The organism is Cellulomonas hominis, from assembly GCF_901521055.1.
In the GTDB taxonomy this organism is placed as follows: Bacteria; Actinomycetota; Actinomycetes; order Actinomycetales; family Cellulomonadaceae; genus Cellulomonas; species Cellulomonas endometrii.
In genome coordinates this window covers 1-56,484 of sequence record NZ_CABEGA010000014.1, presented here as the reverse complement: position 1 = coordinate 56,484, position 56,484 = coordinate 1, and the positions used below count along the sequence as shown (strand labels likewise).

The following is a 56,484-nucleotide window of genomic DNA, read 5'->3' as shown; positions in this document are numbered from 1 at the left end:
CAGGCGGTCGCGATGAAGGTCGTCGACGGCTCCCCGCGGGCGACGACCGTCGTGGCGCTGCGCGTGCTCGGCGCGCTGGGCGTCGACGTGTCGGGTGCCGCGGCGTTCGCGTCGGTGCCCGTGCTGGGCGGCGGGCTCCCGGTCGGCGAGATCGCCCCCGGCGCGGCCGTCGAGGGCTGGGTCGCGGCCCGGGGCGGGTCAGCGGCGTGAGGGTCGAGGACCGCCTGCGCCGCTCGGCCGACCGCGACGACCTGCCAGACCCCCGGTCCGTGGTCGCGGTCGACGTCGGCGGCACCACCACGAAGGCCGCGCTGGTCGGCGCCGACGGGCGCGCGGTGCTCACCTCGACGACCGTCACCGGCTCGGGCGACGCCGCCGTGACGGCCGTGGCCGACGCCGTGCGGGGACTCACCGAGGCGGCGGACGACCTCGGCCGGCGGGTGGTGGCCGCGGGCGTGGTGACGCCGGGGCTGCTCGATGAGCGCACCGGCGTGGTCGCCTACGCCTCCAACCTCGGCTGGCGGGACGTGCCGCTGCGTGACCGCCTGACCGACGCCCTCGGCATCCCCGTCGCGACCGGCCACGACGTGCGGGCCGCGGGGCTCGCCGAGCAGCTGTTCGGCGCCGCCCGCGGGTACGCCGACGTGGTGCTGGTCCCGATCGGCACCGGCATCGCCGCGTCGCTGACCTCCGCCGGTGCCGCCGTGGCCGGCGCGACCGGCGGCTCCGGCGAGCTCGGGCACATCCCCGTGGTCGCCGACGGCGAGCCGTGCACGTGCGGGCAGCGCGGCTGCCTCGAGGTGTACGTCTCGGGCGCCGGGCTCGCGCGCCGGTACGCGGCCCGCACCGGGCGGGCGCTGCGCGCGGAGCAGGTCGTCGACCTCGTGGGCGCGGACCCCGACGCGGACGCCGTCTGGGCGGACGCCGTGCGCGCCCTCGCGCAGGGGCTGGTCACCGTCACGCTGCTGCTCGACCCGGCGGTCGTCGTGCTCGGCGGTGGGTTCCTCGCCTCCGGGGACCGCCTGCTCACCCCGGTGCGGGCGGCGCTCGACGCCGGGCTCGCGTGGCGGGCGGCGCCCCCGGTGCGGGTCGCGGAGCTCGGGGCGCACGGCGGCCGGATCGGCGCGTCGGTGCTGGCGTTCCGGCACGCCGGCCACGGGGACGTCCCGGCGGCGTGGGACGCGGCGGCGCTGGTCGGCCGCGGTGCCGCGGCGGTGGCGGGGGCCTGATCGGTCACGGGCCCGAGGGTGCGGGGCCCGGCGTCACGGGGCCCGGGGCGCGTCCTGCACCAGGGTCAGGTAGTGCTTGCGCACGGTCCCGGACGGGCGCCGGCCGATGAGGTCGCGGACCGCGGCGAACAGGGTCTCGCGCTGCTCGGGCGTCGCGGCGATGTGGTTCGAGTACGTCGACAGCAGCGCCACGTACGCGTCCGCCGTGTAGTCCAGGGCCCAGAGGTACCGGCGCACCGCGGGCTCCCCGAAGTACCCGCTGGCGCGCAGGGCGGCGACGTCCGGCGGCTCGATCGTGTCGGGGTGCGCCGGCCCGCCCTGTCCGTCGCCCAGGCCGACCTCGTCGTACGCGGCCTCGACCTGGCGGAAGAAGTCGTCGCCGTCCGGCGGGAGCACGTGCTCGGTGGTGACGACCGCGAGGTGGCCGCCCGGGCGCAGCAGCTCGGCGGCCCGGCGGTACCCGACCTGCGGGTCGACCCAGTGCCACGAGGTCGCCGCCAGCACCAGGTCGAACGGCCGGGCGTCGTGCGGCTCCCAGCGCTCGAACGGCTGCTCGACCACCTCGACGTCGCCCCGCCCGGCCAGGACGCGGCGCGCTACCGCGGCGAGCCGGGCGCCCGGCTCGAGCGCCACGACGTGCCAGCCCCGGTCGAGCAGCCCGCGCGTGGCCTGGCCGGTGCCGGCGCCGATCTCCAGCACGCGGGCGGGTTCCGTGCCCCGCCCCAGCGCGGCGGCCAGGTCCGCGAACATCGCCGGCGGGTAGCCCGGCCGTGCCCGCTCGTACAGCTCGGCGGCCGTGTCGAACGTCGTCGCCCGGCCGGTGTAGGGCTCCTGCGTCATGGCGGCACCTCCGTCCCCAGTCTCCGCCCGCACGGTCCCCCGTCCGAGTGAAATGTCCGTTTCGTCCGGCCGGGTGACGTCTGACCAGGCAGAGTGCGGGCACGGGTCGGAGACGAAGGGCGGACGGCGTGCGCGGGGCTGAGGGCGGGAGCGTCCCGATCGGCGTGCTCCTGGCCGGCGTGGTGGTCGTGCTGCTGGTCGCGCTGGTGCTGCACCGGCGGCGGCGATGACGGACACCAGCGAGGTCCTGCGCTTCCTGGGCTTCACCAAGCCGCGGGGGCCGCTGCCGCACTGGGGGCTGTACGCCACCATCGCGGTCTGCGAGGTGGTCGTCATCGCGTCCGGCGCCTTCGTCGGGGCCCCGGTGTGGGTGCTCGTGCTGCTCGGCGTCCTGACCGTGCTCCTGGTGGTGATCGGGATCGCGTCGTACCGGCAGCGACGCCGAGCGAGGCCGGCCGGCCCCCGCGGCCACGGACCAGAGGAGGCGGCGTGACCGGCACCGGCGGCGGCAGCATCTCGACGGCCGAGGCGGCGGTGGCGGCCGCGCTCGTCCTGCTGACGGCGTGGTTGCTGTTCCGGTTCCGCGACGACCCCCGCAGGCGCCGGCGGGTCCAGGCCACTGCGGCTGTCGTGGGCATCGCCGCGGTGGCCTACGTCGCCGTCCGGTCGCTGACGTCATGAGGGTGCTGCAGAGGAGGGGTGTCGCGTGACGGTGTTCTGGCCGGCTCTCCTCACCGGGGTGGTCGTGGTGCTCGCGGGCGCTGCGCTCGTCCGGCACCGCGAACGGGTCGCCCGCACGACGTCGGCGATGCAGCAGCAGACGTTCGGCGACGGTGCGATGGTCCGGCAGGTCCGCGCGAAGAACACCGGGCGGACCACCGGTCGCGTCGGAGTGGGGTGGATGGTGATCGGTGCGGTGATGATCGTGCTGTCGTTGCTCGGGCTGGACTGGTGACGGCGTGAGGCGCGACCTGCCGTTCTGGCTGATCGTCGTGGCGAGCGCCTTCGGCGTGGTCGCGGTGGTGATCGGCGTCGTGGCGGGCGGCGGGTTCTCCTGGCCGTCGGCCGCGGGTGCTGCCGTGGTGCTCGTCGTCGGCTGGACCGCCGTCATCGGGCGGAGCCATGGTGCGCGGGACGCCGACCGCGCGCACGACCGGGACATGCCGTCACCGGTCGAGCGCCCCGGACCGCCCGCACGGCTGCTGCTGTCCCGCGGGGACGACTCCGCCGGGATGCTGCGCCACATCCGCGTGACGGTCGACGGGGCCGAGGTCGCCCGGCTCAAGCCGCTCACGGCCCTGGAGGTCGAGGTGCCGCCGGGCAGGCACCGGGTGCGGGCGTCGATGGACTGGACGACCTCGCCGGCGCTGGAGCTCGACCTCGCCCCGGGTGAGCGGGTCGAGGTCCGGACCGGGCTGCCGTTCTCGATGATCTGGCGGATGGTCACCGCGCCGCGGGCGACGCTCACGATCGAGCGGGTGGAGGCCCGCGCGTGACGACGCCCGCCCGCCGGAGCCGGCCCCCCTCGCGGTCTACGTCCTGGGCGTGATCGCGCTCGGCGTGACCGGGCTGGTCCTGTCCGCGGTCACGGGCGAGCCGGGCTGGGCCCTCGTGTGCGCCACCGCGAGCGGCGTGGCGCTCGCGAGCCTCGGCATGGACCGGCTGACCGAGCGCGGGCGCCGGGTGCTGGACGTGGTCGCGGTGTCGCTCGCTGCCGTGCTGCTGGTCGGTGTCGTCGTCCTGCTGGCCGTCACCGACGGGTTCGCGGACTCCTGGTACCTGGTCGTCCTGGCGGCGGTGCTGCTCGCCGGGTTCCTGGTCGGCGTGCGGGTGCGCCGGCGACGCGAGGCGGACGCACCGCCTCGCGCCGAGGTGGCTCGCCGCGCCCGGGCGGGACAGGATGGCCCGCATGACTGAGACCGTCGCCGTGACCGGCGCGCTGGGCAAGGTGGGCCGCGCGGTGGTGCAGGACCTGCTGGACCACGGGTACGCCGTGCACGCCACCGACGTGCAGGGCCCCTTCGGGGAGCGCGCCGGGCTGGGCGTGGACGTGATGCGCGCCGAGCTCGCGGACTACGGGCAGGCGGTGGAGGCGCTCGCGGGCTGCTCCGCGGTCGTGCACCTCGCGAACATCCCGCAGCCCGGCATGGAGAGCCCGCCCGACACCCTGAACCGGAACCTCGCCGCGAACAACAACGTGTTCCTCGCCGCGCAGCGCCTGGGCCTGCGCAAGGTGGTGTGGGCGTCCAGCGAGACGACGCTCGGCCTGCCGTTCGACGTCCCGCCGCTGTACGCGCCGGTCGACGAGGCGCACTTCCCGTACCCCACCAGCACCTACGCGCTGTCCAAGGTGCTGAGCGAGGACGTCGCCGCGCAGGTGTCGCAGTGGTCCGGCATCCCGTTCGTCGGGCTGCGGCTGTCCAACGTGTTCCCGCGGGAGGCGTACGCGCAGGTGCCGTCGTACTGGGCGGACCCGGCGCTGCGGCGGTGGAACCTGTGGGGCTACATCGACGTGCGCGACGCGGCGACGGCGTTCCGGCTGGCGCTGGAGGTCGAGACGACGGGCTCGCAGAACGTCATCATCGCGGCCGCCGACACGATCATGGACACCCCGTCGGCCGAGCTCCTGGCGGCCGAGTTCCCGGGTGTCGAGGTGCGCAAGGAGCTCGGCACCTACGAGACGCTGCTGGCGATCGACGCGGCGCGGGAGCTGCTGGGGTTCGCGCCGCAGCACTCGTGGCGCGACGAGGTCGCGCGGGGCTGAGCGCCTAGCATCGTCGCGTGCCCACCCCTGACTTCGTCCTGGACCTGCGCGAGAAGATCGGCCACGACCTGCTGTGGCTCTCCGGCGTCAGCGCGGTGGTGCTGCGGCCCGCCGCGGGCGGCGGCGAGGAGGTGCTGCTGGTCCGGCGCGCCGACAACGGGGCGTGGACGCCGGTGACCGGGATCATCGACCCGGGGGAGGAGCCCGCGATCGCCGGCGCCCGCGAGGTGCTGGAGGAGACCGAGGTGGTCGCCGTCGCCGAGCGCCTGGCGTGGGTGCACGCGCTGCCGCCGATGACCTACGCCAACGGCGACCAGTCGCAGTACCTGGACCTGACGTTCCGCTTCCGGTGGGTGTCGGGCGAGCCCGGGCCGGGCGACGGCGAGAACTCCGAGGCGCGCTGGTTCCGCCTGGACGCGCTGCCGGAGATGTCGGCGGAGATGCACGCCCGGGTCGCGCACGCGCTGCAGCCCGCGGGGGACGCACGGTTCGCGGTCTGACCCGTCCCGCGCCGGACCGGGTCGTCAGGACGTGCGCCGCGGGACCCCGTGCCGCCGGCCCTCCCGCCGGAGCGTCAGGAGCTCCCGGTGGAACGCCACCCGGCGCCGCAGCCGCAGCGCCTCCTCGTCCACGCCGCCCCGCGCGGTGACGACGCGGGTCCCGAGCAGCACGCGGAGGGCCACGAGCTTGGCGAGGGACGTCGCCACGGGCGGGTTCCGGCCGTGCAGGTGGTGCGCCAGGTAGGCCTCGCCGCGCCCGCGACCCGTCGCCTGCCGCGCGAGCCGGCGGGCGTCCAGGCGGTCGGCGTCGGGGTGGTGCTCGACGGTCGCTCCGCCGACGCCGGCCTGCCGGAACCCGGCCTGCAGCGCGTCCAGCCGGAACACCGTGTCCTCGGCGCCGGGGTAGCGGGCGGTGCCGAGCGACTCGTCGAACGGCACCGTGTCCAGCACCTCCCGCGTCGTGCCGAGGCTCGCGGCGGCGAACTCGCGGCCCACCACGGGCGGGTCCGGCACGACCGCGAAGTACGCGGACGCGAGCGCCGGGCTGAGCCAGGGCCGGTGCAGGTGCGGGGCGAGCGCGACGGACCCGTTGACCACGTCCGCGTCGCCGCGCCGCAGCGGGGTGGCCATCCGCTCGACCCAGTCCGGCGGGACGCGCACGTCGTCGTCGGTGAAGAGCAGCACCGGAGCCGCGGCGGCCGCCACGCCGCGGTTCCGGGCCCGCGCGATCCCCGGGCGGCGCTCCTCGACCACGCGCACCCGCGGGTCCCGCCGGGCCACGGCGGCGAGCACGACGGGCGTCCGGTCGGTCGAGGCGTTGTCGACGACGACGACCTCCGCGGGCAGGTCGGCGCGCTCCGCGTGGTCGAGGGCGACCCGCAGGTGCTCGAGCGTGGGCCCGAGCCGCTCGGCGCCGTCCCGCGTGCACAGCACGACCGAGACCTCCGGCGTGGTGCGTCCTGCCATCTCTCGGGCTCCGTCCGCCTCGATGTCCGTGGGCGGGGGCCGCGCTGCCTCCGCAGCCGAGTATGCGGCGCGTGCCGGGTCACGGAAACCCGTGGACGCACCAGAGGCCGCGTGGGCCGCGTAGCCTCCTGCGGGTGCCCCTGCCGCCCCGCACCGGACCGATCGCCGCGCTCGTCGGGGCGACCCTGTTCTGGGCGGGCAACTACGTGCTGGGTGCGGTCGCCGTCCGCGAGATGAGCCCGGTCGCCCTCACCGCGCTGCGGTGGTCGCTCGCCGTCGTCCCGCTGGCCGTCATCGCGCAGGTGGTGGAGCGGCCGGACTGGCGGGCGGTGCTGCGGACGTGGCGGCGGCAGGCCGTGCTCGCCCTGCTCGGGATGGTCGGGTACGCGCTGTTCGTGTACACCGCCCTGCAGCACACGTCCTCGGTGAACGCCTCCCTGGTGAACGCGCTGAACCCGGCGCTGATCGCCCTGCTCGGGGCGGCCGTCGCGCGCCGCGGGCTGTCCGGCCGGGCGGTGGCGGGCATGTCCGTCGGCCTCCTGGGCGTGCTCGTCGTGATCACCGGCGGCCGCGTCGGCGACCTGGCGTCGCTGGAGCTCAACGTCGGGGACCTGCTCATGGTCGGGGCGATCGTCGTGTGGAGCCTGTACACGCTGGGCGGGCGCGGGCTCGCGGGGGTCCCGCCGATCGCGTCGACGGCGTTCCAGGCGGGCATCGCGGCGCTGCTGATGGCACCGTTCGCCGCCGCGGGGCAGGTGCACTGGCCGCGCAGCCGGGACGCCGTCGTCGCGCTGGTGGTCATCGCGCTGCTGCCGTCGGTCGGGTCGTACCTGCTGTGGAACCTCGCCGTGCGCCGGGTCCCGCCGGCGGAGGCGGGCTCCTACCTCAACCTCATCACCGTGTTCACCGTGCTGATCAGCGCCGTCACCGGGTACGCCCTCGGGGCGGCGCAGCTGGTCGGCGGCGTGCTGGTGCTGGGCGGCGTGCTGCTCGTGCGGGACCGGAGCGCCGCCGCCCCGGGCGCGGCCGGGCCCGGTAGGGTCCGGGAGCATGCAGGTGAGACCCTTCGCGATGTGCGACCTGCCGGGGATGTACCGCGTGTGCCTGCTGACGGGCGACGCGGGGACTGACGCCACGCCCGTGTACCGGGACCCGGACCTGCTCGGCCACGTCTACGCCGCGCCGTACCCCGTCGCCGACCGGTCGCTGACGTGGGTGGTCACGGACGACGAGGGCCTGTGCGGCTACGTGGTCGGCACGGCCGACTCGCAGGCGTTCGCCCGCTGGCAGGAGGAGTCGTGGTGGCCGGCGCTGCGCGAGCGGCTGCCGCTGCCCGCCGCCGCGGACGACGGGACCAAGGACCACGAGCTGCTGCACACCGTGCACCACGGCGCCCGGTACGACCGCGACGTCACGGACCCGTACCCCGCGCACCTGCACATCGACCTGCTGCCGCGCGCCCAGGGCCGGGGGCTCGGCCGCACCCTCATCACGACCCTGGTGGACGCGCTCCGGGAGCGGGGCGTCCCGGGGCTGCACCTGGGGGTCTCGGAGCAGAACGCCGGGGCGATCGCGTTCTACGACCGGGTGGGGTTCCGCACGGTGGCGGCGCACACCTGGGGACGCACGCTCGGCATGGACCTGGAGGTGGCGGCGTGAGCGACACCGGCTACGGCGACTTCGAGTTCGAGCGCCGGTTCTTCGTGGAGCAGCCGCCCGCCGAGCTGCTCGACGAGCCCGACCCCGTGCTCATCGTGCAGTCGTACTACCTGGCGCAGGACGGCTACGCGCTGCGGCTGCGGGTGCAGGCCTCCGGGCTCCGGGTGCGGCTCGGGCCCGACGCCGACCCGCTCGCGGTGCTGGACGAGGTGGGGGACCGGTTCGAGTTCTGCGCCGTGACCCTCAAGGGCCCGATGAACGTCGGCACCCGCTACGAGGCCGAGCGCGAGATCGACGTGACCGTCGGCATGGAGATGATCCGCCGCGGCGGCCACCGCATCGTGAAGAACCGGTACTCGGTGTGGCTCGGCGCCGACGGGTGGGTGATCGACGTGTTCGGCGGGGCGAACAGCCCGCTGGTCATCGCGGAGTGCGAGCGCTCCGGCCCGGTCACCGACCTCCAGATCCCCGCGTTCTGCGTCACCGAGGTGACCGACGACGCCCGGTTCTCGAACGACGGGCTGGCCCGAGCGCCGTACCGCGGGTGGGCGGCGCAGTACGGGCGCGAGCTCGCGGAGTCCGGGCCGCGGTTCCTCACCGACTTCGGCCGGAACGACGTGCAGCGGCGCGGCTGACCTGCCTGCTCGGCCCGCTGCGCGACCCGCTGCCCGACCCGCTGCCCGACCTTCGCGTGACCCACGGCATCCCCGCACGTCTGGCCAAAGGTTGAAGGCTCAACTATTGTAGCGACATGACCACCGACGCCAGCCCTCTCGGCCCCCTCGACCGCCTCGCCGCCGACACCGCGATGGGCCCCGTCACGCTGCTCGTCGGCGACCTGGACCTGCAGCTGCGGTACTACCGCGACGTCCTGGGCCTCGACGTCGTCGACCGGCCGGACGAGCGCATCGAGGGCGTCGGGCGCCCGGACGTCGTCGTGCTCGGCCGCGGCAGCACCGGGCTGCTGGTCCTGCGCCACACCCCGGACCTGCCGCCGACCAGCCGCGGGCAGGCGGGTCTGTTCCACACCGCGATCCTGTTCGACACCCGCGAGGCGCTGGCCGCGACGCTGGCGTCCGTCGCCGCGCGCGCCCCGCACACCTACGTCGGCAGCGCCGACCACCTGGTGTCCGAGGCGTTCTACCTGACCGACCCCGAGGGCAACGGCGTCGAGCTCTACTGGGACCGCGCGCGCGACCTGTGGCAGTACGACGCGCAGGGGCGGGTGGTGATGGACTCGCTGCGGCTGGACCCGAACGACTTCCTGCGCGCGCACGTCACCGACGCGGCGCTCGCGGCCCCCGCCGGACGGCCCGTCGTCGGGCACGTGCACCTGCAGGTCGGCGACGTCGCCGGGGCGCGGGCGTTCTACGTCGACGCGCTGGGTTTCGACGTCATGGCCGACTGGCACGGCGCGCTGTTCGTGTCGGCCGGCGGCTACCACCACCACATGGCGATGAACACGTGGAACTCCGCCGGCGCCGGACCCCGGGCGAGCTCCCTCGGTCTGGGCGAGGTCACGCTCGTGGTGCCGGGCACGGACGACGTGGGGGCGCTGCGCGAGCGTCTGACCCACCACGGAGTCCCCGTGCGGGACGACGGCGCCACGGTGACGTTCGACGACCCGTGGCGCAACGTGGTCCGCGTCCGCCCGGCGGCCTGACGGCGCCGCTGCGGCCGGGGTCGGGCCGGCGAGGTCGTCACAACCGAGCGAGGTCGTCAGTCCTGCGGGACGACCTCGTGTCGGACTGACGACCTCGAGCGCGGTCGCGCGGGCTCGTCAGCCCGCCATCGCCTCCGCCGTGTGCGCGGGGTCGACGCGCTCCTCGGGCGCCACCGGGGGCGGCGGGGTGCCGTCGCCGAACGGGCGGCCGCCGAGCGCCTCGCGGCCGTGCTCGGTCAGCCAGCCGCGCAGGTCCGGGCCGCCGGGGACGATCTGCGTCGGGTTGATGTCCTGCTGCACCACGTAGTAGTGCCGCTTGATGTGGTCGAAGTCGACGGTGTCCCCGAAGCCCGGCGTCTGGAACAGGTCCCGCGCGTACGCCCACAGCACCGGCATCTCGGTCAGCTTCGACCGGTTGCACTTGAAGTGCCCGTGGTAGACCGCGTCGAACCGGACCAGCGTGGTGAACAGCCGGACGTCCGCCTCGGTGATCGTGTCCCCGACCAGGTACCGCTGCCCGGCCAGCCGCTCGCTCAGCTGGTCGAGGCGGGAGAACAGCCGCCGGTACGCCCGGTCGTAGGACTCCTGCGAGCCCGCGAACCCGCACCGGTAGACGCCGTTGTTGACGTCGGTGAACACGGCGCGCGCGACCTGGTCGATCTCGTCGCGCAGGTGCTCCGGGTACAGGTCAGGAGCGCCGTCGCGGTGGTGCGCGGTCCACTCGGTCTCGAGGTCGAGCGTCATCTGCGCGTAGTCGTTCGTCACCACCTGGCCGGTCGGCACGTCGACGATCGCCGGGACCGTGATGCCGCGCTCGTAGCCCGGGAACCGCGCGAAGTAGGCGTCCTGGATCCGGGGGATGCCCAGCACGGGGTCGACGCCGCCCGGGTCTAGGTCGAACGTCCACGACCGCTTGTCGTGCGTCGGTCCGCACACGCCCATGCTGAGCGCGTCCTCCAGCCCGAGCAGCCGCCGGACGATGACGACCCGGCTCGCCCAGGGGCACGCGCGCGAGACCACGAGCCGGTACCGGCCGGGCTCGACGGGGTAGCCGTCCCGGCCGTCCGCGGTGATCCGGGTGGTGATGTAGTTCTGGTCCCGGACGAACTCGGTGCCGGCCGTCACGTACGCGCCGGCGGTGCTGAGGTCCTGGTCGGTGGGGCCCGGTGTCATGCCCCGATCATCCCGCGTGCGGCGCCCGTGCGCCTCGCGGCGTGTCCCCGCCCCTGCCTAGAGTGGCCGGGACCCCGACCTCGACCCCGGAGACCCGTGCCTGCCGTGCCCGCTGCCTCGTCCCGCCCCTCGCGCCCGTCCGTGCGGCACGGGCGTCCGAGGCTCCGCCGCACCGCTGCCCTGGCCGCCGCGGTGGCGCTCGGCCTGCTCGCGGCCTGCACCGGCGGGAGCACCGAGACGCCCAGCCCGGACCCGACGCCCACGCCGGTGGTCGTGCGTCCCGCGGTCGCCCTGCCGGACGCGCCCGTCACGGTGGTGCCGGGCGCGCCCGCGGCGGACACGGCGCTCGCGGTCAGCGGGGCGCTGTTCGACGAGGCGCCGGTCGCGGTGCTCGTCGAGGACGCCGACCCGGCGCTCGTGGCGCCGGCCGCCTCCGCCGCCGTGGCCCTCGGGTCGCCGCTGCTGCTCGCGGGCGCGCAGGGGCTCGACGACGAGCTGGAGCGGCTCGGCACGGAGCACGTGGTGGTGCTCGGCGGGCCCGGTGCGGACCTGCCGGACGGCGTGCGGGCCTACCCCGTCGACGGCGACGACCCGGGGGCGGGGCTCGCGGACCTCGGCGTGGAGCTCGGCCCGGCGCAGGACGTGGCGGGGGACGGACTGGTCGCCGCGGTCGTCGCGCTCGCGCGCCCGGAGCCCGCGCTGCTGTCCGTCGCCCCGGAGGCCGCCGCCACGCCCGCGCCGAGCGCGACCCCGGGGGACCGGTCGACCGGGCGCGCGACCGGCGACCCCTCCGCCGCCCCCGGCGACGGCGACGGTGAGCCCGGGCTCGGCGACGGCGTGGGCGTCGAGCCCGCGGACGCCCCGGACGGCGCCGCGCTGCTCCTCGACGTCGCCGCCACCGACCCGGCCGCCGCCGCGGTCGCCGCCGCCACCGCCCGGGCGGCGGGGCTGCCGCTCGTCGACGTGCCCACCGGCGACCCGCGCGCCACGGCGGCTTCCGTGCAGGCCCTCACCGGCGTGCGGAGCGTCGTCGCGGTGGGCGCGTCGTTCGGCGCGGCCGAGGTGCTGGCGCCCCGGCTGGCGTCGGCGGTCACCGGCACGCAGCTGCCGGGCGGCGGGCAGCTCGTGTTCCCGGACACGTCCACCGGCCTGACGGGCAAGCGGTACGTCGCGCTGTACGGGACGCCGGGCACCCCGGCGCTCGGCGTGCTGGGGGAGCAGGACGTGCCGTCGACCATCGCCCGGGCGCAGCAGACCGCGGCCCCGTACGTCCCGCTCACCACGGACACCGTCGTGCCGACGCTGGAGATCATCGCGACAGTGGCGTCGGCCGGCCCGGAGCCGGACGGCTCCTACTCGCGCGGGCGCTCCGTCGAGGAGCTCCGCCCGCTCGTCGAGGCCGCGGGCGCCGCCGGCATGGCGGTCGTCATCGACCTGCAGCCCGGCCGCACGGACTTCGTCACGCAGGCGCAGCGGTACGCCGACCTGCTCGCGTACCCGCACGTCGGCCTCGCGCTCGACCCGGAGTGGCGGCTGCAGCCCGACCAGGTGCACCTGCGGCAGATCGGCTCGGTCGGCGTCGACGAGGTCAACGCCACCGCCGCGTGGCTCGCGCAGTTCACGCGGGAGCGGCAGCTGCCGCAGAAGATGTTCCTGCTGCACCAGTTCTCGCTGCGGATGATCACCGAGCGCGAGCGCCTCGACACGAGCCACGACGAGCTCGCGACGATCATCCACGCCGACGGGCAGGGCTCGCAGCCCGCGAAGGCCGGGACCTGGGCGACGCTGCGCCAGGGCGCGCCCGACGTGCACTGGGGCTGGAAGAACTTCTACGACGAGGACCTGCCGATGCTGGACCCCGTGCAGACGTACTCCGTGCAGCCGGTCCCGGACCTGGTGACGTACCAGTAGGTCCGGTTCGCCGCCCGGCGTCAGGCGACGGCGGCGTCCGCGGCGGCCGTGCGCTCGTACACCCGCTGGTGCCCGGTGATCGCGCTCATCCGGAACGGGTTCCGGGTCACGGGCGCGATCGTGTGGTCCCCGCCGTCGACCGGGTTCACCGGCGCGACGATCTCCAGGTACTCCGGGTGCGTCACCTCGACCCGCTCGTCGATCAGGCGGCGGTGGGCGGCGGCGCGCAGGTGCGTGCGGTAGCCGGGCTGCACGACGCCGGTGAACATCTCGCCGACGGCGCCGGAGCCGTAGCTGAAGAACCCGATGCGCGAGCCCGCCAGGTCCTCGGTCGCGTGGTCGAGCAGCGACGCGAGCCCGATGTACATCGACGCGGTGTAGGAGTTCCCGATCTCGCGGTTGTACCGCAGGGTGTCGGCGATCTGCGCCTCCATCACCGCGGCGTCCCGCGGCGCCCCCGCGATCCGGGTGAGGTGCGCGTGGGCCTTCGTCGCCATCTTGGTGAACGGCTGGTGGTAGACGAACGCGTCGATGTCGCCGAACGCGGGGCCGCCCTGCGCCTGCAGGTCCTGCCAGGCGCCGGTGAGGGAGTCGGTGTACGCGCGGATCGACAGCCGGCCGTCGACCACGGCGGTGGTCCGGTAGTTCGGCCGCCAGAAGTCCATGACGTCGGAGGTGTGCAGCCCGGAGAGCGGCTCGATCGCGACGAGGCGGGGGTCCGCGGTGACGAGCATCGCGACGGCGCCGCAGCCCTGGGTCGGCTCGCCCGAGGACCCGACGTCGTACCGGGCGACGTCGGAGCAGATCACGAGCACCTTCTGCTCGGGGTTCCGCGCGACGAGCGCCAGTGCCATCTGCAGCGCGGACGTGCCGGCGTAGCAGGCCTGCTTCAGCTCGACGACGCGCGCGGCGGGGGACAGGCCGAGCAGCCGGTGCACGTACACGCCGGCCGACTTCGACTGGTCGATGCCGGACTCGGTGGCCAGCAGCACGGTCCGGATGGACGCGATCCCGTCCTCGTCCAGGTCCTCCACGAGGGGCAGCGCGGCGGCGGCGGCGAGGGTCACGACGTCCTCGTCGGGCGCGCACACGCTCATCCGGTCCTGGCCGAGGCCGACCGTGTACTTGGCGACCTCGACGCCGTGCACCGGGGCGAGGTTCGCCAGGTCGAGGTACCGGTCCGCGGTCGCGAAGGCCAGGTCGTCGATGCCGAGCTGCATGTCGGGGTGGGATCCTCTCCGGCTGGGCGTCGTCCGCAGGCGGTGACCCGGGCCGACGGGCCCCGGGAGGCGGCCGCCGACGTCGGCGGCCACGCGAGGCCCGGACGACTGTAGCCCCGCGCGTGATCGCCGACCAACGGCGGTCGACGACTCTTCACGCGCCTCTCACGGAACGCCTCCGGTGCCCGGATTCTTCCCGTTCGTGAAAGCGGTCACGTGCGCCGGGGCGCGCGGTCAGCCCTGCGTCGTGCTCCCGCGCTCCAGCTTCAGGTGCGCCGCCATGAGCTCGCCGGGGTTGGTCTGCGCCGCCATCAGCGACAGCTCCCCGCACAGGACCGTCGCCGCGCACAGCACCGCGAGCCGCCGCGCGTTCGCCCCGGGCTCCCGGTCCTCGCGGCAGCCGAGCCGCGTGAGGTTCTCCTCGACGAAGTCCAGGCCCTTGCCGTTGCCGACCGTGCCGACCACGAGGTTCGGCAGGGTGCACGAGAAGTACAGGTCGCCGTCGCGGACCTCGGCGTGGGTGAGCCCCTGGGAGCCCTCGACGATGTTCGCCGCGTCCTGGCCGGTCGCCAGGTAGAACGCCAGCAGCATGTTCGCGTAGTGCGCGTTCGCCGAACGCAGCCCGCCCGCGAGCATCGTGCCGATGAGGTTCTTGCGGATGTTCAGCTGCACGACCGCCTCGGGCGTCGTGTGCAGGAACCGCTCGACCAGCCGGCGGGGGATGACGATCTCGGTGACGACGTTCTTGCCGCGGCCGAGGATGCCGTTCACGGCCGTGGCCTTCTTGTCCGAGCAGTAGTTCCCGGAGATCGACCCGTACCGCAACCCGGGGACGGTCGCCAGGACGTGGTCCATCAGCTTCTCGGCGGCGTTCGTCACCATGTTGTGGCCGGACGCGTCGCCGGTGCTCAGCTCGAACCGCACGAACAGCAGGTTCCCGGCGATCTGGAAGTGCAGGTCGATCAGCCGCGCGAACCGGCTGGTGGTCGACACGACCGCCTCGAGGTCGGCCCGGTGCGCGGTCAGGTACTGCACCGCCGCCAGCGCGACACCGGCGTCGTCGGCCTCCAGCAGAACCGACCGAGACATCCGCTCGTCCACCAGCGTCGCCCGGATGCCGCCCTCGACCATCGTCGACAGCCGCGCGCCCCGCCGGACCGACGGCCACAGCGGCGACTCGTACGTGGCGAGCGGCACCTCCGTCTCGCCCGTCATCACGTTGCCGCTCAGCCGCACGGGGCCGACCCAGCGCAGGGGGACGGGCGCGGACGCGTCGGCGGCGGCGGACATGGGGACCTCCGGGGGTCGGCAGGCGTGGGAGCGCCGGGTCGGCGCAGCCGTCAGCGTAGACGCCGCCGCCCGGGACCGTCCGACCGGCGGACGTCGTGCCTGCGCACGGCCACGGCCGGACGTACCGTGTGCCGCATGACGCGCCCCCTCCGCATCGGAGTCCAGATCCAGCCGCAGCACGCCGACTACCCGCAGATCCGCGACGCCGTCCGGCGCGCGGAGGACCTGGGCGTCGACGTCATCTTCAACTGGGACCACTTCTTCCCGCTGAGCGGCGACCCCGACGGCAAGCACTTCGAGTGCTGGACCATGCTGGGCGCCTGGGCGGAGCAGACCAGCCGCGTCGAGATCGGCGCGCTGGTGACGTGCAACTCCTACCGGAACCCCGAGCTGCTGGCGGACATGGCCCGCACCGTCGACCACATCAGCGGGGGACGGCTGATCCTCGGCATCGGGGCGGGCTGGTTCGAGAAGGACTACGACCGGTTCGGCTACGAGTTCGGCACCGCGGGGTCCCGCATCGCCGAGCTGGCCGAGGCGCTCCCGCGGATCAAGGCGCGGCTGGCGGCGGGCAACCCCGCGCCCACGCGGGACATCCCGGTGCTGATCGGCGGCGGCGGGGAGAAGAAGACGCTGCGGGTCGTGGCGGAGCACGCCGACGCCTGGCACTCGTTCGGCGACCTGGACACCCTCACGCGCAAGAGCGCGATCCTCGACGAGCACGGTGCCGCGGTCGGCCGTGACACCGCGACCCTGGTCGAGCGCAGCGTGGGCGTCTCGGCGTCCCCGGACGAGGTGGCCGCCCCGCTGGTGGCCGCGGGCGTCACGCTGTTCACGGTCGGCGTCAGCGGCCCGGACTACGACCTCTCGCTGGTCGAGCAGTGGGTCCGCTGGCGCGACGCTGAGGGCTGACCCGCCCGCCGAGGTCGGCACTCCGCGGCCCGGGTCGGCACCCCGAGGTGCCGAGCCCGACCCGCGACTGCCGACCTCGGCGCGACGACGCGGTCAGCCGACCGTCGAGCCGGGGAGCGTGGGGAGCGTCAGGGACTCGTCGATCAGGGCCCGGAGGGCGGCGAGCTCCTGCGCGGTCCAGCCGGGCGGCTCCGTGACGTCCGCCCAGGCACCGACCACCTGGCTGGCGTAGTTGTGGCCGTGGCCGTCGGGCACGCTCACGCCGAAGAACTGGTCGACCGTCACCTGCACCCACGTGATGACGGGGAACCACCGCACGCGGCCGGAGACGTCCGGGCCGCGCGGCTCCGCGAGCCAGTCGGGCTGCCGCGTGATCAGGTCCCACGACCACCAGACGACGGGGTCGCTGGCGTGCTGCAGGTACGCGACCCGCGGCGCGTCCCAGTCGGTGCCCGGGGCCGCGAGGTCGGCGGCGTCCGCGCCGAACCGGACCGTCTCGCCGTCGTCGACGACGGGCTGCCACTCCGGGCTCCCGGTGTCGCGGCCGTCGGTGATCGTCCGCCACAGCGGCGTGAAGCTCGGGGTGCCGACGTAGAGCGCACCGTCGACCCGGCTCGTGAGGTCGCCGACCGAGCCGAAGGCGGCCTGCGCCGCGAACGACCCGAGGCTGAGCCCGTACGACACCAGCCGCGGGCGGTCGTCCTCGGGCAGCTCCGACCACCGGGCGTGCACCGCGTCGAACAGCTCGCGCCCCGCCTCGGACGCCCGGTCGGCGTCGACCAGGAACGAGATCCAGCTCGGCAGGTAGGAGTACTGCATGGTCGCGATCGCGGTGTCCCCGGCCCACAGGTACTCCAGCGCGGCCATCTGCTGCGGCTCCGTCCACCCGGTGCCGGTGGCGCCCGCGACCACGAGCACCGACCGGTCGAACGCCCCGGTGCGCTCCAGCTCCTCGACCACCAGCGCCGCCCGCTCGCTCGCGTCGTCCGCCGAGTCCAGGCCGACGTAGACGCGGACGGGCTCGACCGCGGGATCGCCGGTGGCCTCGGTGATCTCGTCCGGCGTCGGTCCGCCGGCCACGAAGGAGCGGCCGTGCAGGCCGAGGGAGTCCCACGGCACCGCCGAGTCCGGCGACCCGGAGCGCAGCGGTGACGTGACGGGCTCGACGCCCGCGGCGGTCTCGGAGTTCGTCCCCGCGTACACCGAGTCGGCGACGTCCACCACGACCCGGAACAGCACCCCCGCCGCGAGCCAGTACACGAGCAGGGCGGTGACGACCACGCCCGCGAGCGACGCCACCGGCGCGGGCACCCAGCGACCCAGCAGGCGCGCCACCCGCTGCGACACCCGGCGCAGGGCGCGGGCCAGGGCCAGCAGCGCCAGCCCCACGACCAGGGCGATGAGCCCGACCAGCACCGCCGCCGACGTCCGCCGCGGCTCACCGACCAGCGCCCGCACGTCGTCCTGCCACTGCGCCCCGACCGCCACGACCACGACCGCGAGCACCGGCCCCGCCCAGGCGAGCACCCGCCAGGCGACGCGTCGGGCCCGCGGCGGCGGCAGGGGCAGCCCCGTGCGGCGGACCACCCACGCGACGAGCACCCCGACCCCGTACCCGACGACCGCCCCCACGCCGGCGATCAGCCCGAGGTACAGCGTCGGCCGGGGGAGGAGCGAGGGCGTCATCGCCGCCGCGAGCCCGACGAGCGCGCCGAGCATGCCGGACCAGGACAGCTCCCGGCGGGCGAACCAGTGCCCGACCGGGGCGCCGGCGCGGCGGGCGAGGGCGACGACGCGGCCCGCGGGGCTCGGCGAGGTCGCGGGGCTCGGCGCGGGCGCGGGCCTCGGCGCGGACGTCCGGGCCGGCGCGGGGCTCGGCGAGGGCGCGGGTCGGTCGGCGTCCACGGGCGTCCTCCGTCGGCTGTCGGGCCGTCCGCGCGACGGCCGCCAGCGATTCGTACCACAGCCCCGGCCTCCGCCCGCCGAGGTCGTCACCTGCGCACGAGGTCGTCAGTCCCGGGGACGACCTCGTGCGGGAGTGACGACCTCGGGCCGCCCCGACCCGCCGCGCGCCTACCCTGGGGGCGTGAGCGAGACCAGTGACCTGACGGCCGTCGCCCAGGACTACCTCAAGGTGATCTGGACGGCCCGCGAGTGGTCGACCGCCCCGGTGACCACCAAGATGCTGGCCGAGCGGCTCGGCGTCGGTGCCTCCACCGTGTCCGAGACGGTCCGCCGGCTGGCCGACCAGGGGCTCGTCGAGCACGCGCCCTACGCGGCGATCACGCTCACCGACGAGGGGGTCCGGCACGCCGTGCAGGTCGTGCGCCGGCACCGGCTGATCGAGACGTTCCTGGTCAGCGAGCTCGGCTACGCGTGGGACGAGGTGCACGACGAGGCCGAGGTCCTGGAGCACGCGGTCTCGGACCTCATGGTCGAGCGCATCGACGCCCGCCTGGGCCACCCGACCCGCGACCCGCACGGCGACCCCATCCCCGCCCCGGACGGCACGGTCCCCGCGCCGGCGGCGGACATGCTGTGGGAGCTGGCGGAGGGCGCGGGCCGGGTCGCCCGCATCTCCGACGCCGACCCGGGGCTGCTGCGGTACCTCGCGTCCGTGGGGGTGGTCCTGGACGCCCGCGTGGAGGTCGTGGAGCGCCGCGACTTCGCCGGGATGACGGCGGTGCGCGTGCTGCCGCCCGACGGCACCGCCGAGCCCCGGCCCGTCGAGCTCGGCGAGCTCGCCGCGCGCGCCATCTGGGTGCTGCTCGACGCCCGCTGACCGCCCGGTAGGCTGACCGCTCCGGAGTTGCGCCGTCGCTGCGACCGGGACGGGCTGCCGCACCCGTCGGGCCGCGCCCCCGCGCACCCGCGTGCGCGCCGCCGCAGGACGACGACGCGGGAGCACATCGTGGGGATCAGCACGCAGGACGGCACGCCCGAGGCCGCCACGGACGTCGTGCTCGACCCCCACCTGGTCCGCCGTCGCGCGCGGCTGCCGCTGCTCGCGCTGGCGCTCGGCGGGTTCAGCATCGGCACCACCGAGTTCGCGACGATGGGCCTGCTGCCGCTGATCGCGGACGACCTGCGCGCGACCATCCCCGAGACGGGCCACGCGATCACGGCCTACGCGCTCGGCGTGGTCGTCGGCGCCCCGCTGCTCACGACCCTCGCCGCCCGGATGGACCGCCGCCGGCTCCTGCTCCTGCTGATGGCGGCGTTCACCGTCGGCAACGTGCTGTCGGCCCTCGCGCCGTCGCTCGGGTGGCTCGTCCTCGCGCGGTTCGTGGCGGGCCTCCCGCACGGCGCGTTCTTCGGCGTCGGCGCGGTGATGGGCGCGCACGTCGCCGGTCCGGGCCGGCGCGGCCAGGCGGTCGCCACGATGATGGCCGGCCTGACCATCGCCAACGTCGTCGGGGTGCCGCTGTCGACCGTGCTGGGCCAGGTCTTCGGGTGGCGGGTCGCGTTCGTCGCCGTCGGCGTGCTGGGCCTCGTCACGCTGGGGGCGCTGCTGCGCTGGATCCCCGGGCTGGCGGTCCGGGACGGCGCGAGCGTGCGCGGCGAGCTCGGAGCCTTGCGCAACGGCCGGCTCTGGGTGGCGTGCGCCGCGGGGTCGATCGGGTTCGGCGGCATGTTCGCGGTCTACTCGTACGTGTCGCCGCTGCTCACCGAGGTCACGGGCATCGCCGAGGCGACCGTGCCCGTCGTGCTGGCCCTGTTCGGCGTCGGCATGACGATCGGCACGCTGCTCGGCGGCCGGCTCGCGGACCGGTCGGTGGCCCGCACGGTGCTGGTGGGCTTCGCGTCGACGATCGTCGCGCTGGTGCTGATCGCCGTGCTCGCGCAGTGGGTGGTGGCCGGGGTGCTGGCGATCATGCTGCTCGGGGTGACGTCGCAGGTGCTCGGGCTCGCGCTGCAGTCCTGGCTGATGGACCTGTCGCCGTCCGCGCCCTCGCTCGGCGCCGCCCTGTGCCACTCGGCGCTCAACGCCGGCAACGCGGCGGGGGCGTGGGCCGGCGGGCTCGTCATCGCCGGCGGACTCGGCTACCTCGCGCCCGCGTGGGTCGGGGCGGGGCTCACCGCCGTCGGCCTGGTCATCGCCGCGGTGACGCTGCTGGGCGCGCGGGGCCGGGCACCGGTGCCCACGACCGCAGGCTGACGCGCCGGCGCCGGTCCCCAGGCGGTGCGGAGCGGTCCCCAGGGCGTCCTGGAGCAGGTGCGGGCGTCGATAGACTTCCCCGGTGACGTCGCCCGCCTCCACCCAGCCCGATCCCGCCGCCGCGCCCTCTGCGCCCGCCGCACCCGCTGCGGCTCCCGCGCAGGACGTGCCGTTCCGGTACACCGCCGCGCTCGCGCGCGACATCGAGCTCAAGTGGCAGGACGAGTGGGTCGACCGCGGGACGTTCTTCGCCGCGAACCCCGCCGGCGCGCTGACCGACGGCGACGGTGCCCCCGCCCGCGAGGGCGCGCGGCCGTTCTTCGTCATGGACATGTTCCCGTACCCCTCGGGTGCCGGCCTGCACGTCGGCCACCCGCTCGGGTACATCGCGACCGACGTCGTCGCGCGGTTCCGCCGCATGCAGGGCGACAACGTGCTGCACGCCCTGGGCTACGACGCGTTCGGCCTGCCGGCCGAGCAGTACGCCGTGCAGACGGGTCAGCACCCGCGCACGACCACCGAGGCCAACATCGAGATCATGGCGCGCCAGCTGCGCCGCCTGGGCGTCGCGCACGACCCGCGGCGCACGTTCGCCACCATCGACCCGGACTACGTGCGCTGGACGCAGTGGATCTTCCTGCAGATCTTCGAGTCCTGGTACGACGAGGACGCGGTGCGACCCGACGGCGGTCGCGGTGCGGCCCGCCCGGTGTCGACCCTGGTGGAGGCCTACGAGTCCGGCACCCGTGCCGTCCCCGACGGGATCGACGGCGTGCCCGACGGGGCGGACTGGGCGGACCTGGACGCGGTTCAGCGCCGGCGCGTCGTCGACGCCCAGCGCCTGGCCTACGTCTCCGAGACCCCCGTGAACTGGTGCCCCGGCCTGGGCACCGTGCTGGCCAACGAGGAGGTCACCTCCGACGGCCGCTCCGAGCGCGGCAACTTCCCGGTGTTCCAGCGGACGCTGCGGCAGTGGAACATGCGGATCACCGCGTACGCCGACCGGCTGGCCGACGACCTCGCGCTCATCGACTGGCCCGAGAAGGTCACCGCCATGCAGCGGAACTGGATCGGCCGGTCCGAGGGCGCGCACGTGCACTTCGAGGTCACCGACGCGGACGAGCCGCTGACGGTCTTCACCACCCGCCCGGACACCCTGTTCGGCGCGACCTACGTGGTGCTGGCTCCCGAGCACCCGCTGGTCGACCAGATCCTCGCGAACGGCGAGCCCGCCTGGGCCGACGACGTGCCGCAGGACTGGCGCGGCGGCGCGGCCACCCCCGCCGAGGCCGTCGCGGCGTACCGGCGGGAGGCCGCGGCCAAGACCGCCGTCGAGCGGCAGGCCGACGCCGGGCGCAAGACCGGCGTGTTCACCGGCGGGTACGCGCTCAACCCCGTGAACGGCGCCTCGCTGCCCGTGTTCGTCGCCGACTACGTGCTGATGGGCTACGGCACCGGCGCGATCATGGCCGTGCCCGGCGGTGACAGCCGCGACTTCGCGTTCGCCGAGGCGTTCGGGCTCCCGGTCGTGCACACCGTCCAGCCGCCGGAGGGCTTCGAGGGCGGCGCGTGGACCGGCGACGGCGCGATCATCAGCTCCGCGAACGACGAGGTCACGCTCGACGGCCTGTCGGTCGCCGAGGCGAAGGCCCGCATCCTCGACTGGCTGGAGGAGCGCGGCGCCGGCGCGCGCACCGTCACCTACCGCCTGCGCGACTGGCTGTTCAGCCGTCAGCGGTACTGGGGCGAGCCGTTCCCGGTCGTCTACGACGAGGACGACCTGCCGATCGCGATCCCCGAGCAGCTGCTGCCGGTCGACCTGCCGGACGTCCCGGACTACGCGCCGCGCACCTTCGACCCCGAGGACGCCGACTCCTCGCCCGAGGCGCCGCTGAGCCGCAACGACGACTGGGTCAACGTGACCCTGGATCTCGGCGACGGCCCGAAGACCTACCGCCGCGACACGAACACCATGCCGAACTGGGCCGGGTCGTGCTGGTACTACCTGCACTACCTGGACCCGTCGCACGCCACGGGGCAGGTAGTCGACCCCGCGCTCGAGCAGTACTGGATGGGCCCCGGCCACAACCCGACGGACACGCACGGCGCCGGCGGCGTCGACCTGTACGTCGGCGGCGTCGAGCACGCCGTGCTGCACCTGCTGTACGCCCGGTTCTGGCACAAGGTGCTGTACGACCTGGGTCACGTCAGCAGCCGCGAGCCGTTCTACAAGCTGTTCAACCAGGGCTACATCCAGGCGTACGCCTACACGGACGTCCGCGGGGTCTACGTGCCCGCCGCCGAGGTCGTCGAGGACGACTCCGTCGAGTCCGGGTTCACCTGGAACGGCGAGGAGGTGTTCCGCGAGTACGGCAAGATCGGCAAGTCGCTCAAGAACGCCGTCTCGCCGGACGAGATGTACGCCGAGTACGGCGCGGACACCCTGCGCGTCTACGAGATGTCGATGGGCCCGCTGGACCTGTCGCGCCCCTGGGAGACCCGCGCTGTGGTCGGCGCCCAGCGGTTCCTGCAGCGCATCTGGCGCAACGTCGTGTCGGAGGAGACCGGCGAGGTCACCGTCGCCGACGTCGAGCCCACCGTCGACACGCTCCGCGTCCTGCACCGGACCATCGCCGAGGTCGGCGAGGACATGGCGGGCATGCGGATCAACACCGCGATCGCCAAGCTCATCGTCCTGAACAACCACCTGACCTCGCTGCCCGCCGTGCCCCGGACCGTCGTCGAGCAGCTCGTGCTCATGACCGCCCCGGTGGCCCCGCACCTCGCCGAGGAGCTCTGGTCCCGCCTGGGCCACGAGCGGTCGCTGGCGCACGAGCCGTTCCCGGTCGTGGACCCGCAGTACCTCGTCGAGGACACGGTGACCTGCGTGTTCCAGGTGCAGGGCAAGGTCCGCGGGCGCGCCGAGGTCAGCCCCGACGCCGACGACGACACCCTGCGGGAGCTCGCCCTGGCCGACGCCGGCGTGCAGCGGGCGCTGGCGGGTCGCGACGTGCGCACCGTCATCGTGCGCGCGCCGAAGCTGGTCAACGTCGTGCCGGCCTGACGGTGCCGGACGGGCCTGGGGTGGCGCCCGCGACGGTGTCCCGCTGGCGCGCCGCCCTCGTCGGCTGGGGCGGCCGCCTCGTCCACCGAGGACGGTCCGGAGCGGCGGCCGACCCCACGCCGCTCCCGCCGCCGGCACCGCGCGTCGTGGTCGTGACGGACTCGACGTCGTGCCTGACGCCCGAGGACGCCGCCGCGTGGGGCATCGACGTCGTGCCGCTCGACGTGGCCGCCGACGGCACCCGGTACCGGGACGGCGTCGACCTCACGCCCACGGGGCTGGCCGCGCTGCTCGAGCAGGGCCGCCGCGTCACGACGTCGCAGCCCCCGCCCGCCGCGTTCGCCGCCGCCTACGAGGCCGCAGCGGCGCGTGGCGCGGGCGAGGTCGTGTCGGTCCACCTGTCCGGCGAGCTCTCGGGCACCGTGCGCGCCGCCGGGATGGCGGCGCAGCTCGCACCGCTGCCGGTGCACGTCGTCGACTCCCGCAGCGCCGGCATGGGGCTGGGATCCGCTGCGCTCGCCGCCGCCGAGGCCGCGCGCGGCACCGTCTGGGGCGACGTCCCGGACGGTGCCGAGGTCGCCGGTGTGGCGGAGCAGGTCGGCCGGTCGACCGCCGCCTGGTTCGTCGTGGACTCCCTCGACCACCTGCGCCGCGGCGGGCGGCTGTCCGGCGCGGCCGCCGCGTTCGGGACGGTGCTCGGGCTGCGGCCGGTGCTGACGCTGCGGGACGGCCGGATCGAGGTCGCGGAGCGCGTCCGCACCCGCCGGGCCGCCCGCGACCGGCTGCACCAGCTCGCCGTCCAGGAGGCGCAGGGACGCGGGACGGCCGTCCGCGTCGCGGTCCAGCACCTCGGGCGCCCCGAGGTCGCGGCCGAGCTCGCGGAGCGCATCCGGTCGACGCTGACGATCGACGACGTGCTCGTGCGGGAGGTCGGCGCGGTGCTCGGCGGTCACCTGGGCGTGGGCGTGCTGGCGGTGACGGTCACCGACCGCTGAGGGGCGTCGCGCGACGGGATCCCGCGGCGCCGAACCGTCCCCAGGCTCGCGGCGGGTGCGTCGTCCCCAACGGAGCCGCCGGTGCCGCCGGGGTGGCCCGCGGCGTCCCTACGGTCGGACGCATGACCTGGTACGACGGCGGTGACGCGCCGGACCCGACGCCCCGGGCCTCGCACGCCGTGGACGGAGTGCTGGGTGAGCCGTCCGGGCGTGCGCGACTGCGCGCGGCGGCGGAGCCGACGCCCCTGGAGGCGGGACCGCTGCCGCGCCCGGCGGGTCGGGCGCGCCGGGCGGCGGCCACCCGTCAGCCCCACCCGCACGGGGTCCGGTGGCGGGTGAGCCCACGGGCGGCCGCCGTCGCGGTGCTGGCTCTCGCGCTCGCCGGCGGTGCGGTCGCGCTGCGCGCCGCGAGCGGCTCGGCCGCATCCGGGGCCCCCGCGGTCACCGTCGAGGAGCCCGCCGTCTCCGAGTCCCCCACGAGCGCGGACCCGGCCCCGCCGACGGCGACTCCGGGGACGGTCTGGGTGCACGTCGTCGGGCAGGTCGCCGCTCCGGGGCTCGTGAGCCTCCCGGAGGGCGCGCGGGTCGCGGAGGCGGTCGCCGCCGCGGGTGGCGCGCTCCCGGACGCGGACCTCGGCGGTCTCAACCTCGCGGCCGTCGTGCAGGACGGCGCCCAGGTCCGCGTGCCCGCCCCGGGGGAGGCGCTCGCCCCCGCCGCGGGCACCGGCCCTGCCACGGGCACCGGCCCTGCCGCGGCGGCCCCGGGCGGTGGCGAGGGCGGTGGCGTGGACGGCGCCGTCGACGTCAACCAGGCCGACGCCACGCAGCTCCAGGCCCTGCCAGGGATCGGCCCGGTGCTCGCCGAGCGGATCGTCGCCTGGCGGACCGAGCACGGTGCCTTCGCCGCGGTGGAGGATCTGCAGGACGTGCCGGGGATCGGCCCGGCGGTGCTGAGCCGGATCCGCGACCGGGCCCGGGTCTGACCGTGGCCGACGGCGAACCGGTCGACCTCCGCCTGGTGCCCGCGGCGCTGGCGGTGTGGGCGGTGGCGGCGGGTGGCGTGCTGCTCCCCGAGGCCGCGGCGTGGGCAGGCGGGGTCGCTGCCGGGCTCGCGGCCGCCGTCGCTGCGGCGGTCGCGGCACGGGGACGCCGGCCCGTGCCGGTGGCCGCACGCGCGCAGGCAGCGCCGGTGGCCGCACGCGCGCAGGCAGCGCCGGTGCCAGCGGCCGGGCAGGTGCTGCTCGTCCTCGGGGCGGTGTCCGTCCTGCTGCTCGCGCTCGCCGTCCAGGTGGGCGCGCGGGAGTCCGGGGCGGTGCGGGACCTGGCAGAGGACGGCGCACGCGTGCGGGTCGTCGGCGTCGTCCGGTCGACGCCCGAGCCGTGGGGCAGGGCGGCGTCCTCCGACCCCGACGACGGACGGAGCGCGGCACCCGTGCGGTTCCTGCTCGCCGCGTCGTCGGTCGACTCCGCCGGGGGAGGCGGACCCGCGGCCACCGGCGCGGCGGTCGAGGTGGTCGCGCCCGCGTCCGCCGGTGCGCTGGCCTACGGGACGCAGGTGGAGGTCCTGGCCCGGCTGTCACCGGCCCCGGACCGCGCCCGGAGGCCGGTCGTCCGCGCCCGCACCACCACCGACCCGACGGTCCGGGCGCCGCCGTCTGCGCTGCTCCGCGCGGCGGAGCGGCTCCGAGCGGGACTGGTGGGGTCGGCGTCGGCGGTCCCCGGGGACGCCGGGCGGCTCCTGCCCGCGATGGCGGTCGGGGACACGCGGGCGGTGGGCGACCTGGAGCAGGCCATGCGCGACTCGGGGCTGGCGCACCTCACCGCGGTGTCGGGCGCGCACTTCTCGCTCCTCGGCGCGGTGGTGCACGTGCTCGCCGCGTGGGCGCGGGTGCCGCGCCGGTGGCGGGTGCTGCCCGTGGCGACCGTGATGGTGGGGTTCGTCGTCCTGGTCCAGCCGGGCGCCAGCGTCGTGCGCGCGGCCGTCATGGGTGCGGTCGGGCTGCTGGGGCTGCTCGCGGGGCGGCCGGCGCGGTCCGTCCCGGCACTGGCGGGTGCGGTGGTCGTGCTGCTCGTGGTCGACCCGTGGCTGGCCCGCGACCTCGGCTTCGTGCTGTCGGTGGTGGCCACCGCGGGGATCGCGCTGCTCGCCGCACCGCTCGCCGTACGGCTCGCCGCACCGCTCGCCCGACCGAGGTCCGCCGGGCGTCGGCCGGGGCCCTCGACGGCGAGAGCGGGCCGTCCGGGGCCCGTCGCGACCGCGCTGGCGGTACCGGTCGCCGCCCAGGCGGTCTGCGCCCCGGTGGTCCTGCTCCTGTCCCCGACGGTGCCGGTGTACGCGGTGCTGGCCAACGTCGCCGCCGCACCGGCGGTCCCGGTGGCGACCGTCGGCGGGCTGGTGGCCGCGCTGCTCTCCCCGTGGTGGCCGGCGGGTGCCGCGGCGTGCGCCCAGCTGGCCGGGGCTGCCTGCTGGTGGATCGCCCGGGTCGCCTGCACGGCCACCGGGCTGCCGGGCGCGCAGCTCGCCTGGGTGGGCGGAGCGGCCGGGCCGGTCCTGCTCGCGTGCGCCTGCGGTGCCGCGCTCGTCCTGGTCCTGGCGTGTCGGCGCCGCATGGCACCCTAGGGACGTGCCGCCGTCCCCCTCCTCCGCCTCGCGCCGACCCGCACGGAGCGGCGCCCGCGCGTCCGCCGCACCCGCCGGGCTCGCCTGGGACGAGGTGGGGATCGCCCCCGTCGTGCTCGTCACCGGCCCGGAGGAGCTGCTCGCGGAACGCGCCGTCGAGCGGGTGATCGGCCTCGCCCGGGAGCGGGACCCCCAGGTCGAGGTCACCCGGCTCGACGCCGCCGCGTACGGCTCCGGTCAGCTCGCCCTGGCGACCAGCCCGTCGCTGTTCGCCGAGGACCGGGTGGTCGTGGTGGAGGGCGTCGAGAAGGCGACGGACGACCTGGTCCTCGAGGCCACCGCGTACGTCGCGCACCCGGAGGCGGACGTCGTGCTCGTGCTGCGGCACGGAGGCGGTCAGCGCGGCAAGCGGCTGCTCGACGCGGTCCGGGCGGCCGGCCACCCCGTCGCCAGCTGCGAGACCATCAAGCGCGACGCGGACAAGGTGGCGTTCGTGACCCAGGAGCTCCGCCGCGCGGGGCGCCGCATGGAGCCGCGCGCCGTCCGGGCGCTGGTCGACGCGGTCGGCAGCGACCTGCGGGAGCTCGCCGCGGCGTGCAGCCAGCTGGTCGCGGACACCACCGGGGTCATCGGGGTCGAGGTCGTCGAGCGGTACTACGCCGGTCGCATCGAGGCCACCGGGTTCCGCGTCGCCGACGCCGCGGTCGAGGGCTCCGCCGGGGAGGCCGTCGCCCTGCTGCGGCACGCGTTCGCCACCGGGGTCGACCCGGTGCCCCTCGTCGCGGCGCTGGCCGCGCGCCTGCGCATCCTCGCCAAGGTCTCGGCCGTCCGCGGCCGGGGTGCGGGCGCGGAGCGGGAGCTCGGCCTGGCGCCGTGGCAGCTGGACCGGTCCCGCAAGGAGCTCGCGCGGTGGACGCCCGAGGGGCTCGCGCACGCGATCACCGCCGTCGCGCAGGCCGACGCGGAGGTCAAGGGCGCGAGCCGGGACCCGAAGTTCGCCGTCGAGCGGGCCGTGCTCCGCATCGCGGGGGCCGTGCGCCGCTGACGCGTCCCCGCCGCGACGTCAGAGGTAGCGGCCGATCGAGTCGTGGTCGGGTCCGATCAGCGGGGCCGACGACCGGTCGAGCAGCAGGCTGCGCTCCAGCAGGTTGCCCTGGTAGAGGTCGAACCCCAGCCGGCGCCCGGCCTTCAGCTCGGTGCTGGACTCGACGAACTCCGCGACCAGCAGCGCGCCGTGCGACCGCGCCAGGTCGACCACCGGCTCGCCCTCGACGTCGAGGTCCCGCGCGTCGATCTTCACGAAGTCGGCCTGGGGGAGCAGCGACCGCTGGTCCGGCCGGGACACGAAGCCGGCCATGGCGATCCGGAAGCCCTGCTCGCGCAGCCGCCGCACGCCACGCAGGATGTCGCCGTCGATCCGGGTGCTCCCCGCGATCTCGATGACGAGACGGTCGGGCCGGGACGGCAGCTGCAGGTCGCCCACCAGGTACGCGCGCGGGCACCGGACGAACAGCCAGCGGCCGTGCCCGACCTCGTCGACGTCGGCGCGCCCGAAGGTCGCCCGGAGCACCGCGCTCGTGGCGCGCTCGTGCTGCAGGTCGGACCACGCCGCCGCGTCCGCGCACGTGGTGCCCGGGACGCGGAAGGCCAGCTCGTAGCCGAAAGGGTGCAGGCGCGGAGAGAAGATGCCCTGCCGCCCGACGATCACCTGCTCCTGCGCGACGTGCCGGTCCCACTCGCGCCGCAGGGCGTCCGGGATCGCCGCGTCGACCGCGTCGGCCAGACGCCGCTCCGCTTCGCCGTGTCCCCTCGTCATGTCGTCTATGACACCACAGGACGGGCCGCATGACACCGGGGAACTTCTCTGACCGGGGGTGATGTCCCGCGATCGTGCGGCGCATCACCTGCTGATTCACCCGTATGGGCGGACATGCTGCGAAAACGCTCAGGCGGTGGTGCGAAGCGCTTCGCGTAAGTCATGATCGTTGTGACAGAGAGTCAACGTTCTGTGACAGGAGACATCCCATGCGTACTGCGCTGAAGGCCCTCGCGACCACCGCCCTCGCCCTGACCCTGACCCTCGGTGCCTCGGGCGCCGCCAACGCCGCCGGCATCGTCAAGATCCAGAGCGGTGCGACCGGCTGCTGCCGGATCGCGGTCTGAACGCCTTCGGCGCCTCCCGGCTCGCCCTGCTGGCTCTCGGTGGACGGGGCGGGCCGGGGGATCGCCGTGCGAGCCGTGGCGGACGGGTGACATGCTCGCCGTCACGGCTCGTCATAGGTACAGTGACACCCATGACCTCCATTGCTGACCGCGTCCGCCAGGCGCGGTTGGCCGCTGGGCTCTCCCAGACGGCCCTCGCCGGTGACGCGCTCTCGCCGAGCTACATCTCGCTGATCGAGTCCGGCCGACGGGAACCCACCGACGCCGCGCTCGCCGTCCTGGCCGAGCGGCTGGGGTCGACGGTCGAGTACCTCAAGCACGGCGACGAGGGCCCGGCCGAGGCGCGGGCCAAGCTCGCGCTCGACTACGCCCGCCTGGACCTGGTGTCCGGCGAGGCGTCCTCCGCCCGCGACCGCATCCTGGCCCTGGACCTCGAGTCCGTGACGCGGCAGGTCCGCGTCGACTCCCGGCTCGCGCTCGCCCAGGCGTACGAGATGCTCGGTGACCTCGAGTCCGCCGTCGGGGTGCTCGAGCCGCTGCTGACCCAGTCCCGTGCGGACGCGCACCACCTCGACGCCGCCGCGACCGCGACCGCGCTCGTCGCCTCCTACGTGGAGTCCGGCGACCTGGGCCGCGCGATCGAGGTCGGGGACCGTCAGCTGCTGGAGCTCGAGGAGGCCGGCCTCACCGGCACGGACGAGCACCTGCGGCTCGGCTCCACCACGCTGTGGGCCTACGTCGAGCGCGGCGACCTGCTGTACGCCACGCACCGCGCGTCGGAGCTGATCCGGCAGGCCGAGCAGCTCGGCACGCCGCGCGGCCGCGGCTCGGTGTACTGGAACGCCGCGCTCGTCGCGGAGCAGCGCCACGACTACGCGCTCGCCAAGCGCTACACCGAGCGGGCGCTCGCGCTGCTCGGTGAGGGCGAGGTCAGCCGCGACATCCCGCGTCTGCGCCTGAACTACGCGTGGCTGCTGCTGCGGAGCGACCCGGCGGAGCCCGCCATGGCGCTGGAGCAGCTCGACCGGGCCGCCCCGGAGCTGGCGGTGTCGGGCTCCGAGGTGGAGATGGCGCGCCTCGACGTCGAGCGGTCGCGCGGGCACCTCATGCAGGGCGACCCGATCGCGGCCGAGGGCTACGCCCGGGCGGCGCTCGACCGGCTCGGCGACCAGCCGCGGCTGGAGAGCAGCGCCGCGCAGCTCGCCCTCGGTGACGCGCTGCACGCGCGCGGCGAGGTGCCGGCGGCGTCGCGGGCGTACCGGTGGGCGGCGGACATGCTCGGCATGATGTCGGCGTCCCGGCAGTCGGCCGCCGTCTGGCGCGAGCTCGGCGACCGGTTCCTCGGCCACGGCGACGTCACCGGCGCGGCGCAGGCCTTCGACCGGGCGCTGCGCGAAGCAGGATTCCGGCCCGCGGTCCCCGCGGTGCTGTGGGAGGCGTGGAGCGCGGTGGCGCAGGACTGACCACCGGCGTTCCCCACGGGGCGGTCCTCGGGCCGCCCCCGCTCAGAGGGCGTCACCCCGCAGGGGGGGTGACGCCCTCGGGCGTCTCCGGCGTGAAACCGGGGAAGACCGCTCCGGTCGCCGGGACCAGGCCCCGGGAACGACGAAGGGCGCCACCCGCAGGGTGGCGCCCTTCGTGCAGATCCGCGGGGACGCGTCAGATCGAGTTGACCGACTTCGCCAGCGCCGACTTCTTGTTGGCCGCCTGGTTGGCGTGGATGACGCCCTTCGACACGGCCTTGTCGAGCTTCTTCGACGCGGCGGTCAGCGCGGTGGTCGCCGCCTCCTTGTCGCCGCTCGCGACGGTCTCGCGCACGCGGCGCACGAACGTCCGCAGCTCGGACTTGACGGCCTTGTTGCGCAGGCGCGCCTTCTCGTTGGTGCGGATGCGCTTGATCTGGGACTTGATGTTGGCCACGGTGTGGACTCTCTCGTGTGTTCGCCGGAGCGAAAGGAACAGGTCGTAGAGGGCGCGTCCGGCACCGGGACTGGGGCGTGGGGACACCCGCGGAGAGGAACCGGACTTGTGCCCGCCGACCCGGGCGGACACGCAGCTCGCAAGATTACCAGGTCGACGCGGCGCTCGCCGCAGCCACCACCTGGTCGAACAGCGCGCGGTCGACGACGGCGCCCTCACGCCGCACCCGTGCCGGGTCGACGCGCAGCACCCGGTCGAGCCGGACCTCGCTCGGCCGGCGCTGCGCGTCCCAGGCGCCGGTGCCCACGTCGAGCCACCGGCGGCCGTGCCGGGCCTCGTCGGCGGCGTCGCGGTCGTGGTCCTTGCTGGTCAGCATCAGCCCGAGGAGCAGGCGCCCGTCCCGGCCGACGAGCAGCACGGGACGGTCCTTGCCGCGACGCGGGTCGTCCTCGTACGGCACCCACGTCCACACGACCTCGCCCGGGTCCGGGGCGCCATCGAGGTCGGGGGAGTAGGACGCCGTCCAGGGTCCGGCGTGGTCCCCGGGGAGCGTCCCTTCGACCAGGCCCCCGCCGGACCGGCCCGCGACGGCCTGGGGCCTCGGCCGCCCCGCACGCCCCGTCAGCACCCGCGCGACCGCGCCGATCCCTCGCCGCCACGCCGCCGTCCGCACCATGCCGAGCACGCTACCGGCGCCGGCTGCCCCGCGATGTCGGCACTCCCCGGGCGAGGTCGGCAGCGGGAGGTGCCGACGCCGGCACCGCACTGCCGACCTCGACCGGACGGAGGGGGAGCGGGAGAAGGTGGGTGGGCCGCTCGGACGGCGCCGGCGGCCGGGCTGCGGGAGGATCGCGGCGTGACCTCGCCGTTCCCGGCCGGACACACGGCCGTGACACGGGAGGGCGAGGATCACCGGATGGCGGACCTGTTCGACGCGTACCCCCCGGGAGCGGCCTGGGACGAGATGCTGGACGCGACCACGGGACCGCGCCCGACCTACCAGCACGTGCACGCCGCGCTGGCGCAGCAGTCGACGACGGACCTGCGAGCCCGGGCCGACGCGCTCGCCCGGTCGTACCTCGCGCAGGGCGTGACGTTCGACTTCGCGGGGGAGGAGCGGCCGTTCCCGCTGGACGTGGTGCCGCGGGTGCTCGCCGGTCACGAGTGGGACCACGTGGCGCCGGGGGTCGCGCAGCGGGTGCGGGCGCTGGAGGCGTTCCTCGCGGACGTGTACGGCCCGCAGAAGGCCGTGGCCGACGGGGTCGTGCCGCGCGGGCTGATCGTGTCCTCGACGCACTTCCACCGTGCGGCGCGGGGCATCCAGCCGCCGAACGGGGTGCGGGTGCACGTCTCGGGCATCGACCTGGTGCGGGACGAGACCGGCACGTTCCGGGTGCTGGAGGACAACGTCCGGGTGCCCAGCGGGGTGTCGTACGTGCTGTCGAACCGCCGGGCGATGGCCCAGACGTTCCCGGAGCTGTTCGCGACGCTGCGGATCCGCCCGGTGCAGGACTACCCCCGCCGGCTGCTCGCCGCGCTGACGGCCGCCGCCCCGACGGGGGTGGACGACCCGACGGTCGTCGTCCTGACCCCCGGCGTGTACAACTCGGCGTACTTCGAGCACTCCCTGCTGGCGCGGACGATGGGCGTCGAGCTGGTCGAGGGCCGGGACCTGTTCTGCGCTGGCGGGCGGGTGTGGATGCGCACGACGCAGGGCCGCCGCCGGGTGGACGTGATCTACCGCCGGGTGGACGACGACTACCTGGACCCGGTGGCGTTCAGGTCGGACTCGGCGCTCGGCAGCCCCGGGATCATGACGTGCGCGCGGGCCGGCAACGTGACGATCGCCAACGCGGTCGGCAACGGGGTGGCGGACGACAAGCTCGTCTACACGTACGTGCCCGACCTCATCCGGTACTACCTGGGCGAGGAGCCGGTGATCCCGAACGTCGACACCTGGCGCCTGGAGGAGCCCGAGGCGCTCGCGGAGGTGCTGGACCGCCTGGACGAGCTGGTCGTGAAGCCGGTCGACGGCTCGGGCGGCAAGGGTCTCGTGGTCGGCCCGGCGGCGTCCCGCGCGGAGCTGGGCGCGCTGCGTGACCGGCTCCGGGAGGACCCGCGGGGCTGGATCGCGCAGCCCGTCGTCCAGCTCTCCACGGTGCCGACCCTCGTCGAGGACGGCCTGCGCCCGCGGCACGTGGACCTGCGGCCGTTCGCGGTGAACGACGGCGACCAGGTGTGGGTGCTGCCCGGCGGGCTGACCCGCGTCGCGCTGCCGGAGGGGGAGCTGGTCGTGAACTCCTCGCAGGGCGGCGGGTCGAAGGACACGTGGGTGCTGGGCGCGGCCGTCCCGCACCGTGGCCGGCACAGCGGCACGGCCGCGTCACAGGCCCGCGCGGTCGCCGTCGACTCCGCCGTGCCGATCGACGCGCACCCGAGCGACACGGCGTCGCAGGCCGAGCAGCAGCAGCAGGCGCTCGCGGTGCCGGCGGGGGGTGCGCCGTGCTGAGCCGCATCGCGGAGTCGCTGTTCTGGATCGGCCGGTACGTGGAGCGAGCCGACGACACCGCGCGGCTGCTCGACGTGCACGTGCAGATCCTGCTGGAGGACCCGTGGGCGGAGGAGGACCTGGCCTGCCGCTCGCTGCTGTCCGTCATGGACCGCCCCGCGCCCGCGCCGGACGTGCAGGTCGGCCGGCAGCAGGTGCTGGAGATGCTCGGGTACGACCGGGTCTCGCCGTCGTCGATCGCCGGGTCGCTGGCGGCGGCCCGCGAGAACGCCCGGCGCGCGCGGGAGATCGTGTCGACCGAGCTGTGGGAGTGCCTCAACACGGCCTGGAACCAGCTGCCCGCCCAGATGCGGCCGACCCGGCCGCACGACTACTTCACGTGGGTGCGGGAGCGGGCGGCGATCGTCGCCGGGCTGACGGACTCCGCGACCTCGCGGGACGACACGTGGCGGTTCATGGTGCTGGGCCGGTCCATCGAGCGCGCCGACATGACCGCCCGGCTCATCACCACGCGGGCGCTCGCGGGTGCCGGCGGGCCGGGGTGGACGACGCTGCTGCGGTCCTGCGGCGCGCACGAGGCCTACCTGCGGACCTACCGCGGGATGGACTCCGACGAGCGCGCGGCCGGGTTCCTGCTGCTCGACCGGTCCTTCCCGCGGTCGATCGTCTACGCGCTCGGCCAGGCGGAGGAGTGCCTGACGTCGCTGGAGCCGGCCCGGGTCTCGGGCGTGGAGGAGGCGATCCGACACCTCGGGCACGCCCGCACGAGCCTGGAGTACCGGCCGCTGCCGGAGGTGCTGGACGCCCTGCCCGCGGAGATGGAGCGGGTGCAGCGGGCGTGCGCCGCCGCGAGCGACGCGATCCGCCGCCGGTACTTCCCGTCCGGCGGCGTCACGACCTGGGTCGGGGAGGCCGTCTGATGGGCACCAGTCGCCTGCACGTGGTGCACACCACGAGCTTCCGGTACACGCGGCCGGTCACCGCCTCCTACAACGAGGCCCGGATGACCCCGCTGCCGCAGCCGCGGCAGACCGTGCTGGACACGCGGCTCGACGTGCAGCCGCACACCTGGGCGTACGAGTACCGCGACTACTGGGGCTCCGCGGTGACGGCCTTCGAGGTGCTGGCCCCGCACGAGTCGCTGGTCGTCACGGCCGAGAGCCGCGTCGAGGTGAGCGAGCGGCCCGGCCCGCGCACCGCCGGGGACTGGGCGACCCTGCGCAGCGCCGGCCTGCGGGACAGCCTGGCGGAGTTCCTGTCCGACACCCCGACCACCCAGGCGCCCGACGAGGTCGCGGCGCTCGCGGCCGACGCCGCGACCGGGCTCGGGCCGACCGACGCCGCGCTCGCGATCTGCCACGCGGTGCGCGACGAGATCGAGTACGTGCCGGGGGTCACCGCGGTGCACACCCCCGCGGGCGAGGCGTGGTCGGCGCGCAAGGGGGTCTGCCAGGACATGGCGCACCTGGCCGCCGGGGCGCTGCGCAGCGTCGGCATCCCCGCCCGGTACGTGTCGGGCTACCTGCACCCGCAGCGGGACGGCGAGATCGGCCGGACCGTGGTCGGGGAGTCGCACGCGTGGGTCGAGTGGTGGGCCGGCGAGTGGGTGGCGTACGACCCGACGAACCGGGTGGCGGTCGGGGAGCAGCACGTCGCGCTCGGCCGGGGGCGCTGCTACGACGACGTCCCGCCGCTGCGCGGCATCTTCGCCGGTGCGGGCACCCAGTCGCTCGACGTGGAGGTCCGCATCACGCGCGAGGCCTAAGGCCCCGGCTTCGGGCTTGCGGCGCAGGCGTGGGACCATGGGGGCAGCCCCGTCCCACGAAACCGAGGGAGCACGTGTCCCCGATCCCGAGCGCCGCCCAGTTCCAGCGCATCGCCCCCGCGGCGACGCCGCCGGAGCTGCTGCGCAACTTCTGCATCATCGCGCACATCGACCACGGCAAGTCGACGCTCGCCGACCGGATGCTGCAGCTCACCGGCGTGGTCGACGCGCGCGCGATGCGGGCGCAGTACCTCGACCGGATGGACATCGAGCGCGAGCGCGGCATCACCATCAAGTCGCAGGCCGTGCGGATGCCCTGGGCGCTGGGTGACACCCCCTACGCGCTCAACATGATCGACACCCCCGGGCACGTGGACTTCACGTACGAGGTGTCCCGGTCGCTCGCGGCGTGCGAGGGCGCGGTGCTGCTGGTCGACGCCGCGCAGGGCATCGAGGCGCAGACGCTCGCGAACCTGTACCTCGCGCTCGAGAACGACCTGCAGATCATCCCGGTGCTGAACAAGATCGACCTGCCGGCCGCCCAGCCCGAGAAGTACGCCGAGGAGCTCGCGGGCCTCATCGGCGGCGACCCGGAGGACTGCCTGCGCGTGTCGGGCAAGACGGGCGAGGGCGTCGAGGCGCTGCTGAACCGGATCGTGGAGCTCGTGCCGGCGCCGACGGGCGACCCGGACGCCCCGGCCCGCGCGATGATCTTCGACTCGGTCTACGACACCTACCGCGGCGTCGTGACCTACGTGCGGGTCAAGGACGGCAACCTCAACCCGCGCGAGCGCATCGCCATGATGTCGACCCGCGCCGCCCACGAGCTGCTCGAGATCGGCGTCATCTCCCCGGAGCCGGTCCCGACCAAGGGCCTGGGCGTCGGCGAGGTCGGCTACCTCATCACCGGCGTGAAGGACGTGCGCCAGTCGAAGGTCGGCGACACCGTCACGAACATGTCGAAGCCGGCCTCCGAGGCCCTCGGCGGGTACTCCGACCCGAAGCCGATGGTGTTCTCGGGCCTGTACCCGATCGACGGCTCGGACTACCCGGTGCTGCGCGACGCGCTCGACAAGCTGAAGCTGAACGACGCCGCGCTGAACTACGAGCCCGAGACCTCGGTCGCGCTGGGCTTCGGGTTCCGCGTGGGGTTCCTCGGCCTGCTGCACCTGGAGATCATCCGGGAGCGGCTCGAGCGCGAGTTCGACCTCGACCTCATCTCGACGGCCCCCAACGTGGTCTACGAGGTGACGATGGAGGACCGCACGGTCGTCACGGTCACCAACCCGAGCGAGTTCCCCGGCGGCAAGATCCGCGAGGTCCGCGAGCCGGTCGTGAAGTCGACGATCCTCGCGCCCAGCGAGTTCATCGGCGCGATCATGGAGCTCTGCCAGGGCAAGCGCGGCGACCTGCAGGGCATGGACTACCTGTCCGAGGACCGCGTCGAGATGCGCTACACGCTGCCGCTCGCGGAGATCGTGTTCGACTTCTTCGACCAGCTGAAGTCCCGCACCCGCGGCTACGCGAGCCTGGACTACGAGCCCATCGGCGACCAGGTCGCGGACCTGGTGAAGGTCGACATCCTGCTGCAGGGCGAGCAGGTCGACGCGTTCAGCGCGATCGTGCACAAGGACAAGGCCTACGCGTACGGCGTCATGATGGCGTCCAAGCTCAAGGACCTCATCCCGCGCCAGCAGTTCGAGGTGCCGATCCAGGCGGCCGTGGGGTCCCGCGTGATCGCCCGCGAGACCATCCGCGCCATCCGCAAGGACGTCCTCGCGAAGTGCTACGGCGGCGACATCACCCGCAAGCGCAAGCTCCTGGAGAAGCAGAAGGAGGGCAAGAAGCGCATGAAGACCATCGGACGGGTCGACGTGCCGCAGGAGGCCTTCATCGCCGCGCTGACCTCCGACGCGGCCGGCTCCAAGGCCGCCACGGACGCCAAGAAGAAGTGAGCCCCGCGCTCCCGGACGGCGACGCCGCTCCGGCGGACGGCGCCCTCCCGGCCTCGGTGCGGGACGGCGCCGAGGCCCGCGGCTTCGGCGTGTACCTGCACGTGCCGTTCTGCACGGTGCGCTGCGGGTACTGCGACTTCAACACGTACACCGCCACGGAGCTCGGCGGCGGCGCGTCCCAGGTGGCGTACGCGGACACGGCCCTCGCGGAGATCGCGCTGGGCGGCCGCGTGCTGCGCGCCGCGGGGCTGCCGGAGCGCGCGGCGTCCACCGTGTTCGTCGGCGGCGGCACCCCGACGGTCCTGCCTGCCGGGGACCTGGTCCGGATGCTCGACGGGGTGCGCGGCACCTGGGGGCTCGCGCCCGACGCGGAGGTCACCACCGAGGCGAACCCCGACTCGGTGACCCCGGAGTCGCTCGCGGAGCTGGCGCGCGGCGGGTTCACGCGGGTGTCGTTCGGCATGCAGTCCGCCGTCCCGCACGTGCTGGCCACCCTGGAGCGCACCCACGACCCGCGCCGGATCCCCGACGTCGTGCGGTGGGCGCGCGACGCCGGCCTCGCGGTCTCGCTGGACCTCATCTACGGGACGCCGGGGGAGTCGCTCGCGGACTGGCGGGCGTCGTTGGAGACCGCGCTCGCGACGGGCGTCGACCACGTGTCCGCCTACGCGCTGGTGGTCGAGCAGGGCACCAAGATGGCCGTGCAGGTGAAGCGGGGCCTGCTGACCCTGCCGGACGAGGACGACCAGGCCGCGAAGTACGAGCTCGCCGACGACCTGCTCACGGCGGCCGGCCTGAGCTGGTACGAGGTGAGCAACTGGGCCCGCACCCCCGCGGACGCCTGCCGGCACAACCTCGCGTACTGGCGGAACGACGACTGGTGGGGCGTCGGCCCCGGCGCGCACAGCCACGTGGGCGGCGTCCGGTGGTGGAACGTCAAGCACCCGCGGGCCTACGCCGCGCGGCTCGCGGAGGGCCTGAGCCCGGCGGCGGGACGGGAGACCGTCGAGGACTCCTCGGCGCGCCTGGAGCGCGTGATGCTCGGCGTGCGGCTCGACGAGGGGCTGCCGCTCGACGCGCTCAGCCCGCGCGCCCGCACCGCGGTCGGCACCCTCGTGGCCGACGGCCTCGTCGACGGTCGCGCGGCCCTGGGCCACGGCGACGTCCCGGGCCCGCGCGTCCGCCTGACCCGCCGCGGCCGCCTCCTGGCCGACGCGGTCGTCCGCACCCTCGCGGACTGACCCGCGCCCGCTCGCCCGCTCGGCCGCTCCAGACGCCGAGAGGGCAGCAGACGCCGTCTCCCGGGGCCCGGGAGCAGCGTCTGCTGCCCTCTCGACGAGGTGCGCGTCAGCGCACGGGCATCACTTGACCAGGCGGATCGTCACCGGGTAGCGGTACCACTGGCCCTTGTTGACCGCGACGGCCGCCAGGATGCCGAACACGATGCTCGCGATCCACACCAGGAACAGCAGCGGCGACGCGATGCCGAACGTGATGGCGGTGAGGATGCTCGCGGCGATGTACGCGAAGATCAGCGTGATCTGGAAGTTGAGGGCCTCCTTGGCCTGGTCCTCCAGGAACTGACCGCGTCCCTTGAAGACCAGCCACACCACGAGGGCCGGGATGAAGCCGAACAGGATGCCGCCGAGGTGGGCGAGCAGGGCCCAGGTGCGCTCCTCGTCGGGGCGCAGCGGGGGCTGGCCGGCGACGGGCGGCTGCGGGGCGTAGGACATGGCTCTCCTTGACGGTGTCGTGGCTACGGCGGGTCGAAGCGTAGCGGCATGACCGGCCGATTCGTCCCGATATCCCGAGAACGGACCTCCTTGACACGCGGCGGCCGCCTTCGGTTCGCTGGCGCGACGGACGATCGTCGTCCGACCAGGAGGCCCCGATGACCGAGAACCCCGGCGCGCAGCCGCCGCGCGACGACGAGCCGACGACGCCGGAGGGGTCCGGGCAGGCCGCACCACCGCCGCCCGGGTACGGGCCGCCCGCAGGCGGGTACCCGCCGCCGGGCGCCGCCGGGTACGGGCAGCAGCCGGGGTACCAGCAGCCGGGGTACGGGCAGCAGCCGGGGTACCAGCATCCCGGGTACGGGCAGCAGCCGCAGGCCGGCCCGCCCGGCTACGGCCAGCCGTACGGCGCGCAGCCCGTCGCCGGCCAGCCCTACCCCGGGCAGCCCTACCCGCCGACCGCGGGCTCCGTCGTCGGCGACGGGTTCGGCTGGGCCTGGACGAAGTTCACCCAGCACTGGGGCGCCATGGTGCTGGGCGTGCTGGCGTACCTCGCGGTGATCACGCTCATCGGGATCGTCGCGTTCTCGATCCTCGTCGGCGGGGCGGTGGCGAGCACGGACCCCGTGACGGGCGAGATCGACAGCGGTGCCGGTTTCGCGCTGACCTTCGGCTACCTGCTGGTCCTGGCGATCATCGTGCTGCTGTCCGCGTTCATGCAGGCGGGGGTCATCCGGGCGACGCTGGAGGTGGCGAACGGCCGCCGCGTGGACTTCGGCACGTTCTTCCGGTTCGAGAACCTCGGGACCGTGGTGCTCGCGGCGCTGCTGGTCGGCCTCGGCACGGGCATCGGGGCGCTGCTGTTCGTGCTGCCGGGCCTCGTGTTCGCGTTCTTCGCCCAGTTCGCCCTGTTCTTCGTCATCGACAAGCGCGTGGGCGCGGTCGACGCCATCAAGGCGAGCTTCACGCTGGTCAACCGGAACGTGGGCACGGTCGCGCTGCTGTTCCTCGGCGTCTACGCCGCGAACCTGGTCGGCTCCGCACTGTGCGGCGTCGGGCAGCTCGTGTCGTTCCCGGTCGGCGTCCTGGCGACGACCTACGTGTACCGCCGCGTGCAGAACGAGCCCGTGGCGCCCTGACGCCGACGGGTCAGGGGGCGGTGACGAAGTCGATGAGTTCCTCGACCCGGCCCAGGAGCGACGGCTCGAGGTCGGCGTAGGTCCGCACGCTGCGCAGGATGCGCTGCCAGGCGCGGGCCACGTCGGCCTGCTCGTCGGCGGGCCAGCCGAGCTCGCGCAGGATGCCGCGCTTCCACTCGGTGCCGCGCTCGATCGTCGGCCACGCGCGCAGGCCGATGCGCTCCGGGCGGACCGCCTGCCAGACGTCGACGTACGGGTGGCCGAGCACGAGGACGGTGCCGGCGGGGACGCTGCGCATCGCCTCGTCGGCGATCCGCCGCTCCTTCGACCCCGGCACCAGGTGGTCCACGAGCACGCCGACGCGGCGACCCGGACCCGGCGCGAAGTCGCGCAGCGCGTCGACCAGGTTGTCGACGCCGTCCAGCAGCTCCACGACGACGCCCTCGGCCCGCAGGTCGTCGCCCCAGACCTTCTCGACCAGCTCGGCGTCGTGCTTGCCCTCGACCCAGATGCGGCTGCCGATGGCGACGCGGGCGCGCTGGTCGGCGGCCGCGAGGGACCCGGACGCCGTCCGACGCGGCCCGGTCGCCGCCGGCGCGGGCTTCGGCGCGGTCAGCTCGACCGGCTTGCCGTCCACCCAGAACCCCGGCCCGAGCCGGAACGTGCGGGTCCTGCCGTGCCGGTCCTCCAGGACGACCACGTGCTCGCCGCCGGACTTCTCGACCCGGACGACGGCACCGACCCAGCCGGTGGTGACCTCCTCCACGACCAGCCCGCGCTCGGCGGGCAGGGGCGTCGAGGTCGGCCGGCGGTGCGTGCGGGCGGACGTCGCGGAGAGCACGTCGGGTCCGTAACGGTCGGTCACCCGCGGCAGCCTAGGTGCCGACCCCGCGCCGCCGTGGTACGACACGACGGTGACGTCCACCCCCGCGCACGGCCCGTCCGCGCCGCAGCCCGCCCCGGAACCCGCGCCGCAGCCCGGGCAGCAGGCCGGGCGGCAGCCCGCGCCGCAGCCGAGCCCCGAGCCCGACCCGCACCGCTGGCGCGCCCTCGCCGTCTGCCTGGCGATCGGCTTCATCACGATGCTGGACGTCTCGATCGTCAACGTGGCCCTGCCGTCCATCGAGCGCAGCCTCGACGCGGGCGCGAGCCAGCTCCAGCTCATCGTCGCCGGGTACACGCTGGCGTTCGGCCTGGTGCTGGTGCCGGCGGGGCGGCTCGGGGACGCGCGGGGCCGGCGCGCGCTGTTCCTGGTCGGGCTGACCGGCTTCGCGCTGACCAGCCTGGGCGGGGGGCTCTCGACCTCGGACGAGATGCTGGCCGTCATGCGCCTGCTCCAGGGCGCCAGCGCCGGCCTGCTCAACCCGCAGGTCGTCGGCACCATCCAGCAGCTGTTCACCGGCTACGAGCGCGGGAAGGCGTTCGGGTACTTCGGTGCGACGATCGGCGTCTCGACGGCCATCGGCCCCGCGCTCGGCGGCCTGATCATCCAGGTGGCCGGCGCGGAGCACGGCTGGCGGTGGGTGTTCTTCGTCAACGTGCCGGTCATCGCCGTCGTGCTGCCGCTGGCGGTCCGGTTCCTGCCGCGCCGCGCGGCCGGGGCGCCGCCGGGGATCGCGCGGCCCGACGGCCGGCCCCGGCTCGACATCCCCGGCCTGGCCCTCGTGGCGCTGACCACCACGGCCGTGATGGTGCCGTTCGTCACGACGACGGGCGGGGACGGGGACGACCCGGCCCGCTGGTGGTGGCTCGCGGTCGCGGCGGTGCTCGCGGTGACGACCGTGCTGTGGGAGCGGCGGTACCAGCGGAGCACGGGCGCGGCGGTGCTCGACCCCCGGGTGTACGGGGAGCCGGCCTTCCGGAACGGCGCCCTGCTCGGCATGGCGTACTTCGCGGGGTTCACCGCCGTGTTCCTGGTGACGACGCTGTACCTGCAGCAGATCGCCGGGTTCACGCCGCTGCAGGCGGGCCTGGTGGGCATGCCGTTCGCCATCGCCTCGGCGGTCGCCGCGCAGCAGTCGGGGCGGCTGGTGGCGGAGCGGGGCCGCGGCCTGGTGGTGGTGGGCCTCGTCCTGGTGCTGGCCGGGCTGGTCGGCACCGACCTGATGATCCGGCTGGTCGACCCGCCGGCGGTGGCGTTCGCGGTCGCGGCCACGCAGATGGTCGCCGGTGCGGGCAGCGGCCTGGTCATCGCCCCGAACCAGACCCTGACGCTGGCGCGGGTGCCGCTGGACCGCGCGGGCGTCGCGGGGAGCATGCTGCAGGTGGGCCAGCGCGTGGGCAGCGCGCTGGGCGTCGCCGTGGCGCTGTCCACCTACTACTCGGCGCTCGCGTCGGGGGTCGAGGGGTCCGTGGCGGCGGGCCGCGCGCTGCTGATCACGGTGGCTCTCGTCGCCGTGGCGCTCGTCGTGGGCGTCGCCGACCTCGTCGCGCGGCGGCGGGACGCGGCGAGGGCTTCCACGGCCGAGTAGAATTGGCACTCGGGACAGGTGAGTGCTACCCGGACGGCCGCTCAGGGCCGTGTCCGAGGCACCGGGTCGGGCCGTCGGGAGGTGCGATGAGCGAGGACCGCAGGCTGGACGTGCTGCGCGCGATCGTCGAGGACTACGTCGCCACCCGTGAGCCGGTGGGCTCGCGGGCGCTGGTCGAGCGGCACTCGCTCGGCGTCTCGCCGGCGACCATCCGCAACGACATGGCGGCGCTGGAGGAGTCCGGCTACATCGTGCAGCCGCACACCTCGGCCGGCCGCGTGCCGACCGACAAGGGCTACCGGCTCTTCGTCGACCGGCTCGCGACGGTCAAGCCGCTGTCCGCCCCCGAGCGCCGCGCCATCGAGACCTTCATGGAGGACGCCGCCGACCTGGACGACGTGGTCGACCGGGCCGTGCGGCTGCTCGCGCAGCTCACCCACCAGGTCGCCGTCGTGCAGTACCCGTCGCTGCGGCGGACGGCCCTGCGGCACGTCGAGCTCGTCCCCGTGGGGGAGCGGCACCTGCTCGTCGTCATCATCACCGACCACGGCCGGGTCGAGCAGCGCACCCTCGAGCTCACGGAGCCGCTCGACGCGATGGTCGTCGCCCGGCTGCGCGCCCAGCTGAACGTCATGGCCACCGGCCGCCGCCTGGCCGAGCTCGACCAGGTGCTCGCGGGGCTCGCGGACGTGTTCGCGCCGGGGGACGCCGCGCTGGTGCGCGCGGTCGTCGGCGTGGTGGAGGACACCCTGGCCCGGGAGAGCGAGGAGCGCGTCGTCCTCGCCGGCACCGCGAACCTGGTGCGGGGCGGCGGCGCCGACTTCGCCCGGAACGTCAGCCCGGTGCTGGAGGCGCTCGAGGAGCAGGTCGTCCTGCTGCGGCTGCTGACCGAGATGGCCGAGGACGAGGCCGCCGTGTCGGTCCGCATCGGCCGCGAGACCCAGCACGAGGGCCTCGTGGAGACCAGCTTCGTGACCACCGGCTACGGCGGCCCGGACGGGGGCGGCTCGTCCGTCGCCCGGATCGGGTCCGTCGGGCCGCTGCGCATGGACTACCCGGGCACCATCGCGACGGTCCGCGCCGTCGCCCGCTACCTGTCCCGGATCCTCGCCGGGTGACCCCCGACCGGCACCCAGCCCCCGCCCGGCCGCGCGCCGGTGCCACCGACCCGCGTCGACGCGTGCGACCGACCCGCAGGAAGAAGTGACGAGTGAGCGACTACTACGAGGTGCTGGGCGTCGACCGCGACGCCTCGCCCGAGCAGATCAAGAAGGCGTACCGCCGGCTGGCCCGGGAGCTGCACCCCGACGTGGCCGGGGCGGACGCGGCGTCCGAGGACCGGTTCAAGGACGTGTCCCGCGCCTACGACGTCCTGTCGAACCCGGAGAAGCGCCGGATGTACGACATGGGCGCCGACCCGTCGTCCCCCGGCGGCGGCATGGGCGGGGGCTTCGGCTTCCAGGACATCTTCGAGACGTTCTTCGGCGCCGCCGCGGGCGCGGGCGCGCAGCGGGGCCCGATCCCGCGCGCCCGCCGCGGCCAGGACGCCCTGGTGCGGCTCGACATCGACCTGGCGGAGGCGACCTTCGGCACGCACCGCGAGGTCCCGGTCGAGACCGCCGTCGTCTGCCCCACGTGCGACGGCAGCTGCTGCCGCCCCGGCACGTCGCCGCGCACCTGCGACGTCTGCGGCGGCCGCGGCACGGTCCAGCGGGTCGCCCGGTCGTTCCTCGGCCAGGTCATGACGTCGCAGCCGTGCGCCGCGTGCCACGGGTTCGGCACCGTCATCCCCGAGCCGTGCACCGAGTGCGCCGGCGAGGGCCGCGTCCGGTCCCGCCGCGTCCTCGAGGTCGACGTCCCCGCCGGCGTCGACACGGGCACCCGGATCAAGCTCACCGCGCAGGGCGAGGTCGGCCCCGCCGGCGGCCCGGCCGGCGACGTCTACCTGGAGATCCGGGAGCGCAAGCACGACACGTTCCTGCGCGAGGGCGACGACCTGCACTGCACCCTGCACGTGCCGATGACCGCCGCCGCCCTGGGCACCGTGCTGACGCTCGACACCCTCGACGGCCCGCAGGAGGTCGACCTGCGTCCCGGCACCCAGCCGGCTCAGGTCGTCACGCTGCGCGGCCTCGGCGTGGGGCACCTGCACGCCGGCGGCCGCGGCGACCTGCACGTGCACGTCGACGTCCAGGTCCCGACCGCGCTGGACGACCAGCAGGCGGAGCTGCTCCGGCAGCTCGCCGGCCTGCGCGGCGAGGAGCGCCCCGAGGCCCGCCTGTCCGCGTCGAACGGCGGCGTGTTCGCCAAGCTGCGCGACAAGCTCTCCGGGCGCTGAGCGTGACGGCACCGGTCTTCCTGGCCGAGCCGGGCAGCCTCGGCGCGCTCGCGGCCGGCAGCACCTACCTGCTGGACGGCACCGAGGGCCGGCACGCGGGCGTCGTGCAGCGCCGGGCGCCGGGGGAGCGGGTCGACGTGGTCGACTGCGCCGGCACCCGGCTGGTCGGCGAGGTCGACACCGTCGGGCCGGAGGGCGTGCACCTGCGCGTCCGCGAGGTGGTCGTCGAGCCGGCTCCCGCCCCGCGGCTGGTGCTGGTCCAGGCGCTCGCGAAGGGTGACCGCGACGAGCTCGCGATCGAGGCGGCCACCGAGGTCGGCGCCGACGGCATCCTCCCGTGGCAGGCCGAGCGGTCGATCGTCGTGTGGCGGGGCGACCGGGCGGCGAAGAGCCGCGCGCGCTGGCTCGGCACCGTCCGGACCGCCGCCAAGCAGGCGCGGCGCGCGTACGTCCCGGACGTGGCGCTCGCGGCGGACGGGGGCGCGCTGGTCCGGCGGGCCCGCGAGGTGGTCGAGGCGGGCGGCGCGGTGCTCGTGCTGCACGAGGAGGCGACCGCCCCGCTCGCCGAGGCGTCGCTGCCCGCGCCGGGCACGGCGGCCGAGGTCCTGGTGGTCGTCGGCCCCGAGGGCGGGATCTCCGCCCGCGAGGTGGACGCCCTGGTCGATGCGGGGGCGGTCACGGTGCGTCTCGGCCCCCACGTCCTGCGGACGTCCACCGCGGGGCCCGTGGCGCTCGCGCTGCTGGCGGAGCGGCTCGGTCGCTGGGCCTGACGCCCGCACCGGACACGCAGGCCCCGTCGGACGCACAGGCCCGGGACACGCAGAGGCCCGCACGACCGGCTGGTCGTGCGGGCCTCCGCGCGTGCCGCTCGTGCGAGGTCAGTCGCGCAGCTCCAGGTACCGCGCGATCAGCGCGCGGGTCGACGGGTCCTGCCCGGCGAGCGCGTCGGTGTCGCCCTCGACGGCCGGGGCGATCTCGAGGGCCAGCTTCTTGCCCAGCTCGACGCCCCACTGGTCGAACGAGTCGATGCCCCAGACCACGCCCTCGACGAACGTGATGTGCTCGTACAGCGCGATGAGCTGGCCGAGCACCGACGGCGTGAGCGCCGGGGCCAGGATCGACGTGGTCGGGCGGTTGCCGCTGAACACGCGGGCCGGGACGACCGCCTCCGCGGTGCCCTCGGCGCGGACCTCGTCGGCGGTCTTGCCGAACGCGAGCGCCTTGGTCTGCGCGAAGAAGTTCGCCAGGAACAGCGCGTGCACGTCGGTGTCGCCGTCCTTCAGCGGGTGCGCCGGGTTGGCCACCGCGATGAAGTCCGCCGGGATCAGCCGCGTGCCCTGGTGGATGAGCTGGTAGAACGCGTGCTGGCCGTTCGTGCCGGGCTCGCCCCAGAACACCTCGCCGGTCTGCGTGGTGACGGGGGAGCCGTCCCAGCGGACCGACTTGCCGTTCGACTCCATCGTCAGCTGCTGCAGGTACGCCGGGAACCGGTGCAGGTACTGGGCGTAGGGCAGCACCGCGTGGGTGTGCGCGTCCAGGAAGTTGACGTACCAGACGTTGAGCAGGCCCATCAGCACCGGGACGTTCTGGTCGAACGGGGTGGTGCGGACGTGCTCGTCGACGGCGTGGAACCCCTCGAGCAGCTCACCGAACGCGTCCGGGCCGATCGCCACGGCCAGCGAGGTGCCGATGGCCGAGTCGACGGAGTAGCGGCCGCCGACCCAGTCCCAGAACCCGAAGGCGTTCTCGGGGTCGATGCCGAACGCGGCCACCTTGTCGAGCGCGGTCGACACGGCGACGAAGTGCTTCGCGACGGCGCCGGTGCGGGCCTCCTCGGTGTCCTCGATGGCGCCGGCGGCGACCAGCCCCGTCCACAGCCAGTCGCGGGCGAGCCGCGCGTTGGTCAGCGTCTCGAGCGTGCCGAAGGTCTTGGACGCGACGATGAACAGCGTCGTCGCCGGGTCCAGGTCCTTCGTCTTCTCGGCGATGTCGGTCGGGTCGATGTTCGACACGAACCGGACCTCGAGGCCCTCCTGCACGTACGGCTTCAGCGCCTCGTACGCCATGACCGGGCCGAGGTCCGAGCCGCCGATGCCGATGTTCACGACGGTCCGGACGCGCTCGCCGGTGACGCCGGTCCACTCGCCGGAGCGGACCTTGTCGGCGAACGCGGCGACCTTGGCCAGCACCTCCTGCACGTCGGCGTCGACGTCCTGGCCGTCGACCACGAGGGCGGGCTCGGCGTCGGACGGGCGCCGCAGGGCCGTGTGCAGCACGGCGCGGTCCTCGGTGACGTTGATGTGCTCGCCGGCGAACATCGCGGCGAGGCGGCCCCCGAGGTCGACCTCCGCGGCGAGCCGGGTGAGCAGCTCCAGGGTCTCGTCGGTGACCAGGTTCTTCGACAGGTCGACGGTCAGGTCGCCGACCTGGCGGGTCAGGCGGGTCGCGCGCTCCGGGTCGGCGTCGAACCAGCCCCGCAGGTCGGGGGTGAGCGCGTCGCGGTGCGCGGTCAGGGCGGTCCAGGCGCCGGTGGTGGTGGCGTCGACGGGTGCAGTCACGGGAAGTCCCTCTCGGAGGCAGAACCAACAGGTGCCACCGTATCCAGGTCCGGCGGCACCGCGAGCAGGACGTCGGTACCAGCGGGACCCCGGGCGGGGCCGTCGCGGGTCAGCCCGCCAGCGCCTCGCGGACCATCGGCGCGACACGGGTGCCCAGCAGCTCGATCGCGCGCAGGGACTCGCGCTGCGGCACGCCGCTGAGGTCCATCTGGAAGATCTGCCGGTCGTGCCCCAGCACCCCGTGCAGCGCGACGATCCGCTCGGCGACCTCCTCCGGCGCCCCGACGAAGTACGCCCCGCCCTTCGCGGACTGGCTCTCGAACGCGATCCGGTTCGGGACGGCGAAGCCGCGCTCGGCCGCGATCCGGCGCATGGAGTCGAGCCAGTAGGGGAAGAAGAAGTCGCGTGCGGCCCGGCCGTCCTCGGCGACGAAGCCCATGCCGGCGACCTCGACCCGGCGGGTGGCGGCGTCGTGGCCGGCCTCCTCGTGCGCGCGGCGGTACAGCCGCACCAGCCCGGCGAAGTCGGCGGGACGGCCCCCGATGATCGCGTAGGACACGGGCAGCCCCAGGCGGCCCGCCCGCTCGGAGGACGCCGGGTTGCCCCCCGTGGCGACCGCGATCCGCAGGTGCTCGCCCAGGCCCGGCTTGTCCGTCGGCCGCGGCAGGATCTCGGCGGCGTGCAGCGGCGCCCGGAACCGGCCGGACCACGTGACGGGGTTGCCCCGGTCGATGCGGAGCAGGAGCCGGATCTTCTCGTCGAACAGCGCGTCGTAGTCGTCGAGCGACGCCCCGAACAGCGGGTAGGACTCGATGAACGAGCCGCGCCCGGCGAGCAGCTCGACGCGGCCGCCGGACAGCAGGTCCATCGTCGCGAACTGCTGGTAGACGCGCACCGGGTCCTCGGTCGAGAGCACGGTCACCGCGCTGCCGACGCTGATCCGCTCGGTCTGCGCGAGCGCGGCGGCGATGACCGTCGACGGCGAGGAGACGGCGTAGTCGGGCCGGTGGTGCTCGCCGACGCCGACGTGGTCGAGGCCCACCTGCTCGGCGAGCCGCACGCGCTCGAGGATGTCGCGCAGCCGCTGCGCGGGGGAGGTGCGGGCCCCCGACACCGGGTCGGGGTGCACGTCGCCGAAGGTGTACAGACCGAGCTCCATGGCCGGTGCAAGCGCCCGCGCGCGGGGCGCATTCCCGCACGCCGGGCACGAGCACGGGGGCCCGGCGCGGCGTCGATGTCGCGCCGGTGAACGCCCGGTCACGATGTGGTCACAGTCACACGAACGTCTTGACCCGCGATTAGTAAGGAAGGTCTACTAACAAACATGACGACGACGACGCCGTCCGCGGGACCCTCCTTGAGGGGGGTGGGGCGGACACTGCGCCCCACCACCAAGGTGCTCCCCGAGCACGCCCGTGCGCACAACCGCGCGATGGTCCTGCAGCACCTGTTCCACCAGGGCCCGTCGTCCCGCGCCGACCTGGCGCGCAGCACCGGCCTGACCCGCGTGACGGTCTCCGACCTGGTGTCGGTGCTGATCTCCGAGGGCCTGGCGGAGGAGCTCGGCGTCCGCCCGGAGGGCCGGGTCGGCAAGCCCGCCACGCTCGTCGGGATGCGCACCGAGGACCTGCAGGTGGTCGCGGTGGACCTCGCCGACGACGCCAGCCTGCGCGGCGCGGTCATGACGCTGACCGGAGTGGTCGTCGCCCGGCGCACCGTGTCGCTCGACGGCCGCACCGGGGACGCCGCCGTGGTCGTCCTGGAGGACCTGTGCCGGGAGCTGCTCGCCGCGGCGGACCGGCGGGTCGTCGGCGTCGGCATCGGCTCCCCGGGCGTCATCGACTCCAGCGGCGTCGTCGTCGCCGCCCCCAACCGCGGCTGGTACGACCTCCCGCTCGCCGCGCGCCTCACCGAGAGCCTGGGCGTCCCGGTGCAGGTCGCCAACGACGCGAACACCCACGCGCTGGGGGAGTACACCTACGGCGGCGCGAGCGGCGCCGGCCTCATGGTCGTCACGGTCGGCCAGGGCGTCGGCGCGGGGATCGTGCTGGACGGCGCGCTGGTCCGCGGCCGTGCGAACGCCGCCGGCGAGATCGGGCACGTCACCGTCGTCGACGACCGCGACGTCCGCGCCGGCGACCCCGAGCCGCGGCCGTGCGCGTGCGGGCGCGCCGGCTGCCTGGAGACCCTGCTCTCGCTGCCCGCGCTGCGCCGCGCCACCGCCGGCCGCAGCCCAGAGGAGTCCGACGCGGTCCTCGCGTCGGTCGGACGGAAGCTGGGGCTCGCCCTCGCTCCCGTCGTCAGTGCGCTCAACCTCGCCGAGGTCCTGCTCTCCGGCCCGCCGGAGCTGCTCGGCGGAGCCCTCAAGGTCGAGGCGCTCGCCACCGTCCGGGCCCGGACCATGCCCCTGCTGGGGCAGGACCTGGTGCTGCGGATGGGCTCGCTGGACGAGGACGGGGCGCTCTCGGGCGCCGCGGCCCTCGTGCTGTCCGGTCAGCTCGGGGTCACGTGACGACCCCGAGCCGACCGCCTGCAGTGCCGGTACTCACACCCCCGGCGACGCCTCTCGGCCTCGCCACGCATCAGGGAGGAACACCAACGTGAAGATCGTACGGATGGCAGCCGTCGGTGTGGCGGCGGCGCTCGCGCTGACCGCCTGCTCGTCGGGCGACGACGACACCCCGACCAGCTCCGACGGCACCCCCGAGGCCGCGGAGATCACCCTCTGGCTCAACGGCGCGGACACGCCGGACGAGCTGCGCGACTACCTCAAGACCACCTTCGAGGAGGAGAACCCGGGCTCGACCCTCGTCATCGAGGAGCAGACCTGGGACGACGTGGTGACCAAGCTCACCACCGCGCTCCCCGACGAGGAGAACACCCCGGACGTCGTCGAGATCGGCAACACGCAGTCGCCGACCTTCACGACCATCGGCGCGTTCCGCGACCTGACCCCGCTGTACGAGGAGCTGGGCGGCGACGACCTGCTGCCGTCCTTCGTCGAGGTCGGCGAGGCGGACGGCAAGAACTACGCGCTGCCGTACTACTTCGGCTCGCGCTACATGTTCTACCGCAAGGACATCTGGACGGCGGCCGGGCTGACCCCGCCCACCACGCTCGCCGAGTTCTCCGAGTCCGTCGCCAAGCTCCGCACGGACAGCCAGTCGGGCTTCGCGATCGGCGGCCAGGACTGGCGCAACGGCATCTCCTGGGTGTTCGCCAACGGTGGCGAGCTCGCCACCGAGGACGGCGGCGAGTGGACCTCCACGCTGTCCGACCCGAAGACCATCGAGGGCCTGGAGCAGTGGCAGGCCGTCTACCAGGGCTCCTCGAACGTGCCGGCCACCGAGCGTGACGTCGCGTACTGGGACTTCCTGAACGACACGGCCGAGGGTGCGGCCCCGGCCGCGGCGACGATCATGGCCCCGGGCTGGGCCCGCTGGTCGATCGGCGACCTCACCACGAACGACGAGGGCGAGGAGGTCCGCGACGGCATGGCGGACACCGAGAAGTTCGGCATCTTCGCCCTGCCGGGTGCGGACGGCGGCCTCGCGCCGGTGTTCGCCGGCGGCTCGAACGTCGCGATCTCCGCGACGTCGCAGCACCCGGAGCTGTCCGAGAACCTGCTGCGGATCATCTTCTCGCCCGAGTACCAGCAGATGCTCGGCGAGAACGGGCTCGGCCCGGCCAACGCGCAGTACGTCGACTCGCTCGGCGACGACGAGTTCGCGCAGACGATGATCGACACCGCCGCCGCGTCCAAGCTCACCCCGGCGGCGCCGGGCTGGGCCGCGGTCGAGGGCGCGTTCGTCTACGAGGAGCTCTTCCAGAAGATCGCCGAGGGTGGTGACGTGACGGAGCTCGCCGCCCAGTACGACGAGACCATCACGCCGATGCTCAACGGCGAGGGCTGACACCGACCCGGCCGCGGGGCGCCACGCGCGCCCCGCGGCCGGCCGGCCCGTCCGTCCTGGAAGGAGAAGGTGCATGTCCACCACCGCGGCGCGTCCCGCGCCCGCCCCGCCGGCTCCCGCTGCGAGCACCCGCCCCCGGCGCACCGGCCCCCGCTTCACCCCGTACGTCCTCCTGGTCCCCGTCGTGGGGATCCTCCTGGTCGGGCTCGGCTACCCGCTGTACTGGCAGGTCGTCACCTCGCTGCAGGAGTTCGGGCTGGCCCAGCAGTTCGGCCAGCCGCCGACGTTCGTCGGGCTCGACAACTACGCCCGGATCTTCTCCGACGACCGGCTGTGGGCCGTGGTCGTGCGCTCGATCGCCTTCTGCCTGGTGAACGCGTTCGTCACCGTCGGCATCGGCGTCCTGCTCGCGCTGCTCATGAAGGCCGTGCACCCGGTCGTCCGGGTCGTGCTGCAGGTGTCCCTGCTGCTGGCGTGGGCGATGCCGCTGGTCGCCGCGGTCACCGTCTGGAAGTGGCTGTTCGACTGGCGCACCGGCGTCGTGAACTGGCTGCTCGTGCAGCTCGGCTTCGACTCGTACGCCGGGCACGCGTGGCTCGCGCAGCCGCTGTCCTTCTTCTTCGTCGCCACGCTCATCATCGTGTGGATGTCCGTGCCGTTCGTGGCGCTGTCCGTGTACGCCGCGCTGACGCAGGTCTCCGACGAGGTGCTCGAGGCCGCCCGCATCGACGGCGCCGGCCCGTCCCGGATCCTCTGGCACATCACGCTGCCGCTGGTCCGGCCCGTGCTGTCGATCGTGCTGCTCCTGCAGATCATCTGGGACCTGCGGGTGTTCGCGCAGATCCGCCTGCTGCAGGACGGCGGCGCCCCGGTCAGCGAGACGAACCTGCTGGGCAACTTCATCTTCGAGCTCGGCATCGGCCGGCAGGACTTCGCCGGCGCCGCGGCCGTGTCGATCATGGTGCTCGCGCTCACCGTCCTGCTCAGCTGGCCCTACGTCCAGAACCTGCTGAAGGAGGACCGATGAGCGCCACGACCTCCCCGTCGCCGGCGACCGGCCCGCTCGCCGCGCAGCCCGCCCGCGCCGGGGTGCCGGCCGTGCCGTCGGCCGCGGGCACCGGGACGCCCGGGCGCGCCGGGGGCCGGCTCGCGCGGCGGGTCCGGCGTGCCCTGCTCGGCCTGCTCGCCGTCGTCGTCGCCCTGATCTGGGCCTTCCCGGTCTACTGGATGGTGCTGTCCTCGGTGCTCCCGGCGGCCCGGCTGCGCTCCGCGACGCCGTCGTTCCTGCCGACCAACGCCACGCTCGGCAACTACCGCCGGGTGCTCGACGGCTCGTCGTTCGGCTCGGCCCTGCAGATGAGCCTGGCGATCACCGGCCTGACTGTGCTGGCGGTGCTGGTCATCGCGTTCTTCGGGGCGCTGGCGATCAGCCGGTTCCGGTTCCGCGGCCGGCTCGCGTTCGTGGTCGCGGTGCTGTTCGTGCAGATGCTGCCCGCCGAGGGCCTGTTCATCGCGCAGTACAAGATGCTGTCGTCGGTGAACCTGCTGAACAGCGTCGTCGGCGTCACGATCCTCTACACGGCGGCCGTCGTGCCGTTCACGATCTGGATGCTCCGCGGCTTCGTCGCCGGGGTGCCGATCGAGCTCGAGGAGGCCGCCATGGTCGACGGGCTCAGCCGCACCAAGGCGTTCCTGCGGATCACGTTCCCGCTGCTCGCGCCCGGCCTGGTCGCGTCCGGCGTCTACGCGTTCCTGCAGGCCTGGAACGAGTTCACCGTCGCGCTGGTCGCCCTGCCCGCCGAGTCGGCCCAGACGCTCCCGCTGTGGCTGCGCACCTTCCTGGCCGCCTCCGCCAACCGGGGCGTCGACTGGGGCGAGGTCATGGCCGCCTCGACGCTCATCGCCGTGCCCGTCATCGTGTTCTTCCTGATCGTGCAGGGCAGGATGACGTCGGGACTCGTGTCCGGAGCGGTGAAGGGCTGACGTGGACGAGGTGATCACCTGGCCCCGCGAGGACGTCGCGGGGCAGCGGGCGACGGCTGTGCCGACCGGCTGGTCGGTGGGCCTCGACGTCGGCGGGACGAAGACGCTCGGCGTGCTCGTCGGGCCCGACGGGGAGACCGGCGCCGGGCTGCGGCTGCCCACGCGCCGGGGCGGCGACGCCGTCGCGACCACCGCGGCCGAGGCCGTGCGGCGCCTGGTCGAGGAGGCGGGGCTCGTCCCCGGCGACCTCCTCGGCGTGGGCATCGGGCTGCCCGGCATCGTCGACCCCGCGACCGGACGCGTCGAGCACGCCGTGAACCTCGGCATCGAGGCCGGCGTGCCGCTCGCCGCCGAGGTGTCCGCCGCGCTCGGGGGCGTCGCCGTGCGGCTGGAGAACGACCTCAACGTCGCCGCGCTCGGCGCCGCGCACCTGCTGCCCGACCCCGCGCCGGACCTCGCGTTCCTGGCGCTCGGCACGGGACTCGCCGCCGGGCTGGTGCTCGACGGCCGGCTCCGGCGCGGCGCGAGCGGCGTCGCGGGGGAGATCGGCCACCTCGTGCACGTGCCCGGCGGCCTGCCCTGCCCCTGCGGCCAGCGCGGGTGCCTGGAGCAGTACGCTTCCGGGAGTGCGCTGGGCGCCGCCTGGGCCGGGATCGCCGACGGCCGGCCCGACGACCGCCCCGCACCCGTCGCGCTGTTCGAGGCGGCCGCCACCGGGGACCCGGCCGCGCTCGCGGTGCGGGACCGGTTCGCGGACGCCGTCGCCGCAGCCGTGCGGGTGCTGCTGCTGACCACCGACGTGGCGCACGTGGTCGTCGGCGGCGGGGTGAGCGAGCTCGGTGACCCGCTGCTCGACGTCGTGCGCGCCGAGCTGGACCGTGTGGCCCGGGACTCGCCGTTCCTGGCCGCGATGCACATGGCGGAGCGGGTCACCCTCGCGCCGCGCGGAGTGCCGGTGGGTGCCGTGGGTGCCGCGCTGGTCGGACGGAAGGAGTCCTGATGGAGGTCGTCATCGCACCCGGGCCGGAGCTGGCCAGGCTCGCGGCCGACACGGTCGAGCAGGTGCTGCGCGCCCGCGCGGCGGAGGGCCGGCACGCGGTCCTCGGCATCGCGACGGGGTCCAGCCCGCTGGCCGTGTACGACGAGCTCGCGCGCCGGCACACCGAGGAGGGCCTGTCCTTCGCCGGGGTGCGCGCGTTCATGCTCGACGAGTACGTCGGGCTGCCCGTCGACCACCCCGAGCGGTACCGCAACGTCATCGAGAAGGAGTTCGCGTCGCGGGTCGACATCGACCCCGCCGACGTGCAGGGCCCCGACGGGCTCGCCTCCGACATCCCGGCCGCCTGCGCGGCGTACGAGGCGGCGATCACCGAGGCCGGCGGCGTCGACGTGCAGCTGCTCGGCGTCGGCACCGACGGGCACATCGCGTTCAACGAGCCCGGCTCCTCGCTCGCGTCCCGCACCCGGATCAAGACCCTCACCCGGCAGACCCGCGAGGACAACGCCCGGTTCTTCGACGGCGACGTGGACCGCGTGCCGACGCACTGCCTGACCCAGGGGCTCGCGACGATCATGTCGGCCCGGCACGTGCTGCTCCTCGCCACCGGCAAGCACAAGGCGGAGGCCGTGCACCAGCTCGTCGAGGGCCCCGTCAGCGCCATGTGGCCCGGCACCGTGCTCCAGCACCACCCGCACGCGACGGTCCTGGTCGACGAGGCCGCCGCCAGCCGCCTGCAGCTCGCGGCGTACTACCGCGAGACCTTCGACGCGAAGCCCTCCTGGCAGGGCATCTAACCCGCCGGGCGGCCGCCCCGTTCGCCGAGGTCGTCACTCCGGCACGAGGTCGTTCGTCCTGCGGGACGACCTCGTGCGGGAGTGACGACCTCGCGCATCGGGACGTGCGACGCCTCCGTGGCGACGCGCCGGCGGTCGTCCCCAGGTGCTGTCGCCGTGCTGGTCAGCGGCCGTCGTGACGGGCAGCCTGACGGGATGTCGACGAGCGCGGGAGCAGGCCGGGGAACGGCGTGGGACGCGGTACGGGACGGCGTGCTGCTCTCCCGGGACGCGCTCCCGGAGGACATGCGGCGCGTGCGGTCGGATGCCGCATGGCGGCGGCTGCGGCGTGGCGCCTACCTCCCGCCTGCCACGGGCCCGGAGGCGGAGCACCTCGCGCGCAGACGCGCCGCCGTCGCCCGGGTGCGCGCCGTGCACGCCGACCAGCGCGCGCCCGCCTGGTTCAGCCACCTGACGGCCGCTCTGCTGTGGGGCTGCGACGTGCTCGAGGTCCCGGACCTCACGCACGTGGTGCAGCGCAGCCGGCCCCACGTCCACGGCGACCCGGCCGTCGCCCGGCACCACGGCGACGTGGCGGACGCGGACCGGGACGTCGTCCAGGGTCTCCCGGTGACCGGGCTGGCACGGACGCTCGTCGACTGCGCGGGCACGCTGCCGCGCGAGGCCGGCGTCGTGGTCGCCGACTCGGCTCTCCGCCTGGGCGCGGACCCTGCGCGCGTCGCCGCCCTGGTCGCCGAGCGGGCGGGGCGACGGGGTGTCGCGGCTGCTCGGGAGGTGCTCGCGTTCGCCGACGGCCGGGCGGAGTCGCCGGGGGAGTCGCTGACGCGGTGGCACCTCGCAAGGGCCGGACTGCCGCCGGGCGTGCCGCAGCTCGCCGTCACGACGCGGCTCGGGGTGTTCCGCGCCGACCTGGGCTGGCCGGATCGGGGCGTGCTCGTCGAGTTCGACGGCTTCGTGAAGTACACCGGCGCGTTCGGCCGGTCGCCGGCCACCGTGGTGTTCGAGGAGAAGCGGCGTCAGGACGCCCTCGAGGAGGCCGGCTGGCGCGTGCTCCGCGTCACCTGGACGGACCTCCGCGCACCGGCGACCCTGTCCCGCCGGGTGGCGACGGCCCTCGACCTGCCGCGAGGTCGTCACCACGACACGAGGTCGTCCCGCAGGACTGACGACCTCGTGCAGGACTGACGACCTCGCGCACGACTGAGGCCCTCGCGGGCGCGGCGGGGGCCGTCCATTTTTCCACTCTGGCTCTGCCCCACCGACGTTTTGGCGCGTGT

At 75.0% G+C, this 56,484-nt stretch carries 55 protein-coding genes (1 of these 55 only partly in view); 42 read left to right on the top strand and 13 right to left on the bottom strand.

The annotated features are described in order from the left end of the window. On the top strand, nt 1-210 hold the 3' end of the coding sequence (locus KJP73_RS03360) for an asparaginase (protein ID WP_213281341.1). Its footprint begins 792 nt before the window's first position; only the last 210 of its 1,002 coding nucleotides appear in the window; the start codon falls outside the window, past its left edge; its stop codon occupies nt 208-210. Continuing rightward, on the top strand, nt 207-1,229 hold the full coding sequence (locus KJP73_RS03355) for an ROK family protein (RefSeq protein WP_249669066.1): 1,023 nt from the start codon (nt 207-209) through the stop codon (nt 1,227-1,229). Before KJP73_RS03360 ends, KJP73_RS03355 begins: the two co-directional genes overlap by 4 nt. Nucleotides 1,230-1,262: 33 nt before the next feature. Here the strand turns inward: KJP73_RS03355 and KJP73_RS03350 are convergent, their stop codons facing one another. Then, nucleotides 1,263-2,069 (bottom strand): class I SAM-dependent methyltransferase, encoded by an 807-nt coding sequence (locus KJP73_RS03350; protein ID WP_213281340.1) that lies wholly within the window; start codon nt 2,067-2,069, stop codon nt 1,263-1,265. Between the two features lie 128 nt (nt 2,070-2,197). Here KJP73_RS03350 and KJP73_RS03345 point away from each other — a divergent pair, with 128 nt between their 5' ends. Genes KJP73_RS03345 through KJP73_RS03310 form a run of 8 tightly spaced genes read left to right on the top strand, consistent with a single transcriptional unit; the run spans nt 2,198 to nt 5,333 of the window. Then, on the top strand, nt 2,198-2,299 hold the full coding sequence (locus tag KJP73_RS03345) for an LPXTG cell wall anchor domain-containing protein (protein ID WP_213281339.1): 102 nt from the start codon (nt 2,198-2,200) through the stop codon (nt 2,297-2,299). Then, nucleotides 2,296-2,562, top strand: coding sequence for a hypothetical protein (locus KJP73_RS03340; RefSeq protein ID WP_213281338.1), 267 nt, complete (start codon nt 2,296-2,298; stop codon nt 2,560-2,562). Before KJP73_RS03345 ends, KJP73_RS03340 begins: the two co-directional genes overlap by 4 nt. After that, nucleotides 2,559-2,750 (top strand): hypothetical protein, encoded by a 192-nt coding sequence (locus KJP73_RS03335; protein ID WP_213281337.1) that lies wholly within the window; start codon nt 2,559-2,561, stop codon nt 2,748-2,750. Before KJP73_RS03340 ends, KJP73_RS03335 begins: the two co-directional genes overlap by 4 nt. A 25-nt stretch (nt 2,751-2,775) precedes the next feature. Further along, nucleotides 2,776-3,024 carry a hypothetical protein gene (locus KJP73_RS03330; RefSeq protein ID WP_213281336.1) on the top strand — a complete coding sequence of 83 codons (249 nt, stop codon included), beginning with the start codon at nt 2,776-2,778 and terminating at the stop codon, nt 3,022-3,024. Nucleotides 3,025-3,028: 4 nt separating this feature from the next. After that, nucleotides 3,029-3,565, top strand: a complete 537-nt coding sequence (locus tag KJP73_RS03325) for a hypothetical protein (RefSeq protein WP_213281335.1) — start codon at nt 3,029-3,031, stop codon at nt 3,563-3,565. Between the two features lie 49 nt (nt 3,566-3,614). Continuing rightward, nucleotides 3,615-3,986: a hypothetical protein gene (locus KJP73_RS03320; RefSeq protein WP_213281334.1), complete on the top strand. Its 372-nt coding sequence runs from the start codon at nt 3,615-3,617 to the stop codon at nt 3,984-3,986. Then, the gene (locus KJP73_RS03315; RefSeq protein ID WP_213281333.1) at nt 3,979-4,833 is read left to right on the top strand and encodes an NAD-dependent epimerase/dehydratase family protein; all 855 of its coding nucleotides are present in this window, start codon (nt 3,979-3,981) and stop codon (nt 4,831-4,833) included. Before KJP73_RS03320 ends, KJP73_RS03315 begins: the two co-directional genes overlap by 8 nt. Before the next feature lie 17 nt (nt 4,834-4,850). Next, a complete protein-coding gene (locus tag KJP73_RS03310) occupies nt 4,851-5,333 on the top strand; it encodes an NUDIX hydrolase (protein ID WP_213281332.1) in 483 nt (160 codons plus the stop codon). Between the two features lie 24 nt (nt 5,334-5,357). On the opposite strand, the gene KJP73_RS03305 is transcribed toward KJP73_RS03310, so the two are convergent. Further along, nucleotides 5,358-6,299, bottom strand: coding sequence for a glycosyltransferase family 2 protein (locus KJP73_RS03305; protein WP_213281331.1), 942 nt, complete (start codon nt 6,297-6,299; stop codon nt 5,358-5,360). A 134-nt stretch (nt 6,300-6,433) separates the two neighbouring features. Here KJP73_RS03305 and KJP73_RS03300 point away from each other — a divergent pair, with 134 nt between their 5' ends. From KJP73_RS03300 to KJP73_RS03285, 4 genes are all read left to right on the top strand, one after another. Beyond that, nucleotides 6,434-7,429 (top strand): DMT family transporter, encoded by a 996-nt coding sequence (locus tag KJP73_RS03300; protein ID WP_249669065.1) that lies wholly within the window; start codon nt 6,434-6,436, stop codon nt 7,427-7,429. Further along, complete coding sequence (locus tag KJP73_RS03295; protein ID WP_249669073.1) at nt 7,389-7,958, top strand: GNAT family N-acetyltransferase; 570 nt, start codon at nt 7,389-7,391, stop codon at nt 7,956-7,958. The genes KJP73_RS03300 and KJP73_RS03295 overlap by 41 nt, the downstream gene beginning before the upstream one ends. Then, nucleotides 7,955-8,593, top strand: coding sequence for a hypothetical protein (locus tag KJP73_RS03290; protein ID WP_213281328.1), 639 nt, complete (start codon nt 7,955-7,957; stop codon nt 8,591-8,593). The genes KJP73_RS03295 and KJP73_RS03290 overlap by 4 nt, the downstream gene beginning before the upstream one ends. Nucleotides 8,594-8,709: 116 nt before the next feature. Next, on the top strand, nt 8,710-9,621 hold the full coding sequence (locus KJP73_RS03285; protein WP_249669064.1) for a VOC family protein: 912 nt from the start codon (nt 8,710-8,712) through the stop codon (nt 9,619-9,621). Nucleotides 9,622-9,738: 117 nt separating this feature from the next. On the opposite strand, the gene KJP73_RS03280 is transcribed toward KJP73_RS03285, so the two are convergent. After that, on the bottom strand, nt 9,739-10,794 hold the full coding sequence (locus tag KJP73_RS03280) for a glutathione S-transferase family protein (protein WP_213281327.1): 1,056 nt from the start codon (nt 10,792-10,794) through the stop codon (nt 9,739-9,741). Between the two features lie 96 nt (nt 10,795-10,890). On the opposite strand from KJP73_RS03280, the gene KJP73_RS03275 reads away from it, so the two are divergent. Next, nucleotides 10,891-12,705 carry a hypothetical protein gene (locus KJP73_RS03275; protein WP_249669063.1) on the top strand — a complete coding sequence of 605 codons (1,815 nt, stop codon included), beginning with the start codon at nt 10,891-10,893 and terminating at the stop codon, nt 12,703-12,705. A 20-nt stretch (nt 12,706-12,725) separates the two neighbouring features. On the opposite strand, the gene KJP73_RS03270 is transcribed toward KJP73_RS03275, so the two are convergent. Continuing rightward, complete coding sequence (locus KJP73_RS03270; protein WP_213281326.1) at nt 12,726-13,925, bottom strand: hydroxymethylglutaryl-CoA synthase; 1,200 nt, start codon at nt 13,923-13,925, stop codon at nt 12,726-12,728. A gap of 234 nt (nt 13,926-14,159) precedes the next feature. After that, a complete protein-coding gene (locus tag KJP73_RS03265; RefSeq protein ID WP_213281325.1) occupies nt 14,160-15,215 on the bottom strand; it encodes a hydroxymethylglutaryl-CoA reductase in 1,056 nt (351 codons plus the stop codon). 135 nt (nt 15,216-15,350) lie between these two features. Between KJP73_RS03265 and KJP73_RS03260 the strand changes: the two genes are divergently transcribed. Then, nucleotides 15,351-16,127, top strand: a complete 777-nt coding sequence (locus KJP73_RS03260) for an LLM class F420-dependent oxidoreductase (RefSeq protein ID WP_213281324.1) — start codon at nt 15,351-15,353, stop codon at nt 16,125-16,127. Nucleotides 16,128-16,220: 93 nt separating this feature from the next. Here KJP73_RS03260 and KJP73_RS03255 read toward each other — a convergent pair whose 3' ends face one another. Then, nucleotides 16,221-18,032 carry an alpha/beta hydrolase gene (locus KJP73_RS03255; RefSeq protein WP_213281323.1) on the bottom strand — a complete coding sequence of 604 codons (1,812 nt, stop codon included), beginning with the start codon at nt 18,030-18,032 and terminating at the stop codon, nt 16,221-16,223. A 181-nt stretch (nt 18,033-18,213) separates the two neighbouring features. Here KJP73_RS03255 and KJP73_RS03250 point away from each other — a divergent pair, with 181 nt between their 5' ends. The 7 genes from KJP73_RS03250 to holA all read left to right on the top strand — a co-directional run bounded on the left by KJP73_RS03250 (nt 18,214) and on the right by holA (nt 28,010). Continuing rightward, nucleotides 18,214-18,909 carry a metal-dependent transcriptional regulator gene (locus tag KJP73_RS03250; protein WP_249669062.1) on the top strand — a complete coding sequence of 232 codons (696 nt, stop codon included), beginning with the start codon at nt 18,214-18,216 and terminating at the stop codon, nt 18,907-18,909. 129 nt (nt 18,910-19,038) lie between these two features. Beyond that, complete coding sequence (locus tag KJP73_RS03245; RefSeq protein WP_349628277.1) at nt 19,039-20,286, top strand: MFS transporter; 1,248 nt, start codon at nt 19,039-19,041, stop codon at nt 20,284-20,286. 82 nt (nt 20,287-20,368) lie between these two features. Next, the gene (gene leuS, locus KJP73_RS03240; RefSeq protein ID WP_249669061.1) at nt 20,369-23,350 is read left to right on the top strand and encodes a leucine--tRNA ligase; all 2,982 of its coding nucleotides are present in this window, start codon (nt 20,369-20,371) and stop codon (nt 23,348-23,350) included. A gap of 20 nt (nt 23,351-23,370) precedes the next feature. Next, nucleotides 23,371-24,345: a DegV family protein gene (locus KJP73_RS03235; RefSeq protein WP_249669060.1), complete on the top strand. Its 975-nt coding sequence runs from the start codon at nt 23,371-23,373 to the stop codon at nt 24,343-24,345. A 122-nt stretch (nt 24,346-24,467) separates the two neighbouring features. Beyond that, complete coding sequence (locus KJP73_RS19165) at nt 24,468-25,328, top strand: ComEA family DNA-binding protein (protein WP_249669059.1); 861 nt, start codon at nt 24,468-24,470, stop codon at nt 25,326-25,328. Nucleotides 25,329-25,330: 2 nt separating this feature from the next. Further along, the gene (locus KJP73_RS03225; RefSeq protein WP_213281322.1) at nt 25,331-26,965 is read left to right on the top strand and encodes a ComEC/Rec2 family competence protein; all 1,635 of its coding nucleotides are present in this window, start codon (nt 25,331-25,333) and stop codon (nt 26,963-26,965) included. Between the two features lie 4 nt (nt 26,966-26,969). Further along, nucleotides 26,970-28,010 carry a DNA polymerase III subunit delta gene (holA, locus tag KJP73_RS03220; protein WP_213281321.1) on the top strand — a complete coding sequence of 347 codons (1,041 nt, stop codon included), beginning with the start codon at nt 26,970-26,972 and terminating at the stop codon, nt 28,008-28,010. Between the two features lie 18 nt (nt 28,011-28,028). On the opposite strand, the gene KJP73_RS03215 is transcribed toward holA, so the two are convergent. Beyond that, entirely contained in the window at nt 28,029-28,781 is a 753-nt protein-coding gene (locus tag KJP73_RS03215) for an EAL domain-containing protein (protein ID WP_213281320.1), read from the bottom strand. A gap of 209 nt (nt 28,782-28,990) precedes the next feature. Between KJP73_RS03215 and KJP73_RS03210 the strand changes: the two genes are divergently transcribed. Both KJP73_RS03210 and KJP73_RS03205 read left to right on the top strand, forming a co-directional pair. Further along, nucleotides 28,991-29,128 (top strand): hypothetical protein, encoded by a 138-nt coding sequence (locus KJP73_RS03210; RefSeq protein WP_213281319.1) that lies wholly within the window; start codon nt 28,991-28,993, stop codon nt 29,126-29,128. A 131-nt stretch (nt 29,129-29,259) separates the two neighbouring features. Beyond that, nucleotides 29,260-30,591 (top strand): helix-turn-helix domain-containing protein, encoded by a 1,332-nt coding sequence (locus KJP73_RS03205; RefSeq protein WP_213281318.1) that lies wholly within the window; start codon nt 29,260-29,262, stop codon nt 30,589-30,591. 196 nt (nt 30,592-30,787) lie between these two features. Here the strand turns inward: KJP73_RS03205 and rpsT are convergent, their stop codons facing one another. Both rpsT and KJP73_RS03195 read right to left on the bottom strand, forming a co-directional pair. Continuing rightward, nucleotides 30,788-31,048, bottom strand: coding sequence for a 30S ribosomal protein S20 (gene rpsT / locus KJP73_RS03200; protein ID WP_213281317.1), 261 nt, complete (start codon nt 31,046-31,048; stop codon nt 30,788-30,790). Nucleotides 31,049-31,193: 145 nt separating this feature from the next. Then, nucleotides 31,194-31,724, bottom strand: coding sequence for a type II toxin-antitoxin system PemK/MazF family toxin (locus KJP73_RS03195; protein ID WP_213281316.1), 531 nt, complete (start codon nt 31,722-31,724; stop codon nt 31,194-31,196). A 240-nt stretch (nt 31,725-31,964) separates the two neighbouring features. Between KJP73_RS03195 and KJP73_RS03190 the strand changes: the two genes are divergently transcribed. From KJP73_RS03190 to hemW, 5 genes are all read left to right on the top strand, one after another. Next, nucleotides 31,965-33,557: a circularly permuted type 2 ATP-grasp protein gene (locus KJP73_RS03190; protein WP_213281315.1), complete on the top strand. Its 1,593-nt coding sequence runs from the start codon at nt 31,965-31,967 to the stop codon at nt 33,555-33,557. Next, nucleotides 33,551-34,477 (top strand): alpha-E domain-containing protein, encoded by a 927-nt coding sequence (locus KJP73_RS03185; RefSeq protein ID WP_213281314.1) that lies wholly within the window; start codon nt 33,551-33,553, stop codon nt 34,475-34,477. The genes KJP73_RS03190 and KJP73_RS03185 overlap by 7 nt, the downstream gene beginning before the upstream one ends. Next, nucleotides 34,477-35,322: a transglutaminase family protein gene (locus KJP73_RS03180; RefSeq protein WP_213281313.1), complete on the top strand. Its 846-nt coding sequence runs from the start codon at nt 34,477-34,479 to the stop codon at nt 35,320-35,322. Before KJP73_RS03185 ends, KJP73_RS03180 begins: the two co-directional genes overlap by 1 nt. 74 nt (nt 35,323-35,396) lie before the next feature. After that, the gene (gene lepA, locus KJP73_RS03175) at nt 35,397-37,277 is read left to right on the top strand and encodes a translation elongation factor 4 (RefSeq protein ID WP_282945764.1); all 1,881 of its coding nucleotides are present in this window, start codon (nt 35,397-35,399) and stop codon (nt 37,275-37,277) included. Continuing rightward, nucleotides 37,274-38,518, top strand: coding sequence for a radical SAM family heme chaperone HemW (gene hemW, locus KJP73_RS03170; protein ID WP_213281312.1), 1,245 nt, complete (start codon nt 37,274-37,276; stop codon nt 38,516-38,518). Before lepA ends, hemW begins: the two co-directional genes overlap by 4 nt. A 120-nt stretch (nt 38,519-38,638) precedes the next feature. On the opposite strand, the gene KJP73_RS03165 is transcribed toward hemW, so the two are convergent. Then, on the bottom strand, nt 38,639-39,010 hold the full coding sequence (locus tag KJP73_RS03165; protein WP_213281311.1) for a DUF4870 domain-containing protein: 372 nt from the start codon (nt 39,008-39,010) through the stop codon (nt 38,639-38,641). A gap of 158 nt (nt 39,011-39,168) precedes the next feature. Between KJP73_RS03165 and KJP73_RS03160 the strand changes: the two genes are divergently transcribed. After that, entirely contained in the window at nt 39,169-40,149 is a 981-nt protein-coding gene (locus tag KJP73_RS03160) for a hypothetical protein (protein ID WP_213281310.1), read from the top strand. Nucleotides 40,150-40,159: 10 nt separating this feature from the next. Here the strand turns inward: KJP73_RS03160 and KJP73_RS03155 are convergent, their stop codons facing one another. Then, a complete protein-coding gene (locus KJP73_RS03155) occupies nt 40,160-41,014 on the bottom strand; it encodes a DUF3097 domain-containing protein (protein WP_213281309.1) in 855 nt (284 codons plus the stop codon). Nucleotides 41,015-41,063: 49 nt separating this feature from the next. On the opposite strand from KJP73_RS03155, the gene KJP73_RS03150 reads away from it, so the two are divergent. The 4 genes from KJP73_RS03150 to KJP73_RS03135 all read left to right on the top strand — a co-directional run bounded on the left by KJP73_RS03150 (nt 41,064) and on the right by KJP73_RS03135 (nt 45,728). Further along, nucleotides 41,064-42,620, top strand: coding sequence for an MFS transporter (locus KJP73_RS03150; RefSeq protein ID WP_249669058.1), 1,557 nt, complete (start codon nt 41,064-41,066; stop codon nt 42,618-42,620). Between the two features lie 86 nt (nt 42,621-42,706). Further along, nucleotides 42,707-43,738: a heat-inducible transcriptional repressor HrcA gene (gene hrcA, locus KJP73_RS03145; RefSeq protein ID WP_213281308.1), complete on the top strand. Its 1,032-nt coding sequence runs from the start codon at nt 42,707-42,709 to the stop codon at nt 43,736-43,738. Nucleotides 43,739-43,830: 92 nt separating this feature from the next. Then, complete coding sequence (gene dnaJ / locus KJP73_RS03140; protein WP_213281307.1) at nt 43,831-44,958, top strand: molecular chaperone DnaJ; 1,128 nt, start codon at nt 43,831-43,833, stop codon at nt 44,956-44,958. Nucleotides 44,959-44,960: 2 nt separating this feature from the next. Then, nucleotides 44,961-45,728 (top strand): 16S rRNA (uracil(1498)-N(3))-methyltransferase, encoded by a 768-nt coding sequence (locus KJP73_RS03135; RefSeq protein ID WP_213281306.1) that lies wholly within the window; start codon nt 44,961-44,963, stop codon nt 45,726-45,728. A gap of 108 nt (nt 45,729-45,836) precedes the next feature. Here the strand turns inward: KJP73_RS03135 and pgi are convergent, their stop codons facing one another. Both pgi and KJP73_RS03125 read right to left on the bottom strand, forming a co-directional pair. Further along, complete coding sequence (pgi, locus tag KJP73_RS03130; protein WP_213281305.1) at nt 45,837-47,516, bottom strand: glucose-6-phosphate isomerase; 1,680 nt, start codon at nt 47,514-47,516, stop codon at nt 45,837-45,839. A 109-nt stretch (nt 47,517-47,625) separates the two neighbouring features. Next, complete coding sequence (locus KJP73_RS03125) at nt 47,626-48,675, bottom strand: LLM class flavin-dependent oxidoreductase (RefSeq protein WP_213281304.1); 1,050 nt, start codon at nt 48,673-48,675, stop codon at nt 47,626-47,628. 165 nt (nt 48,676-48,840) lie between these two features. On the opposite strand from KJP73_RS03125, the gene KJP73_RS03120 reads away from it, so the two are divergent. From KJP73_RS03120 to KJP73_RS03090, 7 genes are all read left to right on the top strand, one after another. Then, nucleotides 48,841-50,028, top strand: coding sequence for an ROK family transcriptional regulator (locus KJP73_RS03120; RefSeq protein WP_213281303.1), 1,188 nt, complete (start codon nt 48,841-48,843; stop codon nt 50,026-50,028). Between the two features lie 103 nt (nt 50,029-50,131). Next, the gene (locus KJP73_RS03115) at nt 50,132-51,430 is read left to right on the top strand and encodes an extracellular solute-binding protein (protein WP_213281302.1); all 1,299 of its coding nucleotides are present in this window, start codon (nt 50,132-50,134) and stop codon (nt 51,428-51,430) included. Between the two features lie 73 nt (nt 51,431-51,503). Next, nucleotides 51,504-52,457 (top strand): carbohydrate ABC transporter permease, encoded by a 954-nt coding sequence (locus KJP73_RS03110; RefSeq protein ID WP_213281301.1) that lies wholly within the window; start codon nt 51,504-51,506, stop codon nt 52,455-52,457. Next, on the top strand, nt 52,454-53,413 hold the full coding sequence (locus tag KJP73_RS03105) for a carbohydrate ABC transporter permease (protein ID WP_213281300.1): 960 nt from the start codon (nt 52,454-52,456) through the stop codon (nt 53,411-53,413). The genes KJP73_RS03110 and KJP73_RS03105 overlap by 4 nt, the downstream gene beginning before the upstream one ends. Nucleotide 53,414: 1 nt before the next feature. Continuing rightward, complete coding sequence (locus KJP73_RS03100) at nt 53,415-54,413, top strand: ROK family protein (RefSeq protein WP_349628276.1); 999 nt, start codon at nt 53,415-53,417, stop codon at nt 54,411-54,413. Beyond that, nucleotides 54,413-55,207, top strand: a complete 795-nt coding sequence (gene nagB / locus KJP73_RS03095; RefSeq protein ID WP_213281299.1) for a glucosamine-6-phosphate deaminase — start codon at nt 54,413-54,415, stop codon at nt 55,205-55,207. Before KJP73_RS03100 ends, nagB begins: the two co-directional genes overlap by 1 nt. A 195-nt stretch (nt 55,208-55,402) precedes the next feature. Next, entirely contained in the window at nt 55,403-56,392 is a 990-nt protein-coding gene (locus KJP73_RS03090) for a hypothetical protein (protein WP_213281298.1), read from the top strand. Nucleotides 56,393-56,484 lie beyond the last annotated feature (92 nt).

Excerpts from the sequence above, each read along its gene's own strand:
- KJP73_RS03270 (WP_213281326.1), bottom strand. The coding sequence starts at position 13,925 with ATGCAGCTCGGCATCGACGACCTGGCCTTCGCGACCGCGGACCGGTAC.
- KJP73_RS03165 (WP_213281311.1), bottom strand. The coding sequence starts at position 39,010 with ATGTCCTACGCCCCGCAGCCGCCCGTCGCCGGCCAGCCCCCGCTGCGC.
- KJP73_RS03090 (WP_213281298.1), top strand. The coding sequence starts at position 55,403 with ATGTCGACGAGCGCGGGAGCAGGCCGGGGAACGGCGTGGGACGCGGTA.
- KJP73_RS03125 (WP_213281304.1), bottom strand. The coding sequence starts at position 48,675 with ATGGAGCTCGGTCTGTACACCTTCGGCGACGTGCACCCCGACCCGGTG.
- KJP73_RS03350 (WP_213281340.1), bottom strand. The coding sequence starts at position 2,069 with ATGACGCAGGAGCCCTACACCGGCCGGGCGACGACGTTCGACACGGCC.
- hrcA (WP_213281308.1), top strand. The coding sequence starts at position 42,707 with ATGAGCGAGGACCGCAGGCTGGACGTGCTGCGCGCGATCGTCGAGGAC.
- KJP73_RS03215 (WP_213281320.1), bottom strand. The coding sequence starts at position 28,781 with ATGACGAGGGGACACGGCGAAGCGGAGCGGCGTCTGGCCGACGCGGTC.
- KJP73_RS03120 (WP_213281303.1), top strand. The coding sequence starts at position 48,841 with ATGACGACGACGACGCCGTCCGCGGGACCCTCCTTGAGGGGGGTGGGG.
- KJP73_RS03205 (WP_213281318.1), top strand. The coding sequence starts at position 29,260 with ATGACCTCCATTGCTGACCGCGTCCGCCAGGCGCGGTTGGCCGCTGGG.
- KJP73_RS03265 (WP_213281325.1), bottom strand. The coding sequence starts at position 15,215 with ATGTCCGCCGCCGCCGACGCGTCCGCGCCCGTCCCCCTGCGCTGGGTC.
- KJP73_RS03285 (WP_249669064.1), top strand. The coding sequence starts at position 8,710 with ATGACCACCGACGCCAGCCCTCTCGGCCCCCTCGACCGCCTCGCCGCC.
- KJP73_RS03340 (WP_213281338.1), top strand. The coding sequence starts at position 2,296 with ATGACGGACACCAGCGAGGTCCTGCGCTTCCTGGGCTTCACCAAGCCG.
- KJP73_RS19165 (WP_249669059.1), top strand. The coding sequence starts at position 24,468 with ATGACCTGGTACGACGGCGGTGACGCGCCGGACCCGACGCCCCGGGCC.
- KJP73_RS03210 (WP_213281319.1), top strand. The coding sequence starts at position 28,991 with ATGCGTACTGCGCTGAAGGCCCTCGCGACCACCGCCCTCGCCCTGACC.
- KJP73_RS03260 (WP_213281324.1), top strand. The coding sequence starts at position 15,351 with ATGACGCGCCCCCTCCGCATCGGAGTCCAGATCCAGCCGCAGCACGCC.
- KJP73_RS03105 (WP_213281300.1), top strand. The coding sequence starts at position 52,454 with ATGAGCGCCACGACCTCCCCGTCGCCGGCGACCGGCCCGCTCGCCGCG.
- nagB (WP_213281299.1), top strand. The coding sequence starts at position 54,413 with ATGGAGGTCGTCATCGCACCCGGGCCGGAGCTGGCCAGGCTCGCGGCC.
- KJP73_RS03160 (WP_213281310.1), top strand. The coding sequence starts at position 39,169 with ATGACCGAGAACCCCGGCGCGCAGCCGCCGCGCGACGACGAGCCGACG.
- KJP73_RS03280 (WP_213281327.1), bottom strand. The coding sequence starts at position 10,794 with ATGACACCGGGCCCCACCGACCAGGACCTCAGCACCGCCGGCGCGTAC.
- KJP73_RS03295 (WP_249669073.1), top strand. The coding sequence starts at position 7,389 with ATGTACCGCGTGTGCCTGCTGACGGGCGACGCGGGGACTGACGCCACG.
- KJP73_RS03115 (WP_213281302.1), top strand. The coding sequence starts at position 50,132 with ATGGCAGCCGTCGGTGTGGCGGCGGCGCTCGCGCTGACCGCCTGCTCG.
- KJP73_RS03315 (WP_213281333.1), top strand. The coding sequence starts at position 3,979 with ATGACTGAGACCGTCGCCGTGACCGGCGCGCTGGGCAAGGTGGGCCGC.
- KJP73_RS03180 (WP_213281313.1), top strand. The coding sequence starts at position 34,477 with ATGGGCACCAGTCGCCTGCACGTGGTGCACACCACGAGCTTCCGGTAC.
- KJP73_RS03305 (WP_213281331.1), bottom strand. The coding sequence starts at position 6,299 with ATGGCAGGACGCACCACGCCGGAGGTCTCGGTCGTGCTGTGCACGCGG.
- KJP73_RS03195 (WP_213281316.1), bottom strand. The coding sequence starts at position 31,724 with ATGGTGCGGACGGCGGCGTGGCGGCGAGGGATCGGCGCGGTCGCGCGG.
- KJP73_RS03110 (WP_213281301.1), top strand. The coding sequence starts at position 51,504 with ATGTCCACCACCGCGGCGCGTCCCGCGCCCGCCCCGCCGGCTCCCGCT.
- KJP73_RS03190 (WP_213281315.1), top strand. The coding sequence starts at position 31,965 with ATGGCGGACCTGTTCGACGCGTACCCCCCGGGAGCGGCCTGGGACGAG.